This is a genomic window from Streptomyces sp. NPDC030809, from assembly GCF_055572195.1.
Genome location: NZ_JBVIDV010000028.1, coordinates 1 through 57,671 on the forward strand (window position 1 = coordinate 1; position 57,671 = coordinate 57,671).

Here is a 57,671-nt window from a genome sequence, read left to right on the forward strand (position 1 = left end):
CTTCGCTCCGCAGCAATGAGCCGCCGAGCTGCGCTCGGCGGGCCCGCTTCGCGGGCCTGGAGCCGGTCCTTCGGGCCGGTGTCCTGCGCTTCGCTTCGGACGGGTTCGGGTCTCCGCTTCGCTTCGTCCCGAACGGCCCGCTGTGCGTGCCTGGGTGACCCCGTTTCACGGGGTGCGGGCCTGCGGCCCGTTGGGCGGGGCCGCTTCGCTCCCCCGCCCTGGGCCTTCCGGCTTCGCCTCCAGGCCGGCCCGCTCCGCGGGCGCCACCGGCGGCAAGGGGGTGGTCAGCTGTCGTCGGGGAGCAGGACGCTCAGTTTCGTCGGCCTGCCGACGGTCGCTTTCTCGTCTCCCAACAGCTCCACCAGGTGCTGGAGGATATCAAGCGCGGTCTGGGCGTCTCCGTGCGGCTTGTTCGCCCAGCACTCTCCGCGCAGGGCGATCGCCACACGGGGCTCCTTCAGCTGGAAGATGCCTTCCCAAAGAGAGTCGTCGAAGGCGTCCCAGCTCCGACCGGATACCGGCGGGTCCATGGGTAGCACCCGGGCGAAGCATTGGATGAGCGCGGTCTTCTCCGTCGCCACGCCGGTGTCCACCTCGAAGACGCGCACTCCGGAATCGGCCCAGGCGCGCAGCAGCGCTTGGGCGTCGGCGGTCCTCGTCTGGTGGATCCCGGCCTCAAACTCCATGAAGGCTCCCCTGTCCTGATCGGATTCAGCACCAGACTCTATCGGATCCGAGTACAGTCGTCAGTGCATCATCAGTCGAGATGTACTGTGTTGGATCCCGAGGACACAGCCAGCACCGACCAGTGGGTTATTTTCAGCGGAGTGACGAATGCCAAAATCCAGCGGAATCACACTCCGGCCCCATCAGGAAGAGGCCGTGGAGGCCATTGTCCGGGGTCTCGATATTCTGCCGGGAAAGCGAATCCCCAAGGCAGGGCTCCGGGCCACGGTGGTGGCCGCGTGCGGGACCGGGAAGACGTTCATCGCCGCCGCGGCCGCGCTCCGGCTGGCTCGGGGCGGGCGGGTCCTGGTGCTGCTGCCCACCTTGGACCTGCTGACCCAGACCGCGCGGGAGTGGCGGACGGCTGGCCACAGCGGGCCGGCTGTCGCGGTGTGCTCGCTGGAGGACAACGTCGAGCTCTACGGGCTCCAGGTGCGGACGACGACGTCGGCGCCGCAGCTCGCGCTGTGGCACGGCCGGGGGCCGGTGACCGTCTACGCCACCTACGCCTCCCTGCCCGTGATCGCCGAGGCGCACCGCGGGGAGTACGGGTTGCCGATGGAGGCCTTCGACCTGGTGGTCGTGGACGAGGCGCACCGCACGTCGGGGTCGGCGGGGAAGGCGTGGGCGGACGTGCACCGCCAGGAGGTGATCCCGGCGCGGCGCCGGCTGTACATGACGGCCACCCCTCGGGTCTGGGCCGAACGGCCGCCCCGGACGCGGGCGCAGGAGCTGGAGCAGAAGGAGAACCGGCGGCAGGAAGAGGAGGAGCGGCGGCGCAAGGCGGAGGCCGAGGGCCGGGTCTACGTGCCGCGGTCGCGGTGGGACCGGCTCCCCAAGGAGATGGCCTGCTCCATGGACGATGTGCGCGTGTTCGGGCCCGTCGTCTACGAGCTGTCCCTCGCCGACGCCATCGCCCGCGGGCTTTTGGCGAGGTATCAGGTCGTGGTCGCCGAGCTGGTCGACCCGGTCGTCACGCCCGCCCGGCTCTACAGCGAGGAGCGGTGGGAGGAGCGGCTGCGCGGCCAGCGGCTGGCCGCGGTGCAGACGGCGCTGCTGGAGACCATGGCCGAGCACGACCTGAAGACCACGATCACCTTCCACCACCGCACCGTCGAGGCGCAGGCCTTCGCCGAAGGCCTCGACCGGGTCGCGGCCCGGCTGCACGCCGTCGATCCGGTCCGCCACCCCGCCACGGTGTGGGCGGGGTGGCTGCGCGGGGAGCACGAGAGCGAGCACCGGGCCGCCGTGCTCGCCGACTTCGGCCGCCGGGCAGGCCGCGCCGTGCTCGCGAACTGCCGCGTCCTGGGCGAGGGCGTCGATATCCGGGCAGTGGACTCCGTCGCCCTGATCGACCCCAAGGGATCGGCCGTCGACATCGTGCAGGCCATCGGCCGGGCGCTGCGCCAGAAGCCCGGGGAAGGGAAAATGGCGACCCTGATTGTTCCCGTCTTTTTGCGGGAGGACGAGAAGCCCGAGGACATTCTCACCTCGAAATCGTATGGCCCCCTTATTCGGGTATTGAATGGGCTTCGGGCGCATGATGAGCGTGCCGTGGAAATGCTCGCAATTCCTCAGGAGAACCAGAAGCGCATCGTTCAGCCGTCGCCTCTGGTCGGCAGGGCGCCCGCCGAGGGTGAGGAGGAGAACCGGCTCCTCCTCCGGTTCGCGGTCCCCCGCGACCCGGCGCTGATCGCCAAGTGGATCAGCTACCAGGTCTTCAACACCGAACGCCAGGACTGGCGTCGAGGCGTGGAGGCGGCCTTCCGGTACCGCGAGCGCGAGGGCCACCTCCAGGTCCCATACGACCACAACGAGGGCCCCTACCCGCTGGGGCGGTGGCTCTCGGACCAGCGCCGGGCGTTTAGGGCCGGGGCGATGACCGGGGAGCGGGCGGCCGAGTTGGAGGGGCTCGGGATCGTGTGGGACACCGCGGACGCCGCGTTCGAGGAGAACCTCGCGGCCGCGCGGGCGTACCACCGGCTCCACGGCACCCTGGCCGCCCCGCGGGGCGCCGCGATCCTCGATGTCCAGGTCGGGCAGTGGCTGACGAACGTCCGCCGGCCCGGCGGACTCGGCAAGGACCCGGGGCGCGCCGAGCGGCGGGCGGCGGCGCTGGCCGCGATCGACGCCGACTGGAACCCGGCGGCGCTGGGGTGGACGGTGGACTGGCAGCGCCACTACGCCTACCTCGCCCAGCTCCTGGCCGAGGGCGCCCGCTTGAACGCCATCACGCCCGGGGTGACCCGGCACGGCGAGGACATCGGCCGGTGGCTGGCCACCCAACGGCGGGACTGGAACCGGCTGAACGCCGAGCAGCAAGCCCGGCTCGGCAAGCTGGGCGTCACCCCGGCACGGGTCGTACGGGCCCGCAGCGCGCCCGCGAAGACGAGCGCGGCCACCATGTCCGGGCGGGGCGCGGAAGCCTTCCACAGGGGCGTCCAGGCCCTCGCGCAGTACCTCGCACGGGAAGGGCCGGGTGCTCCGGGGCGGTCGCACGTCGAGCACCTCCCGGACGGGAGCGGGCACCGGACGGGGGTGTGGCTCGCCAACCAGAAGCAGCGCCGCGACCGGCTCAACCCCGACCAGCTCGAAGCACTCGCCGGGCTCGGGGTGGAGTGGGCCAGCCGGTGATTGCCGGGCAATCGCTCCGTCGTGGGTCATTGCCCGGTAATCACCCTGGGGCGTTCACGGGCAGTCGGCTGAGGCACCCTGCAGAGCGGCCCTGACGGTGTACAGGGCGGCGAGCCGGGACTCCGCAGGGGAGGTCAGGATGGCCTCGCACATCTGCGCCCACTCCGGCACCGGCCCGCAGCGCAGCAGCTCCAGCGGGCGGCGGTCCTGCGGAGCATCGATCCAGGCACGGACCGCGTCCACGCCGACGCCACCAAGCGCGGCGGCCATGAGATAGCCGGACAGCAGAATGCGCCCCTGGCCAAGCCAGTAGGCATTGTTCGGCGGCTGCGGGGACCGTTCCAACAAACCCGTAGCCCTGGCGAGGGCTGTCTCGGGGTCCGAGCACCCGGCCACGTCGAGCGGATAGGTCATCGGTGCCTTCTCTCGATCCGCTTGGCTACCAAGCCGAAGCTGCTGTCCACGCCGACGCTACTTCCAGCTCTCCCAGCGCCGCCAGTGTTTGCCCGGCAATCCCGGCCGGGGCCACCGCCCCGGCCGGTGTTACTGGCCGGGCCCCGAGGCCTGCCGGTCGGCGTGTGCGCGGACCTCTGCGGACTCCGGCACCACCGGCCCGGCCGGGACCGGGCGCGCCGAAGCGGCAGCCCTACGGGGAACCACGGCCAGGGCGACGCGACCCAGGTCACTACCGCCACGATCATGGCCATGGCGAGGAGCAGTGGCGCGGCCGGCTCGCAGACCTCCGCGAAGGACTTCGCCAGCCCGAGCGAAGGGGGCTCCAGGCCGTCGACGGCCGCAGGCGGCTCGTACCCGACCCGGCTCGCGCCCCAGCCGGCCGGCGCCAGCACGGACGCCAGCGCCATGCCGCCCATCACGATCCGCTCCGGAGAACCCCGCCTCATATGCCTTGCCTTCCACGCGCCCAGCCGTTCCTGGGCCGCCGTCTCCCCTACCCACGGACCAACGAGCTCTAGCCCTCGCCCGGCACGATGAGTGCCGGATGCTGTGTACGGTCCCGGCTACGGGCGGGCTCCAGTCCAGGCCGTCAGGAATCGGGGCGCAGCCCGGGGCCGGATCCCGGGATCCGGCGTTCGCAGGAGGGGTGCTGGTCACCAGCGGTCGGTGGGCTTCACGGTCGGCGTCTGCAGCTCGGCCACCAGCGCCCACAGGGCTTCCTGCCCGTGCCGGGCGATCAACGAGTCGATGACCGCCATGCCCGCGGGCGTGGCCTTCCCGTCGGGGAAGTGCTCGGCCACGAGGTCGGCGAACTCCCGGCGCAGCCGGGCCACCACCACCGCGTCAACCACCTGTCCGCTCCTCTCCCCCGCCGGCGGCGGCCTGGCGGGCGGCATACTGCTGAACCTCCGGTGAGGGCGCGACCAGCGGGCCGGGCGGTGGGGCGGGCTGTCGACGGTGGACAGCTCCCCGGTACACGGTCGCCACAGCGGCCAGGCCGCCCAGGAACGTGAGCACGAAGTCCGCCTGCACCAGCCCGAGCCGGCCCGCCCGCCAGGCTCCCGCGAGCAGGGCGCCGGTCAGCAGCACCCCCTCGGCGGCCAGCCGGTCCCTGCCCGGCAGCGCCCACCAGGCCTCCCGCACCCGCTGCGCCCACGCGCCGATGCCCCGCCGCCGGTGCCCCCGGGCGGGAGCCTGGGCCGTCACCGGGCCCGCCCCGAGCTCCGGGCCGGGGCCGCCTGCTGCCGGTGCGCGGGCACGGCAGGCTCTGCGGACGCGGCCTGGCCGGGCGCGGCGCCGGCGGGGGTGGTGGTGGAGCGGGAGCGGGCCGCGGCCGCCGACACCCGGGGGCCGGTGGGCAGCGGGTCGGTGAGCGGGGTGGTCAGGACCTGGTGGGTGGCGAGGATCAGGCGGCGGGCCGTCTCGCCGGGCGGGCCCTGTCGCCAGCCGTCCTGCGTCTCAAGGCGGGCCAGATGGCCCGCGAGGGGCTGTCCGGTGTCGGCCATGGTCTGCATCCGGGCGGCCAGCAGCGGCCACTGCCGGGCCGCGATCAGCAGGCCCGCGTCCCGCTCGCCGAGGGCGTCCTTCGTCAGGGCGACGATCCGGCTGTGCGCGGCCGGACGGACGCCGAGCTGTTCCAAGGCCCGGGTGCGGACGCCGAGGTCGAGATCGGTCGGCACCTCCAGGCCCTCGGTCAGCGGCCCCCACGACGAGACCGCATCCGCACTCGCACCGGCCGGCTCCCGCGCCGCGGCCGGGGCCGTATCGGCGGACGGGGCCGGCGCGGGCCCCGGAGCCGGCCCGGACGGCGCCGCGGGGGCGGAGTCGAGGGTGGTGATGGCCGACTGCTGCGGCACCACCGCGGCAGGGGCCGGATCGGGAGTCTGCGGGATGAGGGAATGCACGGCCGACGGCCCCTGTACCACCGGCGCCGGACCGGCGTCCCCGACCAGGCCCATCACCGCGGACTGCCGCGCGGCAGCGGGCGGGGCAACAGGGTCGGCGGGCGGCGGCGCACCGGCACCGCGCCGGGGGTCCGCCGCCGGTGCCGCCGCAGCCGGGTCGGCCACAGCCGCAGCCGGGCCGGCCGGCTGCGCGGCGGGGGCGGGCGGGGCGAGCAGCGCGGCCACCGCGCGGTCCACGCCGACGCCCTGGGTGTGCGCGGCCGTGAGGAATCCGGCGACGTCGACACCTTGCTGTTCGAGGAGTGCCATCTTGGCGGCCATGTCCGGCCAGGCCGGGGAGGCCAGGATCGCGTCGCGCACCAGGCCCTCGGGCATCGCCTGCTTGAGGAGGTCCGCCCACTGGTCGGTGCCCGCCGCGCTGATGCGGGCGGCGTTGGCCTCCACCGCCTGATAGACGGTGCGGGCCATGCCGCCGAGCTGGGGCAGGAACGTGGTCAGGTTGACGCCGGCCCTCTGCAGCAACACCATCTGCCCGGCCATCTGCGGCCAGTCCTGCCCCGACATCAGATCGGCGAGCACCCCCTCGTGGAGCAGCGGGCGCAGCGCGTCGGCGGCCCAATCCGGGGCGAGCTTCTCCTCGCCGGCGGCGAGTTCGGCCTCCTCGCCCTGGCGGAGCTTTTGGGCGGCGCGGCGGACGGCGTCGGAGATGGTCAGCATGAGCCGGAAGGCCGCCGCCGCGGTCTGCGCGGCTTCGGCCATGGCTTCGGCGAGCGGGTCGACGGCGGCGGGGTCCGGAGCGGGTGCGGGGGTGGACACGATCTCAGCTCTCCTCGCAGGGCGGGTCAGCGGGACTTTCCCGAACCCGGCTTGGGCGGGCCGGGAGCACGGGGCGGCACACCGGTAACGGCGCCGGACGCGGTCGGGCCACGGCCCGCCACCGGTGACGTCCGCGCAGTGCGTGCCGGACCCGGCCGCTTCGGCGGTGCGCCGGCCGCGGCGGCGGCCTCGCGCAGCAGCCGGGCCGCGTCGGCTGCGGCCTTCGCCTGCGCGCGATGCTGCTGGGCCTCGTGCCACAGGCGGGAGGCCTCCACCGCCTCCACCAGCGCCACCAGGAGCGTGAGGACCACCATCGCCCCGCCGCCCCGGGCGGTGCGCGGGGCCCGCTCCAACGCGCGCGCCGACGCCCGCCATCCCGCGCGCGCCCGGCCTTCCAGGGAGCGTTCGCCCGGGGCCCGGCCGGCTTGCTCGAAGGCGTCCGCCGCCGCCGCGATCCGGTCGCGCACGGCCGCCGGGGCGTGCGCGGCGGCGGCCACCAGGAGGTCGCCGAGCGCGGCCACACCACCCGCGCCCTCCGCACGGCCGGAGCGGGCGAGTGCGGCCGCGGCCTCGCGCACCAGGCGCTCCGCCGCCGTCCAGTCCGCCGGACCGACCACCGGCTCGAAGCGCTCCCGTACCCGGGGCAGGGACAGGTCGTACGCGAGGGAGCCCCCGGAGAACCAGACGGGCCGGCTCCCGGCATCGGCGCGGTCGCCGGGAAGCGCGACCGCGTACCCCAGCAGGACGCCTTCGTCGTCGCGGCGCTCCCGTACGCGAAGGCCCGCATCCCGCAGCCGCTCCAGGAAGTCGGTGTCGCTGGCGGCGAGCGCGGCCGCGGTACGGACGGTGCGCTGCAACGTCTGGCGGGCGGTCTCCACAAGGCCGCGCCGGCCGGCCTTCGCCAGCTCCCCCGTCGAGGGGCGGCGCACCGCGGTGCGGTCCTGCGGGGACATCGGCGTCAGGCCCCAGCGGGCCTCAAAGGCGCGGGCGACGGCGTGCATCGCGAGGATGTCCCCGCGCAGCCGGGGCTGCCGGCCGTCCACGCGGGCGAGGGTCGCAACGATGTGGATGTGGTCCTCGGCGTGGCGCACCGCGATCCACCGGCAGGCTTGTTCGTCACCTGCCGGGGCGATGCCCGCGGCGTCCACCATCGCCGCCGCGACCTGCGCCCACTCCGCACCGCCGAGGATCCGGTCGCCGGGCGCGTTGCGGACGGAGACGTGCCACACGTGCTGGGGCGGGCGGGCTGCGCGCAGCGCCTCGACGGGGGCGTCCAGGAGGTCCGCCAACTCCCCCAGACCCATCCGCTCCGGGTGGCGTGCCGGGCACGGCAGGTGGGGATCCCAGGCCGTGACGAGGTGGGGGTCGGTGTGCTCGTCGCGCTTGCCCGGACCGAACAGGTAATCCAGCAGGACGGCGGTGTCGTCGCCCATGTCCGGCTTCTTCGGCATCACGTACGGGCCCGCCTCTCCCGCATCACCGCCACCGTCGCCACGTCCACCCGCACCACCGCCGCACGCACATCAGCCAGAACCTCCCCCAGCGCTGCGCCGGCGTTGCCGTCGGCGCCGAGCGCATCCAGGCGGACCGCGACCTCCCGCAGGCCCGCACGCGCCCGAACGAGCTCGCGCAGGACATCGGCCCGGTCCGCGGAGACCGGCACCAGCACATGCTGCGCGACCGCCATCACCTGCTGCCCCACCCACCCCGCCGCCGACATCCCCTCCCGGGCGGCGGCCGCACGGACAACCGCCAACTCAGCCGCGCTGAACGCCACGCCCACCCGCTCCGACCGCCGCTCCCCCGTCTCCCGCTCACGCCGGCGGCCACCCACACCAGCCATCACCCCACCACCCCATCTCCACCACACCAGGACACCGGAAAACGGTCCGCAGGCCCGGAACCAAAAAGAAGATCAGTCAGCGCGTAATGTTCCATTCCGCACTAACTGGCTGCCAATTTCTAATGTCTGGAAAATCCTCCCAGCCCGCCGCACGCACCCCTGCCGAAATCGCCCCCGGGCAGCCCACAACCACCCCAACCAGCGACCCCCGAAACACCCCACGACACAACCCAACCCCCGCGCCACCATCCCCACCACGCCCCGCGCCCACACCCACACCCACAGACCACACCCCCACCCACCACCCCCACCACCAACCCCACCCCCACACAGACACACGGCGACTCCACCCTTGTGGGCACCTTCCCCTTGAGTTCGGCAATGTCAAATAAATACCGGAGGGCGAGTTTATCGGAGGCATTCCCCTGCCCATATCGAGGAACCTCGGAAAATTCGACTCATGACACGTCAGGGTGATTTCAACCCGCGCCCCGCAACGACGGGAACCTCCCGGAGTTCCCATTTCATGAAACGGACTATTACTGCAACTCTCCTGGCTCTTGCACCGCTTGTTGCGGCATTCGCCCCGGCGGCGGCAGTTCCGGTGTCCGCTCCGGCGGCGGTGGCCGAGTGGAACAGCTGCGGCTATCAGGTGACCACCAACGTGAAGCTCCGCACCGGGCCGACGAAGAAGCACACGGCCATCGGCATCCTGACCCCGAAGGACTCCGTCTACGTCCTGCGGGAGAAGAACGGCTTCTACGAGGTCGAGCTCTACGGCGACTCGGAGACCGGCCTCAAGTGGGGGACGAAGGGGTGGATCACCAAGCACGTGAAGCCTCACGTGTGCATGACGCTCGACTAGTCGGGCAGGACCGGCCCCGGGGGGGACTGCTCAGTCCCCCCCCGGGGCTCATGCGCTGTCTACCGGCAGTGTCCATGCGCTGGGAACCAGGGACGGCATCCTGTGCGCCACCTGGTGCTCGCCCTTGGTGCAGCCCTGGAAAGGTCCGGTGGAAGCACGGAGTTCTCGCATGCACGGGTCGTAGTGGTCGCGGTGCCACACGCTGGGACCGGTGTACCCGCAGCTGGCAGGGTCGGTGAGTTCCTGCCAGGCCAGCCAGAGGGCGTGGAGCCGGGCGACGGCGACGGGGTGATCGGTCCATCGGTGGCACCACCGAGCGTCGGCAGAGGCCTCGGCCAGGTAGCCAGGAACGAGTACGCCCTCCACCCACTCGACCAGGGCGCGCAGCTCGCCTTCGTACTCCGGGGAGTCGAGGAGCAGGATGAACGGCGGGTACTGCCAGCTCTCTTCATCGGGTTCGTCCTGACCCGGGTCGCCGGTGTCGGTCGCTTCTGCTGGTGGGCCGGCAGGCTGGGTGAGGGACTTGACCTGCGTCGCCAGGGCTCGGATCTGTGCCTTGAGGTCTTCGATGTCTTCCGCGAGAGCGGCTGGGGCTGGGCTATCGGGCACGTCGTGCTGCCTTGAGGGTCTCGTGGGCGGCGACTGCGCGCTTGGTGATCGCGATTTCCTCTGCGGCCTTCTGGGGGCCGATGTGCTGCATAGCCTGCTCCTCGTACCAGGGGCGGAGCTGGATCTGGGCAATGCGCATGCCGGTGGACAGCAGCAGGCCGGTGCCCTTGGGCATGGCCCGGATGTCGGCGGCTTCCAGGATCTGTTCCCGTTGTTCGCTCCAGGACTGCGAGCCGCCGTCGCGGGACTTGCTGTAGGAGCCGCGTTGGACGGTGTGCTGGCCGACGAGGGTGGCGATGTCGGCGACGAAGCGTGGGTCGTCCACGCCGGCGCCGATGAGTTTCTTGGTGGCCGCGCCCCACATGGCGTCCATCCCGACTTCGCCCCAGGCTTTTACGCCCTGTCGGTAGGACTGGAGGATGACGTAGGGGGTGATGCCGCGTGATCCGAGGTGGGAGTACAGGTCCGGGAGGTCGGCGATCTTGCAGATGTTCGCGGCTTCGTCCAGGACGGCGCGCATCGGCTCGGGTAGCCGGCCGCCGTGGCGTTCGCCGGTCTCGGAGGCGGCGGTGAAGGTGGCGTCGGCGAGGGCCGCGACGACGGCGCTGGCTGGTCCTCCCTTCTTGGAGAGGAGGTAGAGGGTGTCGCGGGTGAGTGAGAATTCCTCCGGGTCGTAGCGGTCTCGGTGCTTGTCGGGCATCACCCAGGCCAGCACGTTCTCGTCGCGCAGGCCGGAGAGCGCGGTGCGGGCGTTCTGGAAGATGCCTGACTGGGTTTCCTCGGCGATGTTGATGCTGCCTTCCACCTGTTCGGCCAGGACCGGTTCGTACTGGTGGAGGATGCGCAGGGGGGCCTTCTCCTGGGGGTCGGCCACCCAGCGCATGATGTCCTTGATGCTGGCGCCGTCGTGCCAGGCAGCGCGGAAGAAGCCGACCAGGAGGTCGTTGGCGGACTGGGACCAGAAGGGGTCGGCGCCGTCGCTGGTGATCTGGTTGGTGAAGTGCGAGGCCAGGCGCTCGGCGCGTTCCAGGGTCTCGCCTTCGGCGAGCATGTCCCACCACATGGCGCGCTCGGTGCGTGCGACGCCTTGGGTGTCGAAGACCCAGGGCATGCCGACTTCGCTGCGGGCGGTGAGGGTTGCGGCGTAGACGTCGGCCTTGTTGCTGGTGAGCAGGAGTGCGCCGGGAGCTTCCATCGCGATCGGGATGGCCAGGGCGGTGGACTTGCCCGCGCGGGGGGCCATGATCGCGATGTAGGTGTCCTCGTCGCTGCCGCGCAGCTCGACGCCGGTGGTCATGTGGTCGCCGAGGAGGACCCCGCGGTCGGGCGGCGCGACCTGCTTCGGATCCCGGTCTTTGAGGGAGGCGCGGAGCCGGGTGGCGGTGGCGGCTGCCCGCTTCGGGGTGAGGTCGCGCATCTGGAACAGGGTGGCCAGGTGCAGGGGGTTGTGGAACCAGTGCAGGCAGGTGCGGATGCCCCAAACAAGCAGGACGATCGCGGCCAGGTCGAAGAGGAAGGCGCCGATGCCCGAGGCGATCGGCGAGGCCCAGACCGATGTCCAGTTCCTGATCATGTGCAGCACGGTCAGCGGGGTGAGCGGGGCGACGGTTTCGCCGGTGACCAGGGAGCCGAGGGCGGCGCCGGTCCAGGTGGACGCGGCGAGGGTGACCGCGCCGCCCGCGACCACGCCGCCGGCCAGCCAGTTGCGGTCGGAGTCCGTCATCATCAGCGCTCACCTGCCTTCGGATCGGTGTGGTAGAGCCGTGCTTCGGTGGCGGTGAGCTCCGAGGCGGCCGCGATGCCCGGCCTCGTGCCGATCTTGATCATGAATTTGCCGCGGCCGGGGTGGACGGCGTCGCCGGTGTCGAGGCCGGTGGAGGTGGCCGACGACCATGAGCTGATCATCATGCGTTCCTGCTCGGTGAGCTGCCTCTTGCCGGTGACGCGCACGAGTTCTTCCTCCGTGGAAGCGCCGATGATCCAGGTGTCGCACCTGTCCATCAGGCCCCTGGCTTTGGCCCGGTCCTCCTCGTTGGGCAGGGATTCGCTGTCCAGGAGGCTATGGGTGACCAGGATGGAGATGTCGCCGTCGCCGCGGGAGAGGCGGGTGATGGAGTCCATGGAGTCCACCAGCCCGGGCCCTGACCGAAGGGCGCGCCACATCTCGTCCATCGGCAGGACGAGGCGGCGCTGCATCAGCCCAGTGGAGCGGGCGGCATCGATGCTGGAGTAGGTGTAGGCCCAGGTGGCGATCATGCCCGCGGACAGGACGTCCTGGCCGCGTGCGCGCAGGGGTGAGATGTCCACCGATACCGCGGGGGCGGCAATGTCGAGGGGGTGGGTGGTCGGCCCGTCGAACAACCCCTTCAGCGGGCCCGAGACGAGGTTGTCCAGGCCGGCGATCACCGAACGGGTGATGTCGGCGTATGCGCCGCCCTCGGCGGCGAGCCGGTTCCGCAGGGGTTCGGGGGCCTGGCGCAGGACGGCGATCACGTCCGGGACGATCGGGTCATCGCCCGGGACGGCGTCGGCGGCGAGCTGGACCGCGCAGGTGAGGGCGGAGCGCTGGACTTCGTCAGCGGTCCGGCCCAGACCGTGTTTGGTGGCCAGCAGGGCGCCCAGCGTCTCCAGCCGGCGTGAGTTGAGGACGTCGAGGAGGACGGCGCGTTCGGTCGTGGGCATCGCCCAGACGCGCTTCTTCAAGGGGCCGGAGTCGAGGGGGTTGAGGCGGCCGGAGCCGTCGCCGATGCGGATGACGCTGCCGCCCAGGCCCTGGATGAGGGCGGTGTACTCGCCTTTGACGTCGCCGGGGACGACGGGCATGAACCCGAAGGCGCAGTAGAAGAGCAGGATGCGCTTGACCAAGGCGGACTTCCCGGCGCCGGGTTGGGACATGACCCAGACGCCCGAGTTGGTGGTGAGCTTGCCGACCCAGTCGGCAGGGTCGATGCACACCAGTTCGCCGGTCAGGACGTCCCGGCCGACGGGTACGCCGCGGGGTGGGAGGCCTGCGCCGAGGAGGAAGGGGTAGACGCCGGCGGCCTGCGTGCTCGGCCCGGTGTAGACGGTGCCGGTGTCCTCGACGGGCACCCGGCCGCCGAAGCGTCCGCCCCAGCCGGTCCGGGGCGCGTACAGGCGCCGCCGTCGCTGGTTCTCCGCCTTCTCGGCCTGGATCTGACGGCCCGGCAGCGGGGCTGTGGTGGTGCGGCGGGGGCTCTGGATCTGCCGGGGCTTGGCCACCGGGTTACCTGACCAGGGGGTTGTAGCCGACGGGGATGCCTGCGGCGAAGATCGCGGCTTCCGCGCCGTACGCGGGTCGCATCCGCAGGGACCTGGTGGCCTTCACGGCGCGGTTGAGTTCCTGGCGGGCGGCGGGCAGGTCGGCGGCGCGCAGGGCGGTGACGGTGACCATGAGGGTCCAGTCCACGACCTGTGCACCGCCGGCGGCCTGGGCGGCGGCCTGCTCCGCACGCTTGTAGTCCGCCTTCTGCGACCACTTCGCCCGGCCCTTGACCTGGGCGGTGGCGTCCGCCCTGTTGGCGGCCGCGCTGATCTCCCGCTCCAAGACGGCCTCGCCTTCGTGCGGGTCCAGGACCCGGTAGGCGAGGGTGACGCGGCGGGGGAACTTCCCGGGGCTGAGGAGGGGGAGCAGCACGGAGTAGGCGATGGGCCGCCTGGGCATCTCGCGCAGGACGTAGGAGACGGAGACGGCGCCGTCGTGGGCGTACTCCTCGAAGAGGTCGTCGGCGGCGACGGGGCCGCAGTCTGCCCAGGAGAGGTCGGCGAACTCCTCGTCGCGGGCGTTGAAGGTGCTGGGGTCGTAGGCGGAGCGGACGATGCGGCGTAGGTCGACGTCGGTGGCGCGGCGGACGATGTCGGTGCCGGTGCCGGACAGGTCCAGGCCGTCGACGACCCGGAGGGTCTCGGCGACCTGCCCGGGGAGGTCGGCAGGCGGGGTCGCGGTGGCGCAGGGGTCGACGGTGACGCTCATCCAGGAGGCGACCGAGGCGGTGGCCCGTGGTGCGGTGCGGATGAGTTCGTCGACGACGGAGGTGGCGAGGTCGGGTGCTTCGGGGACGCGGCGGGCGTTGATGTCGTCGCTGAGGGCCTCGCCTGCGCCGGGGGTGATCTGGATGGTCACCGAGGCTCCGCGGATCTGTTCCTCGGTGCTCATCGCGTCGAGGACGGATCCCCAGGTCCGCAGGTTGCCGCGGACGCTGCCGGTGGGGGCCATGAGGCTTCCGCCGGGGGCGAGGAGGGTGGAGACGGTCATGTAGCCGGTGGCCCGGTCGTGGACGACACCGACCTGCCGGCCGCTTGTGGGGTCGTGCGCGGCGATCAGGGTGGTGGAGGCGGCCACGCCGGGCAGGTCCAGGGCGTAGGGGTGGGGCAGCAGCACCCGCCGGTAGCTTGTGGATTCGGCCCGGGTGGCCATCTTCCAGGCAAGGACCGCGCGGTAGTAGGCGAGGGCGGACATGCCGTGGCGGCGGGCTGCTGCCATGCCGATCACGGCCAGCGTGACGGGGAGGGTGACCAGCAGGGTCAGCGGCTCCATGGTGCTGAGCAGCGCCTCGACGGCGAGGAAGCCCGCGCCCATCATCGTCGCGGACTTCGAGAGGTTGCCCAGGCCGAAGGTGCGGCGGGTCCGGAAGCCCTCGATCCTCAGTCCGTCGGGCACACCGTGGGTGGTCATGTGTTGCCCCCGTCTCCCATGGTCGAAGAGGCTTCCTGGATGGCGTCGTTGACGCCGTCCAGGACGGTGAGTGCGAGTACGGCGCCGCCCGTCGCTGCGGTGGCCGCACCGGTGGTGGCCGCCCCGGTCGCCGTGCTGGTCTCGGTGGCCGCGCCCAGGCCGGCTGTGGCGTCGGGGCCGCCGCCCTGCGCGGGGATCGACGCGTCGCCCCCGTTGCGGGAGGCCTGCGCGAGGGCGTCCTGCCCTTCGTCACCGCCGCCCTGCGGACCCATGGACTGCTCGATGTACTGGGCCTGCTTGACTGGGTCGGCGCCGCTGTCCGCGCCGCCACCGCCGCCCCCGCTCGGGTCGGGGTCGTCTCCGCCGCCGCCCTTGCCGCTGCGGCCGCCTAGGTAGGAGCCGGCCGCGCTCGCGGCCGCGGCCATGCCGCCCCCGGCCATGCTCCCGCCGACCGCCGCACCGAAGGGCGCGAAAATCTTCATCAGAGGCCCGGGGGCGATGATGGCGAGGGTGAGCGTGGCGCAGCCCCTCAGCCATGCCACCAGGTCGTGGGCGCTGCCGAACTCGGCGAATCCGACACAGATGATCGCGCCGACGATCGGCTTGTAGGCGATGATCGTGAGGATGCTGGTCACGAGGTTCGGCGCCCATTTGCGGGTCACGGATCCGCCCATCAGGCCCGCTCCGGCGATCGGCAGGAGCAGGCACTGGATTGGGATCGCGGACTGCCGCAGGAAGATCATGATCATCTGGACGAAGCCGACGAGCAGCAGCACGCAGCAGATTCCGCCGACGAGGACGGGGTTGGCGACGGCAGCGGGGACCATCACGGTGATGATGCTCTCGAAAGCGCCGTCCTTGTTGAAGGTGGCCTTGACCATCCCCTCGGTGAGAAGGTCGCCCGCGCGCAGCAGCGCTGCCACCATGGTCAGCCCGATGACGCTGAGCACCATGTTCTGGGCGTAGCCGGACAGCAGCTGGCCCCAGTACTTCCCCTGGCCGGTGATGGCGGCCTTGCCGATCTGCCACATCGCGCCGAACGCCGCGATCACCCAGCCCAGCCAGACGAGCATCCCGCCGAGTGTGGCGTCTTCTTCGAAGAGGCCGCTCTTGGACAAGTCGAGGCTGGGGCCCATGAGGGACAGGGTCAGCATCGTGCGCAGAATCCACTTCGCGACGTCGACTGCGGACTTGAGGATGTCGCCGATCACCGAGTCCCAGACGGCGGTCCAGTACTCCTCCACCTTCTCCTCGACCTTGTCGCCGACCACATCGCAGGCGTCCCGGCCCTTGATGAGCGTGCCGGCGAGGCGAGCCATGGCCCCCAGCGAGCTGCTGCCGGTGGCAACCCGGCAGGAGACGTCCACCGTCTCGCCGACGGGGCCGTCCGCGGCGGCGGGGGTGGCCAGGCCGATCCCGAGCATGGCGGTGAGGATCAGCAGCAGGGCGGCCAGCCGCCGCCTCATGAGGCCTCCCGGATCGCGCTCCAGGAGGCGGAGTTGAAGGCGGGATCGCCCGGGGCTGCGATGTCGGGCGTCGGTTCGCTGGCGGCGACGGCCCGGGTGTAGGCGGCGAGGGAGGTCTTCCAGTCGCCTTCGGCCCACTGGACGGCGACCACGGAGCGCATGTAGGAGCCGGTCTCCTTCTGGGTCTCTCCGGCCTTCGTCGTGACGCGCGAGAGGAGCCAGACGGCGACTTCGTCCGGCTTCTCGCTGATGATCTTGAAGCCGACCACGCGGGTGCGGACGTACGCGCCCGGCGGGAGGGCGCTGCCGACTGGCAGGCCGAGGCTGCGGCGCACCTGCTTGTCGGCGTCGATGCCCGCGAGCTCGACCGCTTCCCGGTTGGGCTCGGTCTGGTCGGCGGCGATCAGGTAGGAGTCGAAGATCCGCAGCTGGGCCTGCTGGTTGTCGTACGCGCCCTGAAGGTCGGTGGAGTTGGAGCTCGCCATCATCGCGACGGCCCCTTGCGTGGTGTGCGGGAAGCCGACCTCCATGCCTCGCTCGTCCGTGCGCGCGCCGCGGGGCAGAGCCGCCCAGCGGGCGGGCTCGGTCCAGTCCGACGGCGGTGCGTACCCGTCCGACGGCGAGGCGGACGGCACCGCGGAGGCACCGGCCTTGCCGGAGTCGGGCGTGGAGTCGTCTCCGCTGATCATGGCGTACCCGGTCAGTGCCAGGACGGCGGCCACCAGGGCGAGCGCCGTCGGCATCATATAGCGGGTGAGCCGGCCGCCACGGGTCACGCGGCGATCCCGTTGATCATGGCGATGAGGGTTCCCGCCATCAGAATGGCCAGGATTCCGGCGCCCATCCACTTGAAGGGCTCGGACCCGCCGCCCTGGCGGCTCTTGTCGGCCCAGGCCAGCTTGTAGATGCCGTAGCCGGTGGCGCTTCCGCCGGCCAGGACGAGCAGGTAGAGGCCGTAGCCGAAGAGTTCGACGACGACGGGGGCAAGGCCGGGGATCGGCGTCGGCTTGGCTCCCGGCAGCAGGCCCTTGTCCGCGAGGGCTCCGGCAAGCGTGATCATGTCCATCGGCTAGTTCCCTTCGAGAGCGCTGCGCAGCTTGCGGGCAGCGGCCCGGACGTCTTTGTGCTCCATGGCCTCCGCGGCGGTCTCGACCGTGCGCAGCACCGGCAGGTACGGCACGTAGGCCGTGCCGATCACGCGCGCGCCAAGAGCCCGGATGCGGTAGCGGGCGCCCACCGGCGGCGGGGCCGGCGCGTCGGCGACCAGGACGAGCCAGGGGCGCGGCAGGTGCACGGACCAGGTCTCGCGCAGCAGATGTTCGACGTAGACGGCGTTACTGACGGTGGTGTCGGCGATGACGACCGGGGTGACTCCCATCGGCAGTGCCTCGCCGGGCGCAAGGAAGCGGACGGTGCCTTCGTCCTGGTCGGCGAGCATGGGCTGGACGAGGCCTTTGGCGATGCTCCAGCCGGCGGCCAGGATGAGCGCGTACCGCAGGTCGGGCTCCTGGGGACGGTCCGTCGCGGGCGGCACGATCTCGGTGGCGGTCATCGCAACCTCCCCCTCCTCCCACGCGTTGCGCTCATGTGATTGCTCTTTGTGCCCAATGAGCTACAGAGAGTAGCGTCACCCGTGCGCGGAGCTGACATCAGGTCAACGCCCGGACCCGTGATCAGGCACGCAGGCACAACCGGCTCCCGAGTGATCACTCGTCCAGGTGACGGGCCCGCCGAGGAAGGGGGAGACGATGAAGGCCGCGACGGGCTGCCTCGTCGGAGTGCTGGCGCTGCCTGTGGCCGCCTTGATCGTCATGGCCGGGCTGCTGACGGCCGCGGGCGCCGATCCCGGCGGCGAGGGCGGCGGCGATGCTGGCGGGCTGAAGGGCGTACCCCCGAAGTTCGAGCCGTGGATCCGCCGGGCCGTCGCCGAATGCGACCACCCCGAGCTGACACCGGCCCTGATGGCCGCTCAGCTCTACCACGAGTCGGGTTTCCGCACCGACCGCGACGCGGTCAGCCACGCCGACGCGAAGGGTCCGGCCCAGTTCATCCACGACACGTGGCTCACCTGGGGGCGCGACGTCGACGGAGGCGGCGCCAGCGAGTTCCACATCGGCGACGCCGTCGTGGCGCAGGGCCGGTACATGTGCTCCCTCCTCGGCGATGCCAAAGCCTCGGGCTACCGCGACGATGTCCGCCGGCTCGCGCTCGCGGGGTACAACGCCGGCTGGGGCGCCGTCGTGAGGTTCAAAGGCGTGCCACCGAAGGGGTTCGCCAAGGGCGAGACCTACCGTTACGTCATCACGATCATGGATCTGATCGACGACTTCGAGGGCCCGGCCGCCTTGGCCGTCACGGGCAGCGGGGCGGGCGCCGACGCGCTGCGGCGCGCTGCGGCCCGGGTCGGCACCCCGTACGCGTGGGGCGGCGGCGGGCCCGGCGGACCCAGCCGGGGTTTCTGCGACGGACGCAACGGGTTCCTGCGCGGCCGGTGCGCCGCGTCCCACACCGAGGGCTTCGACTGCTCGTCGCTGGTGCAGTACGCGTACTGGCCGAGCACCCAGCTTCCCCGCACCGCCGCCGCGCAGTACGCTGCCACCTCCCACCGGCCGATCGCCCGCAGCCAGCTACGGCCCGGCGATTTGCTGTTCTGGTCGCGGCGCGGCGGCGGCATCTACCACGTGGGCCTCTACGCCGGCGACGGCCAGGTCCTTCATGCCCCGCGCACGGGCCGCAACGTCGAGGTAGTCGCCCTCGACAAGGCGATGCCGGCGGGCGACTACCACGGAGCAACCCGGGCGTAGCCGGCCTGCGGTCCGGCCGCGTCGCCCGCCGCGCCCGCGCCCGGCGGCGGGCATCATGCGGGGCATGAAGGCAGACGAGATCCTCAAGAAGGCGCAAGAGCTCCAGGCCGCACAGCTGGCCGCGAAGCAGGCCGCGGTCGAGCCCCTCGCGGCGATCCTGGCCCGTCGGATCCAGCTCCAGACCGAGCTGTCCCAGAGCGAGGTCCCGTACGGCAAGGCGTACGTGGAAGCCGAGGCCGCGGGGTGGTCGGCGGCCGAGCTGGCCGCTCTCGGCGCCACCGAGCCGACACACCGACCGCGGGTACGCCGGGCCCGTCCGAGCAGGCAGCAGACCCCGGCCGCGGGAGCCGACTCCGGCACGGAGATTCCCTCGCAGAGCCCCACGGTCAACGCCTAACATCCGCATTCAGCCGCCGTGTTGCGCGCGCAGGTCGGTCCCGGGGGAGGTTCAGGCCGGCATCCCCCGGTGAGCATGCGTGGCCTACGCCGCCGCCGTCTGCGGACCGGCCGGGCCGGGCAAAAGCGGCCAGCGGCGGGGAAGGGCGGCGGGTGGCCCGGACCGACCGTCAGCCGACCTGGTCGAGGGCTGGGACCGTACCCCCGCCGTCGACTCTTCGCTGCGTGAGGCGAGCGCACCGTCCGGGTGGGGCTGGTGGGGGGCGGGCTGCTGCCGCGATGTGGCCGGGCCCGGCACCGCTCTCCAGCGCTGCACGTCTCACCGTGGCCGAGCGTCCGGCGAACCGTGGTCGGCAGCGGAGGGGCTGACCTGTCGCTCGTGCAGGGGACGGCCATAGTCCACTACGCCCGCCGGGTTCCTCCGCCCGGGCCGGCCTACTCACCACGAAGCGGCGAATCGCTGGCGGCCAGTAGCCTTTCCATCAGCTCTTGGTAGCGGTGAAGGTCCTCGGCCCAGCCGGGCATGAGCAGGTATTGCACGACGCTGAGGGCGATAACGGATTCACCGCCCGCCCGGTCAGGAGCAATCCCGCCCAGCCGGGCCCACTGGTCCCACATCGGATCGGCCATCAGGCTTCGAAGGATGGCGGGGTCCTTCTCGGCTCGGGGCAAGAGCTGGAAGAAGAGACCGGAGGCCTTCGTGCACGCCCGGACAGCCGCGCACAGCCGCTGGTCGTCGGTCTCCTCCACGACCCGGACGAACCCGCCGAGCCCGCCGGCCAGCGGCGTCTGGGCCGCCAGGTCGATACCGTCGAGCTCGGCCTTGCAGTAGGCGGCCCGCATCTGCTCGATCAAGTCGCGGCCCTCGGGCCATGCTTCCTCGAACGCGTCCAGCACGCCGCCGAGGCCGATGTCCTCCACGCCGCCGAGGACCAGCCAGGCCCCCGGCTCGATCAGGGCCCGGTGCATGATGTTCGGCACCGAGCGCGGAGGCGGAAGTTCGACCCCGGCGGTCGCGGCACGGAGACGCAGGATCCCGTCGAAGTCCCGCCGCGGGGACCGCCGGCCCTGCTGAAGCCTCGCGACGAGTGCCTCGCGAGCCGCGGAGGCCTCTTCGGAGTCTCCCTGGGGAATGTTGTCGGGGTCGATGCCCGCGCGTTCGAGGGGGTGCCGGAGCGCGGCCCTCAGAGCCCCCCTCAGCAGGCTAGCTGTCTCCGGGGTGTCGGCAATGGCCCAGAACGCCCAGCCGGCCCAGCTGATTTTACGGCCGGGGACGGACAGGATGACCAACGAGATGGTGTGCCTGACGACCTGCTCGCGCAGGGAGCCGTCAGGCTCGCGCCAGAGGGTCGTCCTGGGCAGCCACAGCCGTTGACGCCAGCGCTCCAGCTGGGTTGCGGTCACTGTGTATCCGTGCGCGGCGACCGCCTCGATCAGCTGCTGTTCGAGGCGCGAGGGCTTGGTCCGGGGCATACTCAGCCCCTCCCGCTCGGCGAGCCGGCCAGCACAGCGGTATAGACGGCGGTCGCCGCTCCCAGGGCGCTGGCCCAGGCCGGCCCCTGCGCCGCGGCGATACCGGCGGCCATCGCGAGCAGGGCACCCCAGTACGGGCGCCCGGGCTCGCGCCTCGGCAGGTCGTTGTTCACGTACTCCTCCTCCGGAAGTTCCGCCGGGACCGTCCCGGCAGGCAGGGTCCTCCGGGAAGCAACTAGGTCCCTGCAGCCCCATCTCCTCATGGCGGCGGAACAGAAGTGGGGGAAACCTCGCGGGGTACACCTTCACTCACTGGCCTGCGAGCTCGTGTCGCTGAGGCCCGCTCGCGCTGATCGCCACTTGATGCTCAGCCCCTTTGCGTGGGCAGCGCGGCAGTGATGCGCGTGACCGGGTGTGCCAGATGGGCGTTAGCCCCTGCGGGCGAGAGCGTTCCTACCGCCTTCTGGGAGTCGGTCTCCGGTGAATTCACCTCAACCGCTTGATACTTACCCCATGGGGTAAGTATCGTTGCGGGTGTCGGAGGGGACAGCCCTCCGACACCCCGCCGGGCAGCTGGTCAGAGCTGTCCGTCAACCCGGGAGGATAGTCGTGACGCAGGTCGAGATCATCCGCTGTACCACCCCCGACGAGCTGTTCTGCTGCTACACCGGGCAGGACACGCCGCAGCCGGCCTACATCGAGCTGGGCTTGCGCGACGGCAAGCTGCTGGCCGACTACAACCCCGAGATCGGCAACGCGGTGCCGTTCAGCGTCTATCACGGCTTTGACCGCCGCTATGCGATCCCGGCGCTCACTGCTGAGGCGGCGAACGAGCTGATGGAGGAGCTGCTTCCGTTGGCCGAGCGGATCGTGGCGGACTGGGAGGAGTACTGGGACGGCAACAACATGCGGGCCCGTCTCGGCGAGGACGCGCAGGCTGCCGAAGCGGCCCTTGAGGAGCGCTTGGGCCTGAACCTCGGATACGGCGACATCGACGCGGGCACGCAGGGATTCAAGCCGGGGCAGATCGTCGCGCACTGGGATCTCGACGGCGCCGTCAATGGCCAAGAGGCCGAGGCATACGGCATCACGCCCGAGACCGCCGACGAGCGGCTGGCGGAGATCGCGGCCGAGATCACCAGCGACCTGGCCGCTTGCGGCGAGGCCGACGTGGCCGTGGTCCCGGGCCTGCTGGAGTACTTGATCCAGCGGCGCGACGAACTCGCCGCCGACCCGTCCTGACCGCCCACCTGGGCCCCGGTCCCGCGGCGTGCCGTCGCGGGGCCGGGGCTTCCCGCTGAAACGAGGTAGAACGTGTCCGATTTCCACCAGCGGTACGCCGCGGCCATGGCGCGCATCGAGTTCGGGAACCGCGAGCGCACAGCGGGGGCCGACGACAAAGCACACGCCATCGCCGACGAAGTCGACCGGCGCGGCCGGGGCGGAGCCAGCCAGCTGGCCACCGAACTCGGCACGTCGGAGAAGACGATCTCTCAGGCCGTGTCCAGGGCCCGCAACGCGCCGCGGTCGTCTGCGGCGCTGCCCGGGGACACGCTGGAGCGCCTCTTCGCGATCGAGTTGTCGCAGGTGCCGCCGCTGCCGGCAGTGCAGTGGGACGTGCTGGCCCACATCATTCGCGGCATCGCCTTCGATGGGGCGTGGATCGAGGACCCTGGCACGCTGCTGTCGTACGAGGTCGAGGACGCTGAGCTGGAGGCGGAGTACGACCCGCAGGCCTTGGCGGCTGCGTGCCGGGCGTTCAGTCGCGTTCAGGCCTTGGCGGTCATCGACGCATGCCAGGCTGGGGACTTGACCGTCTTTCCAGTGAGGGATTCGCTGTGACCGTTGAGCAGGAGCAGGCTGCCGTGATAGTGCCGGGCCCGCGGCCGCAGGCAAGGCCGTTGCGCCCGTACCAGGAGGAGGCGTTGGCGGCGGTGACCGCCGGCCTGAAGGGCGGTGGGTCGGGGCAGCTGTATGCGGCGTGCGGCACCGGCAAGACGCTGATCGGGCAGCGGGCGGCGCAGGCGCTTGCACCGCAGGGGCTGGTGGTGCTGCTCACGCCGTCGCTGGCACTAGTCGCGCAGACGGTGCAGGCCTGGCGCCGCGACCATGCCGGGGATCTGCAGGCGCTCGCGGTGTGCTCGGATCCGTCCGTCGCGGTGGACGAGCCCGCGTACGTCAAGGACGTGCCCGCGCCGGTGACCACCGACCCGGGCGAGATCGTGCAGTGGCTGGAGCGCACCGCGGGCCGGGGTATGCGGCTGGTGGTGTGCACCTACATGTCCGTGCAGCGGCTGTCCGAGGCGTTTCAGAACTGCGGTGCCGTCGCCGACGTCCTCCTCCTGGACGAGGCCCACCACCTGACCGGGTTCCTGCACGGCGATGCCCAGCAGCTGGTCACCGAGCCCGGCTTCCTTCCCGCGCGCCGCCGGCTGTTCATGACCGCAACCCCCCGTACTGCGGCCGTCTCCGCCGAGTCCGGGGTGGTGTCCATGAGCGATACCACTCTGTTCGGGCCCGTGCTCTACGAGTACTCGTTCGCCCGCGGGATCGCGGAGGGCTACCTGCAGGACTACCGGGTGTACGTGGTCGGGGTCCGGGAAAGCGAGGCCCGTGCCCTGCTGGACGACCCCCGCTGCGAGTACACCGTAGGAGTGGGGGCGCCGAGTCTGCAGACGCTGGTGGCCCAGGCTGCCCTGCTGCGCGCGGCGGAGCAGTTCGGGATCAGGCGGGTGCTGACGTTCCATGCGCGCGTCGAGCAGGCCCAGGAGTTTGCCCGCACCCTGCCGGGCCTGGTCGGCCGGATCGCCCCCGCGCTGTCCGTCCCGTACACGGCGAGCGTGCATGGCGAGATGGCCACCAGCCTGCGCGAGCAGTGCCTGGGGCACCTGCGCAACCCGGGGCCCGGAGGGTGGGCGGTGATCTCCAACGCCCGCTGTCTTGGCGAAGGCGTGGACGTGCCGGCCATCGACGCGGTTCTGTTCGCGCACCCCAAGTCCTCACCCGTCGACATCGTCCAGGCCGTGGGTCGTGCACTGCGGCGCAGCCCCGACGGCACCGGCGACTCCGTGGTGATCTTGCCGGTGGTCGTGCCCGAGCAGGACGGCGAGATCGGTGATCTCGACCCCGGCGAGTACCGCATCCTGTGGGAGGTGATCCGGGCGCTGCGCGCCCACGACGGAGAACTCGGTATGACCTTGGACCGCAGCCGCGCCTACGGGCGGATGTCCAATCCGAGCCTGCCCGACAAGGTGACCGTCGTCCTTTCGGAGGGCACCACGCAGGGCATTTTGGAGCAGCTCACGCTGTTGCTGGTCCGGCAGACGACGTCCCCGTGGTGGGAGGGCTACGCGGCCGCCCGTGCCTGGCACGAAGTCCACGGCCACCTCGACATCCCCCTGCGACACAAGACCGAGACCGGCTTCGCCCTGGGCCAGTGGCTGGTCAAGCAGCGCCAGTTCCGTTCCAGGGGCTGGTTGGACGCCCGCCGTGTGGAAGCCCTGGAGGACCTGGGAATCGTCTGGGATCCGTCCGAGGCACGCTGGCAGGCAGCCTATGAGCAGGCTGCCGCCTGGTACCGCAAGCACGGCCACCTGCGGGTTACCGAGTTCGCCGACGGCAAGCGCAACCCGCTGGGGGCGTGGCTGATCAAGCAGCGTTCCGCCCGGCGGGCCGGCGTCCTATCCGAAGAGCGCGCTGCCGCTCTGGAACGCATTGGCATGTTCTGGGACTACGCCGACCACGCGATGCAGCGCCACCTGGACGCACTCGCCGCGTACCGGGCCGAGCACGGCCACACCGACGTCCCCCAGCGGCACGTCACCGCCGACGGGGTAAAGCTGGGCATGTGGGTGAGCAAGATGCGCGCCACGCGCGCCCAGTTGCCCGCCGAACGGATCGCGGCCCTCGATGCCGCCGGGTTCTGCTGGGTAGGTGTGCCGGCAGCAGAAAAGCAGCGGGCGCGTGCCCTGGCCGCAGCCATTTCCTTCCACGCCGAACACGGCCACCTCAACGCGACTAGCGGCACCGAGCACGACGGCGTGAAGTTGGGCAACTGGCTCGCCCGGCAGCGCTCACTACGCCGCACTGGCGACCTACCCGCCGACATCGCCGAGGTTCTCGACAAGCTCGGCATCGACTGGAACCCCAAGCGCCACCGCCCCGACCCCGCGACCGTCAGGGCCGCCCATGCCTCCCGCGCCGCCGCAGGATGGGAACGCGGAATCCGCGCAGCGACCGCCTACGCCGCCCAGCACGGCCACCTGAAGGTTCCCCAGGGGCACACCGAAGGCGGCGTGAGGCTGGACGCCTGGCTCTACCGGCAGCGCACCGCACTGCGCCAAGGGCGTCTCACCGCCGACCAGCAACAGCAACTCGTCCAGCTGGGCGCCTGCGACGTCGGCGACGGCGCAGAGATCAGCGCCGCCGACCAGCAGCCCACCACCGCCCCCGAAACGGCGTAGCCCTCTCTGGCCGACACCCGAGCACGCGTGACGCCCGGCGGGGAAGGAGATCCCGCCGGGCGCCCCACTCAGCGCTTGGTGGGCTGCTGTTCGCGTTCAGGACCGGGTCGAGGAAAGCGCCTTCATGAGGTCGTCGCGGGTCATCTGTGAGCGCCCCGGGACGTTCGCGGCGGCCGCTTTCTTGTACAGGTCGGCCTTCGACAGGCCGTCGAGGTCTTCCTTGGGCCCAGAGCGGACGCGCTTCTTCGCGGGCGCCTTCTTGGGGGCGGCCTCGGCGGAGGTGGTGGCCTTGTCGCCGGTGGATTTCGGGCTGCGGGCGCGCTCCACACTGGCGCGCAGGGCCTCCATCAGGTCGACGGCGCCGGTGGGTGCTGCGGCCGGCTCGGCCTTCTCGACCGTCTCGCCGGCCTGCTTGGCCTGGATGAGGGCGGCGACCTTTTCCTGGAAGGTGTCGTGGAACCGCTCGGGGTCCCACTTCATCGCCATGGCCTCGATGAGTTGCTCGGCCATCTGCACTTCCTTGGCCGTGCCCTTGGCCTTCCCCGGCAGGCTGTCGATCTCGTTCTTGGGGTTTCGGATCTCGTCGGCCCAGTGGAGGGTGTGCAGGGTCAGCAGGCCGTCTTCGGCCTTCACTGCGACGAGGTACTCGTGCTGGCGCATCACGAACGTCGCGATGCCAGCCTTGCCGGTTTTGGCGAGGGCCTGTTCCAGGAGGCTGTAGACCTTCTCGTACTCCTTGCCCCGGGGGCCGAGGTAGTAGGTCTTGTCGAAGAAGATGGGCTCGACCTCGTCCAGGTCGACGAACCCGCTGATCTCCAGCACCCGCGAGCGACCGGGGGCGATCTCGTCCAGCTCCTTCGGCTCGACCAGGACGTACTCGCCGCCGGTGTCGTAACCCTTGACGATGTCCGACAGCTCGACCTCCTTTCCGGTGCGCTCGTTCACGCGCCGGTTTCGAATCCGGTCGGAGGTACCGCGCTGGAGCTGATGGAAGTGGATCGTGTGGCTGTCGGTGGCCGTATAGAGGCCGACCGGCAGGCTGACCAGGCCAAATGACAGGTTTCCGGCCCAAACGGGACGAGCCATCTTCAGCCACCTCCTCCGACTGCCCCCGCTTCTTCCAGCTCAGGGCGTCTTCCCAGTGATCGCATCCCTATGACGGAGCAACCGATTCGCCGTGTTCGATTTCCGTTCGATACTTTGGAGGGAGGGAATCAAGCCATAACGGCTGAAACTATGCGCTCGCGGGAGGTGTGCCATGGGCTGTGGGGTGCATCTGCACGTGGCCAGCGGCTATTCCGCCCGCTACGGCGCCTCCCACCCGTCCGAACTGGTCCGGCGCGCCGCCGAGCGTGGGATCGGGACGCTCGCTCTGACCGACCGCGACACCGTCACCGGCTCCGTGCGCTTCGCGAAGGCCGCCGTGAACGCCGGGGTCCGTCCTGTCTTCGGTGTCGACGTCGCCGTCGCTCCCCAGGCACCTGCCCAGCCCGGCTCCGCGCCCCGCCCGCGCACTCCGGTGCGAGGGGGTGCGCACGTGGTGGAGCCGCCGCTGCGCGTCACGCTCCTCGCGCGGGATGCCGCCGGCTGGGGGCGGCTGTGCCGATTGGTGTCGGCCGCACACGCGGGCGCCGGCGGCGGCCTGCCGGTGGTGTCCTGGGAGCTTCTCGGCACGTACGCCGACGAAGGGCTGGTCGTGCTGCTGGGGCCGGTCTCGGAGCCGGTGCGCGCCCTGTCTGCGGGGCGGCCCGACGTCGCCGAGAAGCTGCTCGCGCCGTGGCGGGAGGTCGTGGGCGAGAACCTGCGGCTGGAGACGGTGTTCTGGGGCACGCCGGGAACCGGGCCGGGTTCGCTCCGGCTGGCCGCGCGCACCGTGGGCCTGGCCGACCAGGTCGGCGTGCGGGCAGTGCTGACCAACGCGGTCCGGTACGCCGACCCGGGCCAGCACCGGATCGCCGATGTGCTGGACGCGGCGCGGCTGCTGCGGCCGATCGACCGGTGGCGCCTGGACTGCGGGCAGCGGTGGCTGACCGGGCCTGCGGAAATGGCCGCTGCCGCGGAACGGATCGCGCAAGCAGCCGGCACCGGTAGCGGCCGGGCTGCTGCGCTGCTTGCCGAGACCATCCGGACCGGTGAGGAATGCGTCGTCGACCCGCTGGGGGACCTGGGGCTGGGGCGTCCGCATTTCCCCGAGCCGGAGGTCGTCGGTGCCGAGCGGGGTCCGGGCGGGGCGATGCGACTGCTGCGGCAGCGCTGCGAGGCGGGCATGTTCGCGCGCGGCCTGGACACCGACCGGCGGGCGGTGGAGCAGCTGGAGTACGAGCTGTCGGTGATCGGGGAGCTGGAGTACGAGGCGTACTTCCTCGCGGTCGCCCAGGTCGTCGCCGACGTCCGCGCAATGGGAATCCGGGTGGCGGCCCGCGGGTCGGGGGCCGGGTCGATGGTCAACCACGCGCTGTTCGTGGCGACGGCGAACCCGCTCGACCACGACCTGCTCTTCGAGCGGTTCCTGTCGGTGCGCAGGCGGTCGCTGCCCGACATCGACGTGGACGTGGAGTCCGCGCGCCGGCTGGAGGTCTACGACCGGATCATCGAACGGTTCGGAACCGAGCGGGTGGCGGTGACGGGGATGCCGGAAACCTACCGCGCCCGGCACGCCCTGCGCGATGCCGGTCTCGCCCTGGGCATCGCCCCGCAGGTGATCGACCGGGTGGCGAAGGCCTTCCCGCACATCCGCGCGTGCGACATCCGCGACGCTCTGGCCACCCTGCCCGAGCTGAAGCAGCTGGCCTCCGAGGCGGAGACGTTCGGGCCGCTGTGGGAGCTGGCCGAAGGCCTCGACAAGCTGCCCCGCGGGATCGCCATGCACCCGTGCGGGGTAATCCTCTCCAACGCCACCTTGCTGGACCGGCTGCCGGTGCAGCCGACCCCGGGCGGGCAGTACCCGATGGTGCAGGCCGACAAGGAGGACGTCGAAGACCTCGGCCTGCTCAAGCTCGACGTGCTCGGGGTGCGGATGCAGTCCGCGATGGCGCACGCCGTCAAGGAGATCCAGCGGACCTCCGGCCGGCGGATCGACCTCGACAACCCCGACCACGTCCCCCTCGGCGATCCGGGCGCCTTCGAGCTGATCCGGCGCTCCGACACGGTCGGCATGTTCCAGCTCGAATCCCCCGGCCAGCAAGACCTGGTGGGCCGGCTCCAGCCCCGCGACGTCCAGGACATCATCGCCGACATCAGCCTCTTCCGTCCCGGCCCGGTCAAGGGCGGCATGCCCGCGCTCTACATCGCCGCCCGCCACGGCGCCGCCCCCCGCTACCCGCACCCCGACCTCGTGCCGGTGCTGGCCTCGACGTACGGGGTGACGATCTGGCACGAGCAGATCATCGACATGTTCGCCGTCCTGACCGGCTGCGACCGCGCCCTGGCCGAGATCGCCCGCCGTGCCCTCGCCGACAACGACCGCCTCCCCGCGGTGGAGGCCTGGTTCCGGCGCGAAGCCGGCGCCCGCGGCTACACCCCCGCCGTACTGGACGAGGTGTGGGAGGTCATCCGGGGGTTCGGCGCGTACGGGTTCTGCCGCGCCCACGCCGTGGCCTTCGCCGTGCCCGCTCTTCAGAGCGCGTGGCTCAAGGCCCACCACCCCGCCGCCCTCTATGCCGGGCTGCTGGAGCACGACCCGGGTATGTGGCCGCCGCGCGTGATCGTCTCCGACGCCCGCCGTCACGACGTGCCCATCCTGCCCGTCGACATCAACCGCTCCGCCGCCGAGCACCGCATCGAGCAGACGGACGGCGGCGTGTGGGGGGTGCGGCTGTCCCTGTCCTCGGTGAAGGGCATCAGCGAGGACCAGGTCACCCGCATCGCAGGCGGCCAGCCCTACAACAGCCTGCAGGACTTCTGGCAGCGCGCCCGCCCTGCACTGCCCATCGCCGAACGCCTCATCCAGATCGGCGCTCTCGATTCGCTGCGCGGCCCGCTGACCCGACGCGACCTCCTCCTCCAGGCCGCCGAGCTCCATGCCCACACCCGCGCCCGCCCCGCCGACGGCCAGCTCCCTCTCGGCGGCGAACTCCTGACCGCCGAACCCTCCGGACTGCCGGAAATGACCAGTCGCGAGGCCCTCAGCGCCGAGATCGACGTCCTGAAGATCGACGTCTCCCAGCACCTGATGACCCACCACCACCGGCTGCTCCGCGAGATCGGCGCCACCGACGCCGCCCACCTCAAGAACATGCACCCCGGACAGAAGGTCCTCGTCGCCGGGGTGCGCGCCTCCACGCAGACCCCTCCGATCCCCTCGGGCAAGCGCGTCATCTTCGTCACCCTCGAAGACGGCTCCGGCCTCGTCGACCTCGCGTTCTTCGAAGACAGCCACGACGCGGTCGCCCACACGGTCTTCCACTCGGGCCTCCTCCTCGTGCGCGGCACTGTGGAGGCCCGCGGCCCCCGCCGCACCGTGGTCGGACAGATGGCCTGGAACCTCGAAGAACTCGCCGCCGTCCGCCGCGACCACGGCCCCGAAGCCGCCCTCCAGCTCCTCGGCCAAGACCACCTCGCCCCCACCCCTGCCCAAACACCGGACCGGCAGCGGACCCTGGCCAACGGCACCACCGGAGCGCGCCTGCATCCCTACGCCGACCTCCAGCCCGCCGGCACCCGCTCCGCCGACCTCAGTACCCTCGGCTACACCAGCCCCGGAAGCCCGGGGTGAGAGCCATGAACGAACGACGCATCCTCCACGCCCACTTCCACACCGACGGCGCCGACCCCGAGCTGTACGAGCAGCTCCTTGCCCTCGCCGAGGACATCACCCCCCGGGTGCAGGCGATCCCCCCGAACTCGGCCCACCTCGACATCACCGGCGCCCTGCGCTACTGGCAGCGCGACCCTGAAGGACTTGCCGCCCTGCTGCGCCTGCGCACGCTGGCCCTGCACGGCGTACAGACCACCTGCGCGATCGCTCCCAACCGGATGCTCGCCACCATGGCAGCCGCCGCAACACCACCCGGGGCCACGACCGTGATCGAGGCCGGCGAGGTGAAGACGTGGCTGCGACCGCGGTCCGTCGCGACGCTGCACCAGGTAGGTCCCGCGACCGCGACGAAGCTCCAGTCGTACGGCCTCCACACGATCGGCGACCTCGCCGACGCCCCCCTCCCCACCCTCGTCCGCCTCTTCGGCGCGGCTACCGGCCGGGCACTTCACGCCCACGCCAACGGGCTGGACCCACGCACCGTCCAGCACCAGCCGATCGCGAAGTCAGTGAGCACCGAGCGGATCTTCGACCACGACGTGCTCGATGCGTCCGCACACCGCGGTGCCCTCCTGGGCCTCGCCGAGGAGCTCGGCGGCCGGCTGCGCGACGAGCGGCAAGTCACCGGGAACATCACCCTGACCATCCGCTACGCGGACCGGACCAGCAGCACCCGCAGCCGTACGCTGAGCGAACCCACCGCCCATACCCGCCCGCTCGCAGCCACCGCGTACGACCTCTACGAGCTGCTCGGTCTCCAACGGGCGCGCGTCCGGGCCATCAGCCTGCGCGGACAAGATCTCCGCCCCGCAGCACACGCCACCGAGCAGCTCACCCTGGACCCCACCGACGACAAAGCCCTCGCCATCGAAGCCGTCACCGACCGCGCCCGAGCCCGCTACGGCCCCGGCGCCCTCAAGCCCGCCACTCTCGCCACCACCAGCAAAGAGACACCTGCCAACACCCGGCGGAGAAACGTTCCGACCACCGCACCTCGAAAGGCCTCCCGGTCATGACTACGCCCCAGCCTTCCACGAGACCGCCGGCACTGAACTGCGCCCCCTCGCAGATCGGGCCGTGCGCAAAGTGCCGCCAGCCCTGCTGCCGCTACGGCGTCGGGGCGAATTCCCTGTGCCAGGCGTGCCGCACCCAGTTGCGGGAGGCGCAACAGAAGGCGAGCCCATCCCCCAGCCTCACCTGACGGAGCCTTCTGGCCGAGGAGGCCAGCCCCGAGTGGCCTTGTGCCGCACAGGGGCTGACGCAGCAACGAAGGGCGGGCCGACCCTGGCTGGGTCGGCCCGCCCTTGCGCTTGCGCGGCCTACTGGGCGCGGCGGTCGCGCTGGATGGGGAGCGGCTTGGCGGGGCGGTTGTCGGGGCGGTTGTCGGGGGCCTGGCGCGGCTTGGGGAAGATGGGGATGACGCGCTCGTTGTCCCGGTCGCGGTCGTGGGCATCGCGCATGGCGGGGGTCCTTCCAGAGAGTTCCTGACGGGCGCCGGGGGTGGGTACCGACCACTTCCCGACAAGAAAAACTTTACGGCAACAACGGCCACTCGGGCAGGATTTCACGCGGCGCGGCGCGTGTCCGGTCTCAGTGGAGGTGGCGAACGGTTCGCTCAACATGGCGATCCTGCAAGGGGTTTAGCAGTCCTGCTGACGAGGCGGACATCGTTCTCCCCGGTGCTGCCCGCTGCCTCCGCCTGTGGGGGAGCGAAACGCGCCCGACATGATCAGGGAGGCCCCGCCGGTGATCCAGGACAAGACGCCCGCTGTGGACAGCAGCCAGGTGAACACGGGGCCGCTCGGCAGGGTCCCGGCCAGAACCAGGAGGCAGATCCCCAGCAGGAGCCCCACCACCGCGGTGCGCGGCACCGTAGGGCCTGGCGGCGAAGCGTCGACCATATCGCGCAGGAGTTCCGCCTGGCGCTGTCGGAACTGCGCCTTACTCAACTCCAATGCCGACCAGTCGTGAGGGTCGCGTCCGTGGAGGTGGGGGTGGTGACGACACAGGTCCTCCAGAAGTCCGGGTAGCAACGCCTCTGGCAGGAAGTCCCGCGCGACGCCCCTGGACTCCGACGTGCCGGCATACACCAACTCGGTGTCGTACCTCACCGTCCATTCCCAGTACGTGACCATCTCTTCGCCCATGCTGCCCTCCGCGTCTCCCCCATTGAAGGCGGCGACGGCACGACCGTCCTGGTCTACGTCGTCCTTCCTGAGCTGTTCTCAATGATGGCGGCTCAGTCCCAGCCTGTTCGCCACGTCGGACAAGCCGTTCGCCACCTTCACGGAGAACGGACAGCGCGTGAAATCCTGCCTGCCGACCGGGCGGCCTCAGGACCCGACGGTCTGCTCGCGGGCTTCGCGCAGGAGACGCTGGGCGGTGCGTTCACCGACTCCGTAGCTCGCGGCGATCTCCGCCGTGGTGACCGGCGCCCTCTCCCCCGCTGCGGCGAGCGCAAGGGCGTCGGCCGTCTCCGCGACGCGAGCGTCGGGGCTGCGGCGCGGCGCACGGTCCGTGGCGCCCCGCGGGCGGCCAGCCCCGGTCAGCTCCGGGTGGTGGCGCTGATCGTCGGCGTCGCGGCGAGCGGTGACTGCGGCGCGCCGGTACCAGGTGCGGCCGTACCGCTGGACGACTGGAAGGTAGCCGTCGGCGCCGTAGTCTCGGACGGTGGAGGCCTTCGTACCCAGAACCGCCGCAGCCTCGCGGTCGGTGAGCAGGTCGTCCGGGTGCTCCTCGCCCGGCGGTACCGCGGCCGGCCACGAAGGGACACCGTCCGCCCCATCGCCCGTCGCTACGGCGTCGGTTCCGGGCGGCCACGGGGCGCCGCAGAGGTGAGCGTGGACCTGCTCTTCGTCGTAGAGGCGGGGGCGTCCGCCCGGGTTGACCAGCGGCACCCGGGCCCGCAGCGCATCGCCCTCGGTGCGCTGCCAGGTCTTGAGCGTCTTCTTCCGCAGCGCGGCGATGTCGGCTTCGGTCAGGGCGGGTCGGCCGCGCGGGATCATCGCGCACTCCATGCTCGTACGGGGCCGCGCACGGCCGGGGGAAGGGCTGGTGATGTGGATAGACTGCCGTACATGTCGCTCTCTTTCGGGAGTTGCTGACGGGTGGGGGCCAGTGGGTACCGCCGTCTCCTTGCGGAGTCGGACCGCTGGCCCCCGACAGCGTTTTCGGGACGCCCGCGTCCGCCCCCGCCTGTGCACGACGCATAGCAGCGCCCCGGGTCTTCGCCCGGGGCGCTGCTGGTGTGTGCGTCTGTGTCTCACGCGGGCTGCGCTGTGGCAGTGCGCCAGGCCCGAACGGTGGCGAAGCGCCGCCCCTCGACGGTACGGCGGAAGGTGCCCTCCGCCATGTCGGCGACCTGCCAGGCGGCCAGGCGGAACCGGGCGGCAGCAGCGAAGTGGGCTGCAACCGCTCCGGCGACGGTGTCGAGCGCGCGCAGATCCACGTCCTCCAACGGCTGCGGCTCCGGCACCCCAAAGGTGACGTCCCGCTGCCACTCGTTCAGCAGAGTAAGGGCCCGCTCCAGAACGTCGGACGCATGGTGCCAGCCATCGGCGTAGTGGAGCAGAGCAACGACCGCTTCCACCACGTGATCCACCTCGCGCAGCGGGTTGCCGACGGCGAGGAGGTTCCCACCACGTTCCCACTGGGCGGACGGGTCTGTCTGGCACGTAAGGCACTCGACCAGGCAGTCGGCACACTCCTCCGGATCCGTGTCCCCATCGAGAACGCGCATCTCGCCGCCCCGGCCGTCACCGATCCGGAGTTCGTGGCCCTCGTGCTCAGCGAGGACATCTTCAACCCTGCGGCCGACTCGGACAGCCTCCAGGTGGCCGCGCAGGATCTCCTCACCGCGCGCGGCGTCGCGCACTCCGCCCCCGGGGGTCTCGACCACCATGTGCGCCTCGTAGTCGTGCGCGACGTCCCACTCGGCGCTGACTCCCACCGGGGAGAGGGACAGCCGCCACCACCCCCCCGACTCCCGGGCAAGTGCCGGGTGCCGGGGCAACTGACCGACCAGCTTGTCCAGCTCCGCTCCCAGCTCGTCCCAAGGCAACCTGGGGTCCTGCATCCAGCCTTCGAGGTCAAAGTCGAGGCAGTGCTCCACCCGGACGTAGCCGCGCCCAAGGCGCCGCACCGGACGCAAGCCGGAGGCCTCGCCGTTGGCCGCGATCTGGAAGAGCAGGTGTGTCGGTCCATCTGTCAGACAGCCACTCCAGATGCTCTCGACATGCGCAGCAATCAGGTCGAGTGAGGCAGTGACAGGGCTGTCGTCGCCGGTGAAGGCCATGGAGTCTCCTTGATACTGACGGGTCGTCGTCCGCCGGTGGGGTGGGTACCGACCACCCTCCGACACCAAAAACATTACGGCAACAAGGGACATCGGGGCCAGTCCAACCCCGCCAAGTCACCCAGACGGACTACTCGCGCAGGCGGCGGCTCGACCAGGCCGCCGGAAGACGCTGCCGCGTGGCGACGAACGGGCCCGGCACGAAGGCCGGGCCCGTTCAGAACAGCAGGATGTGCGTGATGACGATCTGCGGCGAATCCTCGTCGCGGCTGATCACGCACTCGGCGATCCCGAGCTCACCCTCGGCCCCGAGCAGGAGGCGGCGCTGCTGCGGCCGCCGCGGCGACGCCGTGCTCCCCGGCAGACGCGCGGGCCGACGCGGTGCTGGCCAGCACCGGACAGGGCGCCGCGATCCCCTCCGCGTTGCGCGGCACCCGCTCAGGCTCGTGCTGATGTATCGGCTGTGCGGTCATCGCTCGTCGAGTCTGCCTCCTGGCAGGCCTCCGAGTCGACTGTGGCCGCGACATAGCTCACGCACATGTGGGCTCGGTCAGGAGATCTCCTGACCGAGCCCACGGCGACAGGAAGGGGGATCAGGTCTGCGCCATGTCCACGAAGCGCGAGTAGTGCCCCTGGAAGGCCACGCTAATGGTGGCAGTCGGGCCGTTGCGGTGCTTGGCGACGATGAGTTCGGCCTCCCCAGCACGGGGGGACTCCTTCTCGTACGCGTCTTCGCGGTGCAGCAGGATGACCATATCCGCGTCCTGCTCGATAGCTCCGGACTCCCGCAGGTCGGAGACTTTAGGCCGCTTGTCCTCGCGCTGCTCGGGCCCGCGGTTGAGCTGAGACAAGGCCACGATCGGTACGTCCAGCTCCTTGGCAAGGAGCTTGAGGTTCCTGGAGAGGTCCGACACTTCCTGCTGGCGGCTTTCGCGTCGACTGGCACCGCTCTGCATGAGCTGGAGATAGTCCACGACGATCAGACCGAGCGACGGATGGCGCTGCTTGAGCCGACGGGACTCGGCCCGGATGTCCATGAGAGTGAGGTTCGGTTCGGTGTTCAGGAACAGCGGAGCTGCTGTGATATCCGGCACCCGGCGAGCCAACCGCGTCCAGTCGTCATCGGTCAGGGTGCCGCTGCGCATGTGGTGGAGCGCGACCTTTGCCTCAGCAGAGAGGGTCCGCATGTGGAGCTCTTCCTTGCTCATTTCGAGCGAGAAGAACACGGACGGGGTACCTGCCTTGATGGAGCAGGCACGAGCAAAGTCGAGAGCGAGGGTGGACTTGCCCATCGCCGGGCGCGCAGCGATCACGATCATCTGGCCGGGCTGGAGACCGTTGGTCAGGCTGTCCAGGTCCAGGAAGCCAGTCGGAGTTCCTGTCAGCTCGCCCGTGTTCTTGCTGATTGATTCGAGAATGTCGAGTGTGTCACCGATTCCGTCCCCAACGCTCTCGGTGGCGCTGGTGCCACGTTCTTCGTCCACGCCGTAGACCTCGGCCTGAGCTGCGTTGACGATGTCGTCGAGCTCCCCCTCAGCCGCATAGCCCATGGCCGTGATCTTGGTTCCGGCAGTCACCAGGCGTCGCAGGACGGCGCGCTCGTGGACGATCTCCGCGTAGTACTCGGCGTTCGCTGCTGTCGGCACCGACTGCACGAGAGTGTGGAGGTAGGAAGCCCCTCCAACCTTTTCGATCTCACCACGCTTGGTCAGCTCCGCACCAGTCGTAATCGGGTCGGCGGGCTCACCTTTGGCGTAGAGGTCCAGAATCGCACGATAGATCGTTTCGTGGGACGGCCGATAGAAGTCACGCGGTTTGAGGACCTGGATCACATCGGCGATAGCGTCCTTCGAGAGCAGCATGCCGCCCAGGACGCACTGCTCAGCTTCTACGTCCTGGGGAGGAAGGCGCTCCGGTCGGAAGGTTTCGGGTACCTGGTCTCGGTCATTGCGCTGGGCCGCAGCCTGAGTGGGTACGCTCATGGTGGATCTCCTGTTCAAGGTGGTTCACAGCGGCGGCCGGCTTCTTCGCGGGAACGGCCGCCGCCTCTGGTTTCGAATCAGGCTGTGGCGCGGACGTGCTTCGGGTGGCACTCGGTGCACGGGATGTCTCGACCGTCAGCGAGCTCCACGAAGCGTTCAGCAGCGGAGTTTGGCCTACGGCCCCTGTTGCACTTACCGCACCAGTCCACGAGCGTGCTGGGTTTCGAGGGCGCCGTGGCGGCCTTGGGCTGCTTCTGATCAATGTGCTCCGCGTGCTTGATCAGATCTACCCAACCTGACTGAGCGCACTCAGCAGCGCGTTCCGCAACCCACTCAACGGGCTTGCCTGCTGCCAGCAGCTCTCGGGCTTGCTTCTTGATCTTGCCCCGGATCCAGTTGGTGACAGGCTTGCCTGCTTCCGCCAGGTAGCGCTTGACCACCATCCCAGCGTCCTGCTCCTCCTGAGACTGAGACCGCTGGCCAGGAAGAGCCATGCCAGCTGCGGCTGCCGCTGCTCCCACAGCAGCGGCGATGTCGTTCGGCGAAGCAGGGTTCTCTCTCTCGGAACCGGGGGCCCCACAGGGCTCAGAGCTCGCCGTGACAGGAGTGTCGCCGGAGAGAGAAGGATCCCTACGGGATGAGTAAGGGATATGCAGGTCAGATTGACCTGACCCAGAGGTCATCTTGACCTGAGGCTCCGGTCGATCTGACCTGAGGCTCAGGTCAATCTGACCTTTCAGCAGGTCAGGGTCACTTTCGTCCCTCAGATCAGATTGACCGGACAGCAGGTCAGCGGGCGTCCCGGGGTCGTCAGGGGTGCCGGTAAGTGAGGCCTCAGGGTCTCCCTGTGTGTCGTCATCGAAGGTGATGGCGTTGATCAAGTTGTCGTCGTAGGTATTCTTCTTGCGCGCCATCGAGGCCAAGAGCGGCAGGTTCACCCGCGTCAGGTTCGAGATGGGGTCGCCCGTCTTCTTGCTGACGCGGCGGACCGACTTGACGAGTTTCTTCCCCTTGAGGTTCTTCTTCGCCCGGCGGACAGTGCTGGGCGAGGTGCCGCAGTCGTCGACGAGACGCTCCTCGCTGGGCCAGCAGTAGCCGTACGGGTCGGTGTAGTTCGTGTAGGCGAGGAGGAGCAGCTTCTCGGAGCCGTCGAGTCCTTCCGCCTTGAAGACCATCCCCATGTGTTCAGCGCTCATTCCGCCACCACCGAGCTTCGACGGGCGCGACCGTGCGAACGGGGTTCGTGCGATCCAACTTGCGGTCCTTGTCCGCTGTGTGGCAATGACCACCCACGCGGACCGCGACTTATCTACCGAACCCTTGACGGAGCTTTGTAGAGTAGACACGGCGCGTGGGTCTGCCCGGCGGGAACCGGGCGACGTGCCCACAGCTTTGGTAGAGAACCCACTCAGGTCTGGCGAGACGAGTCAGAGTGGGCGGTCGGTGGCCTGGGGATGGGAAACCCCAGGCCGCTGGCGTTTAGGCCCCCTGCGGCAAAGAACTTGCCTCGGGGTGTCGAGCCGCGAGCTGCTGGAGCAACAGGCTGTAGGCGGTCCGGCGCTTTCCGCGCGGCTCCGCGGCGCCCTGCTCCCAGCGGAGCACCTGCTGATAGCGCACACCGAGCGCGTCGGCCACCTGTGACTGCGTCAGGCCGGCTGCGCGGCGCAAGCGAACGCGAACCATGACCGGCGGCAACTTCGGCTCAGCCAGCAGCATCTCGACTCCGGAGATCGGGTCGTGAGTCATTTCACCTCCATTGCGGGGGGACATGTAAAAAGGTACATGGAAAGAGAGGCGAAAAGCTGCACCTTCACCGTGTGGCGGCCCACTTCACCCAATTGGCTCATGCCCTGACGGCCCGTGAGATCCTCAGGTGCCGCTCTTCTGCGCCACCTCCGCGGCCCGTAGTGCTACCTCTGCGGCCGAACGCCGGACAGTTCGCTGTCGATCCCGCCGCTCAACCCAGTGGTGAGCTGCGTGATCTGCTTGGCCGCCCAGGGAGGTTCCTGCAGATAGGTGCGGTATCGTCACACGGCCAGATCGGTCGCGATTCGGCGCGGTGATGCTCTTCCAGGTGCACGACGGCAACGCCGCACCCGTAGTCGTGGGCCACTGACGACTGTGCCGAACGGCGTCCGGCCTCCGTCGCTCTAAGCTCCCGGCCCAGACGGTGCGGGAGCACCGCCGGCGTACAGCGTGTCGATCTGCTCTCCCACGTAGGTCGGCAGGAACTTGTGGGAGACGACGGTGCAAGAAGTCGGCTGCGGAGCATCGGCGCCTATGGACGCGGCGGTGCTGTGGAGGGCCGCGAGGCGCAGGCGGAACGCCTCCTGTTCCGCGGGGCGCACTGGTTGAGCGCTGTATCGAGGATCTGTGCCATCTGCGGACGGCACACGCTGGCCCTCTTTTTCTGCCAGTGCGAAACCGTTCGCGGGCTGATCCCGAGGCGATCGGCGAACCCCCGCACCGACGCGTGCGTGACCGATCGCAACAGCAGTGCCTCCTCGCTTGTCCACTGCTCAACTGCGATCACTGCATACCCCTATGACGGTCTGTTGCCAGGGAAGAAGAGCCATGCCGCGACGCTATTGCGACACCCCTTCCACGCCGGGACATCTAGCCGAGACGCCCGAGACCCGGAAGCTGTTCTCCGTCGAAGTGCATGCCAATGACGAACGGGGGACGCCGTGGTTGCGCTACAGGAGAACGAGGTGGTGCGGCGTCATGGTCGGGCTCAGGGACGTGTCGACGCGCTGCTCTGGTTCTGCTCGACACGTTCGAGTCGCGCGGTCAGATCGGCGACCTGCTCTTCGAGGCGCCTGATGGCCTGCGCAGTTGGGTCGGCAAGGGCAGCCAGGGCGTTTTCGCGAACGAAGCTCCCGCGGCCCGTGTGGGAGTAGATGACCCCGTCTCGTCGAAGCTCCGCGAAGGCACGCTGTACCGTGCCGGGCGCGACGGCATACTTGCTCGCCAACTCCCTGGTGCTCGGCAGTTTGTCGCTGGCCTTGAGTTGCCCGAGTCGAATCTGTTCGCGCACGTCCTGTGCGATGCGCTCAAAGGGCTGCATGGCCTCGTCCGTCATGAGCCACATCGTAGAGCCACCTCGCTCGGATAGATAGCCTACCCAACCTAGTTGACACGATACTGAGTGTACTGATTAGGTTATCCACGTCGATACAGCTTGGTCCGCCTGCCAGGCGCGACCGGCGAAGACGTAGCACCGCACCACCGCAGTAGTCGTCCGCCCCGCGGGGCGGACGGGGTAGTCCTCAGGCACTGAGGGCGCGAGAGCACCATCGAACTCCCCCGGAGCCTGACAGCCGCGACCACTACGTGCACGTCGCAGCGCTGTGCGCTGTCTGTCCTACGAGACGCCGACCTCGTGGCGGCCTGGAGGGCGGAGAGAGCATCGCGACCGTGCCCCTGCCGCTCCCTGTATGAGGAGTCCAGATGACTGCTTCCGCCCTTGAGCGCACCGCCCGCCCCCGCCAGAGCCGGACCCGCTCACGCACCGTCAGCGGCCGCCCAGCGCTGGCCCTCTCCACCCTCAAGCCTCACCAGTACGACCTGCGCCCCAGCTGTGCCTCGCTGGTCTGCCCCGACTGCGAGACGTGGGTGCCGATCACCGGCCTCGGGACCAAGACGACCAAGGTCGTGCCGCACGACACCGGCCGCGCCGGCAAGGACGCCGCCGTCCGCTGCCGCCTGGGCAGCAACCGGCTGGTCACAGCCAACGTCACGGTCCGCGAGTGGCAGAAGCGCCTGGAGGACGGTCGCGCGGAGACGGGCCACCGCCGCAAGACCGCCGTGCGGCGCAGGCCGAAGGTCACCGTCGCCCCGGCCGTCAGCCAGATCGCCGCGCAGAAGCAGGCGCCGGCGGATGACGAGCGCAGCAACGACCGGCCCCTGTGGCTGCGGCGCAAGGAACAGTGGGCGGCGACCGAGTCCGCGGTCCGCGACGCCGACACCCGCCGCGCGCAGCTGCCTGCCGGTGCCGCGCCGCTGGGAGCGCCGCCGGTGCCGCTCCAGACGCTGCACCCCGACCGCCGCGCAAGCTGACCAACCCCCGCACGAAGGACCGCGGCCCCGTCCATCCCCGAGCGATCGGGATGGACGGGGCCGCGGCTGCTCGTACAAACAGCCCGAACGACGACAGCCCCGGGGATTGCGCCCCCGGGGCATGTCCAGGACCTGAATCGGAGGACCTGATGCAGCTCAGCATGACACGGGCGGTGCCCCGACCGAACGCCGGGATCATCGACGACATCGAGGACGCGGACAACAAGAAGGGTTTCGAGCCCGAGGACCTCACCACGTTCCACCAGCTCGTCCGCCACCTCAACGCCGGCGGCGACCGCTGGCCGCAAGGCCCGCCGCACGCTCGCCGAGCTGACCGTCGTCGGACAGGGGTGGTGACCGGGATGGACTGGCGACACAACGCGATGAAGACCCGGACCTGTTCTTCCCCAAGCGTCGCCGGATACGACCACCATCTCCACCTGAGCGACGTCGCACAGGACGCCGGCCTGGACATTCGAGACTGGGACGTCTGCCACGCCGACGAGTACACGCCGCCCTTCAACCGCCCGACCCCGCTTGTCTACGACCTCAACACCGAGATCGAGCAGCAGCGCGCGCGTCTGACCGATGTCGCCGCACTGGCCGCCGACATCGCGGCCACCGCGTGAACAGCCCAAGGAGCCGGAGCATGCAGCACGAGAAGTCCCTCACCCGCAGCCAGGGGATCATCCTGGGGGCCGCCGCACTGCCGATGCTGGCGGTCGGCGGCCTCGGAGGCTGCGGCACGTTCACCAACATGAAGACGCAGTTCCCCCAGGACGCCACCGCCCTGGGCGTCGTGGCCGCGGGTGAAGGCGCCACCCTCGTCCTGGCACTCGTCATGGTCGGCCTGACCCTGCTCAGCCAGTCCTCGCCCACGGTCGTGCGGCTCGGACTGTGGCTGCTGCCCGCCGCCGCCTCCGGCACTGGGGTGGTCGTCGCGGACGGAACGAAGGAGGCCGTCGTCTACGCCATCACCCCGATGGCGATGTGCGCGTCGGCGGAGGGCATCGGCCTCCTCGCCCGCCGGATCGTGATCTACACAACCGGCGTCGACATGGACGCCCGGCGCCGCAACGCCATCACGATGCGGCGCATGGCGGTTCTGCGGGCCCGGGCGGCGAACCACCCCTGGAAGCGATCCCGCAGGCTGGCGGAACTGGCGTCCTGGCGACTGGCCCGCAAGGTCGGAGTCGGCGACGACGAGCTCGGCGCCGACCTGGTGCTCATCCAGCGAGACCGGCTGACGGACGGCGCCAACTATGCCCTTGCGGGCATGTTCACCACCACAGCCGTCACGCCCGCCCTGCCCACATCCGTCACACCGGCACTCGCCCCCGTGTCGGGACAGGGCAGTTCCGTCACGCCTGCCGTGCCGGAGACCGTGACGCGTCACGAGCCCGTCACGGTCGGGGCGGGAACCGTGACGACTGCTGGCACGCAGGTCAGCAGCCCTGGAGGGTCTGATCCGTCACGGTCCGCCGTCACGGTGCCCGGCGCTTCCCGTGACGGTGTCACGGGGCGCGGCGAGCAGCCCGTGACGGATTCCGTCACGGCCACCGGCTCCGTCACGGATACGCCCGTCGCGATGGCGGAGCCGTCACGCTCACCCGCCACGGCCATGACGCTGGAACAGGTTGCGGCCGTGGCGGGTGTGCCGGTCCCGCGCACCGGCGAGCGGCTGTCCGACGCGCAGCTCCTCGTCGTGCTGCGCCACCTGTGTTACCGCGAGGACCCCCCGCTGTCCTACCGAGCGGCCGTCCGCGCCTTCCGCGAGGCGGGGTTCATGGCCGCTGAGGAGCGCATCCGCGTCACCTGGCGCGAGCTCCCCCGCGACGCCGCCAGCGCGGCCGACGGCGACGAGCCCGAACCCACCCACGCCCGCGACGACGGCACGGCGGAAGACGAGGACGAAGAAGAGGCCGGGCCCCGGCCCTGACCCCCTCAGCTTGAACTGGCCGGCGCCACCGGCGATGGCCAGCCCGGCACCTGCCGGACTGGCCATCGCCGCGACTGCCGGACGCAGTCGACGGCGACCGCAGAACCGAGGGCTCATCTTTACCTGGTAAAGGTGAATACCTGTGAGTTGGCGCTCGATTTGCCGTTATTCAGACTGATGTCGCAGGTCCACGCCAGCCGTGAACCTAGTAATGTTCGGTCTCATGGTCATCCCCACCCAAGGAGGCGGGCGAGAGAAACTAATCACCTCGCTCACCCCCCAGTTGCGCAGACTGCTGAAGATCCGTGCCTTCGAGCACGGCATGGACATCCAGGACGCCACCGAGCACGCGATCAAGTCCTGGTATCAAGCCCTCGAGGTCCCAGAGGTCGACACGACCGGCGCCAAGACCTGGGGCACCTTCCTGTCGGCAGGCGAGCCTGAGGAGTTCAAGGAGATTTGCTCATCACGAGGCGTCACCTACGTGCAGGGACTCGCCCAGGCCCTGACCCTGTGGTTGGAAAACCACCCGTCGCCTTCTGCTCCACTCCACGCTCAGCCGGTAACGCGGGTGATAGTCGCGAACCAGAAGGGCGGGGTGGGAAAGACCTTCATCTCGTCCGGCGTCGCGCAGGCACTCGCGGAGGACGGTAAGCGTGTCCTCTTGGTCGACTACGACCCCCAAGGCCACCTGACAGCCGAGCTGGGCTTCGAAGACCTCATGTACGAGGACGACGTCGAGACCCTGCTCATGCACATGGACGGCACTGCCAAGGGAGACATCCACGAGCTCCTCGTGGCTCTGGACCAGGAGCGGTTCGGTGGACGCCTCCACCTGCTGCCTGCGTCCGACGACGCCTTCCTGCGTGACGTCGCCCTCTCGAAGGTGTCCTTCAGCGAAGCCGCCCTGGAGCGCGCCCTCGAACCGCTTGAGGCCGATTACGACATCATCATCATCGACGGCCCGCCCAGCCTCGGCCTGAACATGGACACGGCCCTCTACTACGTCCGCCGCAGGGAGGGGGAACTCGCAGACCGCTCCGGAGTCATCACCCCCGTCTGGGCGAACAAGGCCTCCCACCGAGCCTTCCGGCTCCTCAAGCGCCAGATGGACGACCTCTGCAAGAAGGGCCGCATCCAGGTCGACTACCTCGGTCTGGTCGTCAACGCCTACGACAGCCGCAGGGGCAAGCTGGTGAAGGAGAACAAGAAGCAGTGGGAGAAGAGCTCCTCCCCCTCGGTCCTTGCGGTCATCGGTGACCTGAAGGAAGGCCGAGAAGCATCGGACGGGGAGATCCCCCTCTTTGAGTACGCACCTGACAGCGAGCACGCCCAGGCGATGCGCGACCTGGCGAAGGAACTGGCCGTATGACTCCCGCATCCCGCGTCACCCGCGGATTCAGCGTCGATGACGAAGGACAGGACGCGGAGCCCAAGCGCCGCAACATCCGGACCCGCAGCCAGATCATGGCCGGTGAAGGTAGGCGACCGCCGGCGGCCGTGGCCCTCGCCGAACTGGCGCACAACCCCTTCAACCCGCGCCACGAACTCACCGAGATCGGTGAGACCGCAGCCTCCCTGCGTGAGCGAGGGCAGCTTCAGCCGATTGCTGTCGTACGGAAGGCCGCCTTCCTGGCCGTGCACGGAGACCAGGCCGAGGAGATCGGGCAGGCCGAGTACGTCGTCATCGACGGAAACCGACGCCTTGCCGCTGCCCGTGAGGCGGGCCTCGCCGAGCTCCGCATCGACGTCAATGACGCCTTGGCGGCCAGTGCTGCTGACCTCTTGGAATCAGCCCTGATCGCGAACGTGCACCGCGTCGACGTGCCACCGGTCGAGCAGGCGAAGGCGATTCAAGAGCTGGTTGCTGTGCACGGAAGCCAGGGCACGGTGGCCAAACGGCTGGGTAAGACGGAAGGCTGGGTATCCCAGCGGCTTGCACTCCTCAACCTCGCCGATGACCTTCAGGAGAAGGTCGAGTCCGGCGAGCTGAAGGTGCGAGAAGGGCGCCGGATTGGCCGACTTCCTGCCGAAGCGCAGCACGCTGAAGCAGAGCAGGCCATGAAGGCTGCCAAGGAGCCGCGCAAACCGCGTGGTCGGGCAGCCGCTGCGGCTGCGGAGGAGACCAAGGCGCCCACCCCGGCCGTACAGACGCCCGTCCCGAGCCAAGATCGGGGGGCTCATGACTCCGGCCCGGCGCAGGGTTCCGACGCTGGCGGCACCCCGACCTCGACAGCCGTCGAGGAGACCCCCCTTCCGGGCGAGCCCATCCTGGTCGACATTAGAAAGATCCCCAGAGTGCCGTGGCACGACGGCAACGAACTGGCCGATCTTCTCTTCGAGAAGATGGGCGATAAGGACCAGCGCCTCGTTCTCCTGGAGCGGCTCTTCGAGAGCCTGGACGACGAGCAGCGCAGTTCAGTCCTGGATCGACTCCTTGCCCTCCCCAGCCGGAGCTAGCCGATCCCACAAAAGGCCTTGGTCATCTTTACCCGGTAAAGATGACCAAGGCCTTCGTTGTCTCCTGCTGGCTCCGCGTCCCACCTTTACCAGGTAAAGATGAAGCGGCCTGCAGTGGTGGTCACCCACAGCGGTGACGGTGCTCCGCCTGTCTGGGGAAAACGATCAGCATCCCGTGTCCTTCCAGAGGGCTGCCTCGATACGCATTGATCACGTCCGCCCACCCGTCAACGTGGCGGCGGCGTGCACGTTGATCGGACTGCCGTCGGGGAGGACCAGTGACCAACGAGGCTGTAGAACGGCCGCTCCGTACCGACGAAGAGGGGAACCGAGATGACGCCGCAGTTGAGCAGGCACGGCCGGCTGGCACGGGAGTACTGGCAGACGTACCGGCCGCAGGCCCTGGAGGAACTGGGGAGCCCCGAAGAGCAGCAGGCGTTCTTCGTACGCCTGGATCTGCGGCTGGGGGAGCGGATCGGGGAACTGGCCGAGGAGCTGCTCCTGGAGGTCCCGGTGGGGGAGCGGAGCGGGGTCCGGCGGGCGGTGCGGAAGCAGGCGCAGGAGATGGTGTACGACCAGGAGGTGTTCCTGCCCAAGGAGCAGGGGACGGAGCACCGGGAGATGTAGCGGCGGCACGGTTTCGTCCGGCAGGCCAGCAGGACCTGGCGCCGCCCCGTCTGGGGGACCGGGCGTACGCCAACGTCGAGGCGCTGAAACTGCTGCGCACGCTCGAAGAGGAAGGGCGCGCGGCGACTCCGGAGGAGCAGGGTGCGCTTGCCCGCTGGTCGGGGTGGGGCGCTTTGAAGCAGGTATTTGCCCCGCGCCCGCCGGCCGCGGACGCAACGGACGCGGAGGCCCGCCGGACCGTCGTCGGGTGGCTGGCGCTCGATCCCGTACGTACACAGGTGCGCGAGCTGCTGTCCGATGAGGAGTGGGCGGATGCCCGCCGGAACCTGCTGAATGCTCACTACACCGATGCCGGGCTGGTCGCAGCGGTGTGGGCCGGAGTCCGCCGGCTGGGGTTCGACGGCGGCCGGGTGCTGGAGCCTGGCTCGGGCAGCGGCAACTTCATCGGCCTGGCCCCCACTGACACCGCGGTGCCGGTGCGCATGACGGGCGTGGAGGTCGAGGGCAACACCGCAGCGCTGTCGCGGCACCTCTACCCGGACGCCGACATCATCACGGCCCCGTTCGAGGACGTGGTCCTGGCCGACGGCGCTTTCGACGCCGTGGTCGGGAACATCCCCTACGGCCGGTACAGCAGGTACGACAAGGTCCACAACGCCGATCTGGCGCTGTCGATCCACGATCACTTCGTCCTCAAGTCCCTCGTGGCCACGCGACCCGGCGGGATCGTCACTCTGATCACCAGCCGCTTCACCCTCGACGGCAAGGACACCGCGCCCCGCGAGCGGCTCTACGAACTCGGCGATCTCGTGGGGGCTGTCCGTCTCCCGGCGGGGGCCCATCGCGACGCGGCCGGCACGGACGTGGTCACCGACGTCCTCTTCCTGCGGCGCCGGATGCCGGGAGAGGAGAAGGGCCCGGACGGCTGGCTGGGCACCCGCGAGCTGGTCCTCGACGGCCACGAGGAGCCGGTGCGGGTCAACTCGTACTTCCTGGACCACCCCGACCGCGTTGTCGGGGAGCTGCGGGCACGCCTGGGCAAGTACGGGCCGGAGCCGACCGTCGCAGGCGAGCGTGACGCCGCCGCCGGCCTGGCCGAAGCTGCTGAGTCGATCGCGGCGGAAGCGCGTACCGCGGGCCTGGCGGCGACTTCCTCCACGGCCCGAGCGGCTGCCGACGCGGTCCCGGTGACGCTGACGCAGGCACTCGCCGAAGGCGCCCTCGGTCTGGACGAGTCCGGCAACCCCACGATCGTGGAGGACGGGCGGATCGTCCCCCTGGACGTCCACCCCGAGCAGCGCGATCGCCTGGTCCAGCTCATCGGCATCAAGGCCCGCGCCCTCGCCCTCTACAAGGCGGAGGGCGACTCTGCCGAACCGGGGGAGACACCGGAACTCGCCGAGCTGCGGACCGGTCTGCGCGAGGCCTACCGTGCCTACCGCAAGAAGAGCCCGCCGCTGGCCAAGCCGGGTCAGAACCGCATCTTCACGCCGAAGGAGGCCAAGGAGCGCGCAGCCCGCCTCGGCCTGGCGAAGGTCCCGGACGAGTGGAAGGCCCGCACCGCCTACGGGCTCGCCGACGACGATCCCGACGCCGATGTGCTGTTCGGCCTGGAGGAGTGGGATGAGCGCACCAACACCGCCGTCGAGCAGGCGGTCCTCCACACGCGGGTCCTGGAGCCGCGGGCGCTGCCCACGACAGCCGAGACCCCGGAGGACGCGGTCGCTCTCGCGCTGGAGTGGGACGGCGGCCGGCTCGACATGCTCCGCGTGGCGAACCTCCTGGGCGTCACCGAAGACGAAGCCGCCGTCCGGATCAGCCACCTCGCGTTCCGCGACCCCGCACAAGCCGGCTTCTGGGAGCCCCGGCACCGCTACCTGTCCGGCAACGTCCGCGAGAAGCTGGAGCAGGCCCGCCAAGCCGCCGCCGACGACCCCTCCTACATCGGCAACGTCGCCGCGCTCCAGCAGATCCAGCCCGAGGACCTGACACCCGCAGAGATCAAGGCGAAGTGCGGAGCCCCCTGGATCCCGGTCCAGGACTACACCGACTTCATGCGCCACCTCGGCTTCGAGGAAGCACAGGTACGGCACGCCGGTGGAACGACCTGGGAGGTCACCGGAGCACACGTGGGTGACCTGGCCCGCTCCGAGTGGGGGACCACCGAGCGCAGCGCGCAGGAGCTGATGCTCGCGATCCTGCGCCAGGCCGACTCCACCATCCAGGTCACCTACAAGGACGACGACGGGAAGATCCACGTAAACCAGGTGGCCACGGACGCCGCCCGGGAGAAGGCCCGGCTGATCGTCCAGGCCTTCGACGACTGGATCTGGGCCGACCCGGACAGGGCTGAGCGCCTCGCGGACATCTACAACCGCACCTTCAACAGCCTGGTGCTCCCCGAGTACGACGACAGCCCGCTCACGCTGCCCGGCATGAGCACCACGTGGCAGCGCCGTCTGCGCAAGCACCAGAACGCGGCGGTGCGCAGGATCCTCTCGGAGCCCACCGCCCTGCTGGCCCATGTGGTCGGCGCGGGCAAGACGGCGACGATGGTGGCCGGCGCCATGGAGCTGCGCCGTACCGGCTTGGCGAGGAAGCCGATGCTGGTGGTCCCCAACCACATGCTGAAGCAGGTCACCCGCGAGTTCCGCGAGATCTATCCCGACCGCGAACGGGTCAAGCTCCTGGCGATCAGCGCGAGCGACCTGAACCACAAGCGCCGGGCCAAGTTTTTGGCCCGGATCGCGGGCGGCGACTGGGATGCCGTGATCCTCACCCACGACGCCTTCAACATCGCACCTCTTCGCCCCGACACCATGCAGGCCTACCTCGACCGCGAGATGGCGAGCCTGCGCGAGCAGCTCGACGCCGCGGCCGCGGCGGGCATGAGCAACAAGACGATCCAGGACATCGAAACCAACCTGGCCAATGCCGAGGCCCGCCTCCAGAAGCAGATCGACGAGTCGTCGAAGTACGGCGGCATGTGCCTGGAGGACACCGGCGTCGACTACGTGATGATCGACGAGGCGCACCAGTACAAGAACCTTCGGACGATCTCGGCGATCCCCGGCGCCGGCATCCAGGGGTCCGGCAAGGCGACCAAGCTGCACATGCTGCTGGGCTACCTGCGCGATACCAACGGCCACAACAGGGTCGGCACGCTGGCCACCGGCACGCCCATCGCGAACAGCGTGACCGAGGCCTACGTCCTCAAGCGCTACCTGGCCCCCGACCTCTTGGCGCGGATGGGCCTGGAGAACTTCGACAGCTGGGCGGCGACCTTCGGGGAGGTCGTCTCCTCCCTGGAGCCGGATGCCAAGGGCGACGGCTACAAGTACAAGGCACGCTTCGCCCGCTTCTTCAACGTTCCGGAGTTGATGAGCGTCTACCGCGCCTTCGCGGACGTGCAGATGGCCGAAGACCTGAACCTCCCGGTGCCGCCGGTGCTCGCCGGACCGGACGGCCAGCGCGGCGAGGCCATCCACTTCGCCGTCACCGGCTCCCAGCGCCAGTTCATCAAGGAGCTCCCCAAGCAGGAGTGGGTCCGCAAGCCCGGCGGCGTCCTCAAAGCCCTCGGGCTGGGCCTCAGGGCCAGCCTCGACATGCGCCTGGTGGGCGGAGAGGAAGGCGAAGGCAGCAAGCTGGAGTACGCCGCCGAGCAGATCGTGCAGGTCTGGGAGCAGACCCGGGACGTCGTCTACCCCACCTCCAAGACCGACCCCACGCCGCAGCCGGTGCCCGGTGGCCTCCAGCTCATCTTCTGCGACGAGGGCACTCCCGGCTCCAGCGCCGAGCACCCGATCGACCTCTACGGCTCCCTGCGCGAGCACCTCGTCGCCGCGGGCATGCCCCGCGAGAAGATCCGCTTCATCCACGAGGCCAGCACCGACAAGAAGAAGGAGCGGCTCTTCGCCGACTGCCGGGCCGGCCGGGTCGCTGTCCTGATCGGCAGCACCGAGAAGATGGGCACCGGCACGAACATCCAGGACAGGTCGGTCGCCTTGCACCACTTGTCCTACCCCTGGCGGCCCGCCGACATGGCCCAGCGCGACGGCCGCATCGAGCGGCAGGGCAACCTCAACGACCCCAGCATCCCGGACACCCCCGACCACGTCCGGATCTTCTACTACGTCACCAGCGGCTCGTTCGACGAGTTCCGTCTCAACGCCCTGGCGCGCAAGGCCCGCTTCATCTCCCAGATCCAGCGCCGCGGCTTCAAGCTCCGCGAGATCGAGGACATCGGCGAGGAGGCCCTCAACCTCGGGATGCTCAGCGCGCTCGCCTCCGGCGACCCCGCGATCCTCCAGCTCGCCGAGGCCACCGCCGAACGAGCCCGCATGCAGGGCCTGGCCCGCGCCTGGGACCGGCAGCAGGACGGACGGCTCCAGCTCGCCAAGGACCTGGACGACTACCTCCAGCGCGCCGCCCCCTGCCTGGAAGGGATGCGTGCGGCCATGCCGCACCGCCGCCCCACCGCCGGGGATGCCTTCGCCATCACCATCGACGGGCGCACCCTGCGCAGCCGTGACGCCGCCGCGGCGACCCTCGGCGCCCGCATGGTTGCCCTCGCCCGGGATCACAGCCTCTCCCCGGGCCAGCGTGTCCCCATCGGCAGCCTCGGCGGACAGGACTTCCACGGCGAGATCTCCTACGACGCCGGAGGCCGCCGGCAGCTCAAGCTCCGCTTCGGGTGGGGCCACGTCGTACCCGTCGGACACCGCGACGACCGTGCGCAATGGCAGTGCTCCGCCGTCACCGAGTCCAACGGCCGCGGCGCGATCGTCTCCCTGGAGAACTTCCTCACCAAGCTGCCGGACGACGCCGAGAAGCTGGAACGCGAGATCCACCTCCAGCAGGGGCACCGCGCCGACGCTGCCGCGAACTTCCGCTCCTACGACGAGAACCCGTACCGGATCGTCGCCCGCTCCAAGGAGACGGAGGAGAAGCTCCTCAGCAAGCTCGTCATCGTCAACGAGAAGAAGGCCAACCTGGAGGAGGAGGCCGGAGCCAACACCGACGAGAGCGACGCCGAGAAGATCGCCGAACTCAGGGAAGAGGCAGACCGGCTACGGGCACTCATCGCCGACGAACACCTCATCCAGCAGGCGGCAAGCGCCACCGCCGCCGCAACAGCTACGACGACCACCCCGACGCCACGGCAGAACCCGACCTCAGGATCCCCGGAGAACCTCCCAGACTCCAAGCCCGCATCCCCAGGCCCGGCAGCCACTGACCGGCCGCCGGCCCCCACAGCCCAGCTGACAACGCCCGTCGTTCCGCAGCGGCCCCCCGGTGCAGACGGCACCTCCACGGCGCCGGACAGCGACACCCCCCAGCCGACCGACCCGGATCCGGCGCCCTCGGCCGACGCATCAACGGCACCCAGCGAGGACTCCGACGAGCCCAACCCGCCGCACGAGGCCCCTGCCGACGCAGCCGACGAACAGCCAGCCGACGTCGAGCGGGAGCTGTGGCAGACCGCGGCCGACACACTCACCCAGGCAGCGCAGAGCCTTCCCCGCATCACCGACTGGGCGCGCGCAAACGATCTGGCCGGCTTCACCGTCCCCCTTCGCACCTGGGCCGACGACTGGATCGCCTCCAGCGTCGCCGCCCACCCCACCGAGGCCTGGCCGGCCTGGGTCCGCGCCTACTTCCACAAGGACGCCGCCGCCCAGCGCGCCGAGCTCCTCGCGCTCGTCGCGCAGAACCTGCACGACCGGTACCGGAACGAGGAGCCCGAGCCCACGGCCACGGAGCCCGCAGAAACCCCGCCCGACACCGCCAAGGACAGCACCGAACAACAGGCCGTCGACCCGGACCTGGAACGCCTCCGCCAGGCCTGGCTGACCTCCCGCACCTGGCACGCCAAGGCCGCAGCCGAGGGCAACAGCGGAGAACGCATCCACCTGTCCCTCACCCCCGGGTACGCCCTGATCGAGAGGCCCCAGGCCGGACCCCTGCACTGGGAAGTCGTTCCCGCGGCCACCGGACAGCAGCTCAAGGTCGGCGACTACGCCGTCGCCGAAGTCGAGAGCCGCCAGGCCGCCGAGGACCTCGCCGCCGGCCTCGACACCGCTCTCCGCGCGAGCGACGGCACCGCCCTCGGGTGGCCGCCCGCCCGCGGGTGGCGGTCCGCCAGCGGGCACAAACTCGACCGCGCCCTCGCCGAGGCAAGGGCCGAGCACGACCGTGCCCACGGGCTGACCTACAGTCCCGCAATCCACCACGCCCACCGACTGGCCGAACGCGATGCGGCTCCCCCCAAGCCGCAGAAGTCCCGGTTGAGGGCCGGGGAAGACGATGACCCCGTCATCGCCCAGGACATGGCGGCGATGACACTCGACACTGCGGGCACCGGCTACACCATGGAGCCGGCGCACCAGGAGACCGAACCCTCAGCGGCACCCGAAACGCCTGCGGACACCGCGAGCCAGGATCCCGCGCCCGACAAGCAGCCCACCACACCAGGCTCCGCCAACAGCGCGGACCCGGCCCCGCCAGCAGGGCCTGCCTCCGAGCACGCACCTGCTACGGACAGCGGCCCGGATGCGCCGGACACCGCAGCACCACCGCCGGCCGGGCAAGACAACGAGACCGAGGCGGAAGAAGGGCTCCGTGTCATCACCCCCGACGGCCCTGGGGAGATCGTCACCCTGTACGGAGACCTGGCCCTGGTCTCCACGGAGAACGCCGGAACCCGGGTCTGGCACACAGCACAACTCCACCGCGCCGACCAGCCCGACGTTCCCTTCCTGAACACCACCGAGATCACCAAGCGCAGGGCAAACGCCGCCGACATCGAAAAGGCCGCGACGCCCGGCGGCATCCCGCTGCGCCACCCGCCCCGCCGACGGCTGCGCGACCTGGACGTCGAAGCGGGCCACGGCACCATCGTCGAGGGCATGACCGTGGACTGGGACAACAACGTCCACGAGCCCGGCGAAGTGGTCGGCTGGGTCCGGGCACGGATCGGCGACGACGGAAAGCGGTACTGGTGGGGCCAGGACGCCCGCGGCGGACCGCCGGACGGCATGCCATTCCACGAAAACCTCCCGGCCAAGGCAGGCGTGCCCGCAATCCGCGCCGCCGGCATGGTGGACACCGACAGGAAGCCCAGCTCCCAGACGGGGCACACCGGCGTCATCACACCGCCGTACGCGGTACGCGAGATCCGGCTGACCACCGCGCAGGTCGCCCTCCTGCGCACGCTGCCCCTGGAGGGCACGTACCCCGACGGGACTGAGCTACCTACTCCACCGTGGGTGGGCGACCATCGCCGGTACGTGATGAGCGTGGCCCAGATGCAGGCTCTGCGGCAGGCCGCTGAAGCCGCCGCCGAGGCATGCGACACCAGCACCGGGATCGGCCGCCGCAGCCGCAAGGTGCTCCTCAACGCCGCCGACAGGCTGCACTACGAGGAGTACGAGACCGGGCGCCGCGGCGCGACCATCCCGCCGATCGGTGAGCCGGACCCGTACGCCGCCCCTTACGCACCGCGGCCGCCCCGTCCCGAACTCCCACCCCAGCCAACGGGAAAGGCTGCCCGGAAGAAGCCGCGTCCCGACGAGTCGGCACCCACCCAGAGCCCGCAGACGCCGGATGCCGAGCAGGACCGGCCCAGCGATTCCGAAGAGCGGACCCAGGAGAACGAGACGGGCACCGCGACCGAGGAGGTAGTCGTGCAGACGCAGGAACAGACGGAGCTGCCCGGACTGACCGAAGGCACCGGCGAGAGCGCCCCGCCCGGGGCCGAACCCGCCCCCGCCCAGAACCTCGCACCGGAACCCGGGCCCGCTCCAGGGCAGCCCGCCGACCGCGCAGCCGAGGGAGAAGAGCCGGCGGTCTTCTCGCCGCAGGACCGCGTCTTCCACGATGCCATGCGCTACGTGGTGGAAAGCGTTTCGGACGACGGCGCCGTCCTGCACACCGTCAGCGGCCACGCCCTACCCACCGCCGAAGTCGTGGCCGAGGCCGACATGCCCCCCGTGACCACCGAAGACCTCGCGGACGGCTGGTGGAAGTTCACCTACGAGGGCCGCGCGTACACCGCCGGCGCCCTGCTCCCCGAGCTCGCACGTACCCACCCGACCGCAACCTTGTCCGTCGCCATCGTCGATCAGGACAACCGCCTGGTCGGCCGCGCCTTCGGCCGACCGCACGAATCCGCCATCATCTGGGCCGACTCCCACCCCGGCGAACCCCACCCACACGTCGCCGAATGGCTCGGGACCACACCGTGGCCGGAGTACACCGACGCCGAGCGCGCCCACATGACCGCTGGCCCGCCACCGGCCGAACCGGACACCGAAGGAGAGCCAGCCACCCCACCGGCTGCGGGCCCGGAGGGGACCACGAGGCCGGACGTCCCGTCTGCCCAGGCACAGACCCTGCCCCTGCCGGCCGCCGATGAGGCCCCGTCGCCCGCCGAACCAGAGTCCGGTCCGGGCGAAGTCGAGCAACTCGATCCCGAGAACGAGGCTGTCTCCGGGGCCGATGTGGAGGAGTACGAGATGACCGTGATGCCGGACGCCGACCTTGAGGCCCCGGAGTTCGAGGACCCGCCGGAGCCCGAGCGGTACACCGAGCGCACCGTGCTCGCCGATCCGGCGTACGCCCTGCACCTGTACGGATGGGACGGCCAGCCGGCGGACTCCGGCGAACTCCTTCACCATGACAGTGTCGTGGCTGCGGTACGGCCCAGCGCCGGAGGCGGCTGGTTCGCCCGGCTCCAGACCGAGGGCCTACCCAGCGACGTCACCTCCCTCACCGGCAGCCCGGCACAAGCCGCTGACGAGGCGGCCATCTACTACTCCGCGCTGACCGGCACCCCGTACGGTGCCCCCATCCCGGACACCCAGACCGGAGTCCGGGCCCGAGCAGACGCGGTACGGACCGCTCTACGCAACGCCGCGGTCAAGCACCGCGAGCAGATCATCAACGCCGCGGCGCGGGCCTGGCCGACGGACTACGGCCGCCACCCCCAGGTCCGGGACCTGATCGGCCGCCTCGCCGAGATGGGGAACGCCCCCGTCGACAACGCCGGTGCGCGGAAGATGGAGGCCGACCTCGCCGCCGTCGCCGGCGCCGCAACAGCGTTGCGGGAAGCCCTGCCTGACGATCCGGCGGCCCCCGAGCGTCAGCACGTCGGCTCCCGGACCGCCCACCTGCTCTACGACACCCGTCGCCTCCAGGACTACCTTCAGGCCGCCGCCGCTGCTGCACTGGCCGAGCGCCACGCAGCCCAGACGGCGGCACAGGGCAATCAGCCCGAGGCGACCGAGCGCACGACGGACCAACCCATGCCGCCAGCACCCGCCCCCGAGGCACCTGCCGGAACGCCGCGACCTGAGGAGCCCGCCGCCCCGACCGCTCCCGTCGAGCCAGCCACAGCCACCCCCGACCCGCAGCCACAACCCACCGATGTGCCGCCGGACGAGCTTGCACCTGCGACCCCGGCACCGGAGCCGGTGGTGGCCGGGGCGGAGCCGGAGGCGGTCGAGCAGCCCGCCGGCCTCGCACCCGACTCCGACCCGGGCGTCACTGCGCAGGCACCCGTGACGGATCAGGACGAGGCTGCCGCCGTGCTGCCGCCCGCGCCCGTCGCTCAGGCGCCCGTGGAGGCCCCGGCCCCGGCTGCCGTGGAGCCGGAGCGCTCCAGCCGGGTCTTCAGGCTGCCGACCGACCCCGCGTACGAACTGCACCTGGACGAAGTCGACGGGCGGGCAGAGTCCGGCACCCTCCGGGTCGGCCGTACGGAGATCGCCGAGATCCTCCGGAGCGAGGAGGGGTGGTATGCGGCCCTGTCCGACTACGACCTTCCGCGGGATACCACCACGCCCGTCGCATCCCCGCAGGAGGCCGCGCACATGGCAGCCATCCTGAACTCCGGGCACAGCGGACGCCCCTACGGTGAGCCCCCGGCAGCCGCGCGGGACACCGAGCAGGCCTCCCGCATCGACATCCTGCGCGAGGAAATGCGCGCGCTCGCCGCCCACCACGGCGGCGTCATCGCGGGAGCCGGAACGCGGACTTCCTGGCCCGGCAGTCCGTACGGTGACCACCGGGTCCTGGCCGAACGTCTCGTCGAGATGCAGATGGCCGTGAGCCGCGCAGCCGGCTCGGCGGAGATTCAGGACCACCTGGAGACGGCCCAGAACGCCGCGATGGAGTGGCTCGACTGGACCCGCACCCTGCCCAATGCGGATGCTCTCCGCGAGCAGATGGCCTTTCCGCTGGTGCACTTCAGCGTCGAGGCCCGGCGGCTGCTTCAGCGACTGGAGGCCACGGCCGAGGAGGTACGTGCCGAACGGGCATCCCAGCAGCAGGCCATCGTCGCCGAACAGAAGGCGCAAGACGCCTTGGCGCAGCCCGACCGTGATCCCGCACCCGCCGTCGAGCCGCCGCTGACCCCCGAGGCCGGCCTTCCCCAACCCCCCGCACAGCCAGCCATGCACGCCACTGCGCTACCGCAGCCCGGCCCGGCCACCACCGCGGCCAACGCATCCGATCCCGACAAAGAAGCGGAGACCTCCCCGGCGGCGGAGACCACCCCGAGGCCGGAAGGAACCGAAGAGCCGAAGACGGGAACCGCGGACGTTCCACCCGCATCCTCGCCGGGCGAGGGACTCCCGCTGTGGAGCGGCCCCGCCGGCCCCGACGAGCACCGAGAGAACCACTTGGTCGAGAACCTCCAGGGCGTCGCGGACGCCTTGGACGATCTCGCTCGCGCCAAAGGCCTCACCGGCGCAGTCTTGGCCCCCGAAGCCAGGGAGCACCTGCGTGCCCTGCAAGAAGCGCTCGACGCCGACCTCGAACCTGCACCGCCCGCCGCAGCGGACGAGAAGCAGAACGGGGAAGAGCCGGACGCAGCGCCGACCGAGGCTGTCCGCAGCGCCGAGGCCGTGACCGAAGCGCTCGCCGAGGCCGACCGCCACGACCTCGCGCTCGACCAGCTCCCCGAGTGGCAGCACATCCAGACCGTACGCGGGGCGGCGGCGAACCTCTGGAGGGCCATCAAGCGGAGCGCCGGGGAGCACTTCGAGCAGCTCCTCGGAGACGACCGGGTACAGACCTGGTGGAAGCAGATGTCCGTCCGGGTCTGCGAGAAGATCGCCGAACTCGCGCAGCGCGCCGCCGACCGGCTTCGAGGCCAGGAGCCCGAGCCGGCAGCCGCCATGGAGCGCCTGCACCGCGCGACCGACACGTACGCGCACCCCGACCTTGCGCCGCCCGCTGCCCGGCTCGATGTCCGGCAGCTGCACAAGCTCGGCGAAGGGCTGGCGCGCGCCGACCGCAAGGTGCAGGCGGCGGCCGCGCGCAGCAGGTCGACCACGGTCCGCAAGCCGCCTGCTCCTCGGCAGCCCGCTGCCGAGGGAGAGCAGTCGTCGCACCTGCTCCGCCCCGGCGCCGACGCCAGGCGTGGACCCCGGCACGGTCGTTGATTCGACAGGCTGGCCGCGGGCCAGCACGGACGGCCCGTCGCACCGTTCAGGCCGCGGGGGCTCCGCCCCCACACCCCCGACCACCCTGCTGAGGGGCCCGGGGCGGCCGGGACGGTGCGGGCCGGTGGTGGGTGAAGGGGGTAGGGCGCGGGGCGGCTCCCTCGCCGGGCGGCCCTCCGCACCATGCCCTACGGCCGGTCGGGGGCAGCTCCGCAGGCTCCGCCGCCCCCGACCACCCGCAGGGCCCACCGAGAGCGCCGCCCAACGAGGGATCCACCCCGCTCAGCCCGCATTCCGGCGAGCTGCCGTCATGTCCTCCCGGCCACGCCCGCGTCCGCGAATCACCCGTTTGAGCTGCGAAAACGCCGCCCCGATGTCCCTTGTTGCCGTAAAATTATTCATGTCGCCAAGGGTGGTCGGTACCCACCCCGGCAGCCCGCCAGAAACCCGCTCCCTACGGATTGAGAGCTGTCATGTCCCTGACTGCAACGGACATCTTCTGCGGCGCTGGAGGCTCCTCGACGGGGCTCGTCGCCGCTGGGTTCGAGCTGAAGCTCGCCGCGAACCACTCCAAGATCGCCATCGAGACCCACAGCGCCAACCACCGCGACGCCGACCACATCTGCGCAGACATCAACAACTACGACATGCGCAGGCTCCCGCGCACCGACATCCTCTGGGCCTCCCCGATCTGCACGGAGATCAGCCCTGCCGGAGGAACCCGCCGCAGCGTCCAGGACGGCCAGATCGGCATCGGCGACGACTACGAGCCCGCCGACCCGGAGGCCTTCGTCCGCACCCGCGCCACCGCCTACGACGTCATGCGGGCCGCCGAAGTCCACTACTACAAGGCGATCCTCTGCGAGAACGTCACCGAGTTCGCCACCGACTGGAGGCTCTTCCAGTGGTGGCGCCAGGGCATCGAGCTCCTGGGGTACAACAGCCAGGTCGTATCGATC

General features: G+C 70.6%; 43 protein-coding genes (1 of these 43 running past the window's edge). 17 read left to right on the forward strand and 26 right to left on the reverse strand.

From position 1 onward, the window contains the following. Nucleotides 1–284 precede the first annotated feature (284 nt). On the reverse strand, nt 285–686 hold the full coding sequence (locus ACZ407_RS29660) for a barstar family protein (protein ID WP_468133621.1): 402 nt from the start codon (nt 684–686) through the stop codon (nt 285–287). A 148-nt stretch (nt 687–834) separates the two neighbouring features. Between ACZ407_RS29660 and ACZ407_RS29665 the strand changes: the two genes are divergently transcribed. Continuing rightward, a complete protein-coding gene (locus ACZ407_RS29665; protein WP_468133623.1) occupies nt 835–3,360 on the forward strand; it encodes a helicase associated domain-containing protein in 2,526 nt (841 codons plus the stop codon). 54 nt (nt 3,361–3,414) lie between these two features. On the opposite strand, the gene ACZ407_RS29670 is transcribed toward ACZ407_RS29665, so the two are convergent. The 6 genes from ACZ407_RS29670 to ACZ407_RS29695 form a co-directional block, all read right to left on the reverse strand. After that, entirely contained in the window at nt 3,415–3,774 is a 360-nt protein-coding gene (locus ACZ407_RS29670) for a hypothetical protein (RefSeq protein WP_468133625.1), read from the reverse strand. 695 nt (nt 3,775–4,469) lie between these two features. Beyond that, the gene (locus ACZ407_RS29675; protein WP_468133627.1) at nt 4,470–4,667 is read right to left on the reverse strand and encodes a hypothetical protein; all 198 of its coding nucleotides are present in this window, start codon (nt 4,665–4,667) and stop codon (nt 4,470–4,472) included. Further along, on the reverse strand, nt 4,660–5,022 hold the full coding sequence (locus ACZ407_RS29680; protein WP_468133629.1) for a hypothetical protein: 363 nt from the start codon (nt 5,020–5,022) through the stop codon (nt 4,660–4,662). Before ACZ407_RS29680 ends, ACZ407_RS29675 begins: the two co-directional genes overlap by 8 nt. Further along, on the reverse strand, nt 5,019–6,536 hold the full coding sequence (locus ACZ407_RS29685) for a hypothetical protein (protein ID WP_468133630.1): 1,518 nt from the start codon (nt 6,534–6,536) through the stop codon (nt 5,019–5,021). The genes ACZ407_RS29680 and ACZ407_RS29685 overlap by 4 nt, the downstream gene beginning before the upstream one ends. A gap of 26 nt (nt 6,537–6,562) precedes the next feature. Further along, nucleotides 6,563–7,969 (reverse strand): mobilization protein, encoded by a 1,407-nt coding sequence (locus tag ACZ407_RS29690; RefSeq protein WP_468133632.1) that lies wholly within the window; start codon nt 7,967–7,969, stop codon nt 6,563–6,565. A gap of 17 nt (nt 7,970–7,986) precedes the next feature. Next, entirely contained in the window at nt 7,987–8,313 is a 327-nt protein-coding gene (locus ACZ407_RS29695) for a hypothetical protein (protein ID WP_468133634.1), read from the reverse strand. 670 nt (nt 8,314–8,983) lie between these two features. Here ACZ407_RS29695 and ACZ407_RS29700 point away from each other — a divergent pair. Further along, nucleotides 8,984–9,244, forward strand: coding sequence for an SH3 domain-containing protein (locus tag ACZ407_RS29700; protein WP_468133636.1), 261 nt, complete (start codon nt 8,984–8,986; stop codon nt 9,242–9,244). 48 nt (nt 9,245–9,292) lie between these two features. Here the strand turns inward: ACZ407_RS29700 and ACZ407_RS29705 are convergent, their stop codons facing one another. Genes ACZ407_RS29705 through ACZ407_RS29740 form a run of 8 tightly spaced genes read right to left on the reverse strand, consistent with a single transcriptional unit; the run spans nt 9,293 to nt 17,564 of the window. Next, nucleotides 9,293–9,853 carry a DUF4913 domain-containing protein gene (locus ACZ407_RS29705; RefSeq protein ID WP_468133638.1) on the reverse strand — a complete coding sequence of 187 codons (561 nt, stop codon included), beginning with the start codon at nt 9,851–9,853 and terminating at the stop codon, nt 9,293–9,295. After that, on the reverse strand, nt 9,843–11,579 hold the full coding sequence (locus tag ACZ407_RS29710) for a type IV secretory system conjugative DNA transfer family protein (protein WP_468133640.1): 1,737 nt from the start codon (nt 11,577–11,579) through the stop codon (nt 9,843–9,845). The genes ACZ407_RS29705 and ACZ407_RS29710 overlap by 11 nt, the downstream gene beginning before the upstream one ends. Then, a complete protein-coding gene (locus tag ACZ407_RS29715; RefSeq protein WP_468133641.1) occupies nt 11,579–13,093 on the reverse strand; it encodes an ATP-binding protein in 1,515 nt (504 codons plus the stop codon). Before ACZ407_RS29715 ends, ACZ407_RS29710 begins: the two co-directional genes overlap by 1 nt. A gap of 4 nt (nt 13,094–13,097) precedes the next feature. After that, a complete protein-coding gene (locus ACZ407_RS29720) occupies nt 13,098–14,546 on the reverse strand; it encodes an SCO6880 family protein (RefSeq protein WP_468133643.1) in 1,449 nt (482 codons plus the stop codon). Continuing rightward, a complete protein-coding gene (locus ACZ407_RS29725) occupies nt 14,543–16,012 on the reverse strand; it encodes a hypothetical protein (protein WP_468133645.1) in 1,470 nt (489 codons plus the stop codon). The genes ACZ407_RS29720 and ACZ407_RS29725 overlap by 4 nt, the downstream gene beginning before the upstream one ends. Then, complete coding sequence (locus ACZ407_RS29730) at nt 16,009–16,788, reverse strand: DUF8175 domain-containg protein (protein WP_468133647.1); 780 nt, start codon at nt 16,786–16,788, stop codon at nt 16,009–16,011. Before ACZ407_RS29730 ends, ACZ407_RS29725 begins: the two co-directional genes overlap by 4 nt. Then, nucleotides 16,785–17,078 carry a hypothetical protein gene (locus ACZ407_RS29735; protein WP_468133649.1) on the reverse strand — a complete coding sequence of 98 codons (294 nt, stop codon included), beginning with the start codon at nt 17,076–17,078 and terminating at the stop codon, nt 16,785–16,787. Before ACZ407_RS29735 ends, ACZ407_RS29730 begins: the two co-directional genes overlap by 4 nt. A 3-nt stretch (nt 17,079–17,081) precedes the next feature. Further along, entirely contained in the window at nt 17,082–17,564 is a 483-nt protein-coding gene (locus ACZ407_RS29740; RefSeq protein WP_468133651.1) for a hypothetical protein, read from the reverse strand. 196 nt (nt 17,565–17,760) lie between these two features. On the opposite strand from ACZ407_RS29740, the gene ACZ407_RS29745 reads away from it, so the two are divergent. Both ACZ407_RS29745 and ACZ407_RS29750 read left to right on the forward strand, forming a co-directional pair. Then, nucleotides 17,761–18,816: a C40 family peptidase gene (locus tag ACZ407_RS29745; RefSeq protein WP_468133653.1), complete on the forward strand. Its 1,056-nt coding sequence runs from the start codon at nt 17,761–17,763 to the stop codon at nt 18,814–18,816. A 64-nt stretch (nt 18,817–18,880) separates the two neighbouring features. Then, a complete protein-coding gene (locus ACZ407_RS29750) occupies nt 18,881–19,213 on the forward strand; it encodes a hypothetical protein (RefSeq protein WP_468133655.1) in 333 nt (110 codons plus the stop codon). Between the two features lie 434 nt (nt 19,214–19,647). Here ACZ407_RS29750 and ACZ407_RS29755 read toward each other — a convergent pair whose 3' ends face one another. Next, complete coding sequence (locus ACZ407_RS29755; RefSeq protein WP_468133657.1) at nt 19,648–20,685, reverse strand: hypothetical protein; 1,038 nt, start codon at nt 20,683–20,685, stop codon at nt 19,648–19,650. A 2-nt stretch (nt 20,686–20,687) separates the two neighbouring features. Beyond that, nucleotides 20,688–20,858: a hypothetical protein gene (locus tag ACZ407_RS29760; protein WP_468133659.1), complete on the reverse strand. Its 171-nt coding sequence runs from the start codon at nt 20,856–20,858 to the stop codon at nt 20,688–20,690. A 436-nt stretch (nt 20,859–21,294) separates the two neighbouring features. Here ACZ407_RS29760 and ACZ407_RS29765 point away from each other — a divergent pair, with 436 nt between their 5' ends. From ACZ407_RS29765 to ACZ407_RS29775, 3 genes are all read left to right on the forward strand, one after another. Further along, nucleotides 21,295–21,927: a hypothetical protein gene (locus ACZ407_RS29765; protein ID WP_468133661.1), complete on the forward strand. Its 633-nt coding sequence runs from the start codon at nt 21,295–21,297 to the stop codon at nt 21,925–21,927. Nucleotides 21,928–21,999: 72 nt separating this feature from the next. After that, entirely contained in the window at nt 22,000–22,527 is a 528-nt protein-coding gene (locus ACZ407_RS29770; RefSeq protein ID WP_468133663.1) for a hypothetical protein, read from the forward strand. Then, nucleotides 22,524–25,148, forward strand: coding sequence for a helicase associated domain-containing protein (locus ACZ407_RS29775; RefSeq protein ID WP_468133665.1), 2,625 nt, complete (start codon nt 22,524–22,526; stop codon nt 25,146–25,148). The genes ACZ407_RS29770 and ACZ407_RS29775 overlap by 4 nt, the downstream gene beginning before the upstream one ends. A gap of 96 nt (nt 25,149–25,244) precedes the next feature. Here ACZ407_RS29775 and ku read toward each other — a convergent pair whose 3' ends face one another. Beyond that, the gene (gene ku / locus ACZ407_RS29780) at nt 25,245–26,234 is read right to left on the reverse strand and encodes a non-homologous end joining protein Ku (RefSeq protein ID WP_468133667.1); all 990 of its coding nucleotides are present in this window, start codon (nt 26,232–26,234) and stop codon (nt 25,245–25,247) included. A 172-nt stretch (nt 26,235–26,406) separates the two neighbouring features. Between ku and ACZ407_RS29785 the strand changes: the two genes are divergently transcribed. Both ACZ407_RS29785 and ACZ407_RS29790 read left to right on the forward strand, forming a co-directional pair. Continuing rightward, nucleotides 26,407–29,862 (forward strand): DNA polymerase III subunit alpha, encoded by a 3,456-nt coding sequence (locus ACZ407_RS29785; RefSeq protein ID WP_468133669.1) that lies wholly within the window; start codon nt 26,407–26,409, stop codon nt 29,860–29,862. A 5-nt stretch (nt 29,863–29,867) separates the two neighbouring features. After that, a complete protein-coding gene (locus ACZ407_RS29790; protein WP_468133671.1) occupies nt 29,868–30,920 on the forward strand; it encodes a DNA polymerase Y family protein in 1,053 nt (350 codons plus the stop codon). 303 nt (nt 30,921–31,223) lie between these two features. Here the strand turns inward: ACZ407_RS29790 and ACZ407_RS29795 are convergent, their stop codons facing one another. The 8 genes from ACZ407_RS29795 to ACZ407_RS29830 all read right to left on the reverse strand — a co-directional run bounded on the left by ACZ407_RS29795 (nt 31,224) and on the right by ACZ407_RS29830 (nt 39,262). After that, nucleotides 31,224–31,364, reverse strand: a complete 141-nt coding sequence (locus ACZ407_RS29795) for a hypothetical protein (RefSeq protein WP_468133673.1) — start codon at nt 31,362–31,364, stop codon at nt 31,224–31,226. 180 nt (nt 31,365–31,544) lie between these two features. Then, nucleotides 31,545–32,051, reverse strand: coding sequence for a hypothetical protein (locus ACZ407_RS29800; protein WP_468133675.1), 507 nt, complete (start codon nt 32,049–32,051; stop codon nt 31,545–31,547). 186 nt (nt 32,052–32,237) lie between these two features. Further along, nucleotides 32,238–32,909 carry a hypothetical protein gene (locus ACZ407_RS29805; RefSeq protein ID WP_468133677.1) on the reverse strand — a complete coding sequence of 224 codons (672 nt, stop codon included), beginning with the start codon at nt 32,907–32,909 and terminating at the stop codon, nt 32,238–32,240. Nucleotides 32,910–33,166: 257 nt separating this feature from the next. Beyond that, nucleotides 33,167–34,198, reverse strand: coding sequence for a hypothetical protein (locus ACZ407_RS29810; RefSeq protein ID WP_468133679.1), 1,032 nt, complete (start codon nt 34,196–34,198; stop codon nt 33,167–33,169). Between the two features lie 593 nt (nt 34,199–34,791). After that, a complete protein-coding gene (gene dnaB, locus ACZ407_RS29815; protein ID WP_468133681.1) occupies nt 34,792–36,180 on the reverse strand; it encodes a replicative DNA helicase in 1,389 nt (462 codons plus the stop codon). A 77-nt stretch (nt 36,181–36,257) separates the two neighbouring features. After that, nucleotides 36,258–37,361 carry a helix-turn-helix domain-containing protein gene (locus tag ACZ407_RS29820; protein WP_468133683.1) on the reverse strand — a complete coding sequence of 368 codons (1,104 nt, stop codon included), beginning with the start codon at nt 37,359–37,361 and terminating at the stop codon, nt 36,258–36,260. 298 nt (nt 37,362–37,659) lie between these two features. Continuing rightward, a complete protein-coding gene (locus ACZ407_RS29825) occupies nt 37,660–37,926 on the reverse strand; it encodes a helix-turn-helix domain-containing protein (RefSeq protein ID WP_468133685.1) in 267 nt (88 codons plus the stop codon). Nucleotides 37,927–38,914: 988 nt separating this feature from the next. Beyond that, a complete protein-coding gene (locus tag ACZ407_RS29830; RefSeq protein WP_468133687.1) occupies nt 38,915–39,262 on the reverse strand; it encodes a GntR family transcriptional regulator in 348 nt (115 codons plus the stop codon). Nucleotides 39,263–39,630: 368 nt separating this feature from the next. Here ACZ407_RS29830 and ACZ407_RS29835 point away from each other — a divergent pair, with 368 nt between their 5' ends. The 8 genes from ACZ407_RS29835 to ACZ407_RS29870 form a co-directional block, all read left to right on the forward strand. Beyond that, a complete protein-coding gene (locus ACZ407_RS29835; RefSeq protein WP_468133689.1) occupies nt 39,631–40,239 on the forward strand; it encodes a hypothetical protein in 609 nt (202 codons plus the stop codon). A gap of 149 nt (nt 40,240–40,388) precedes the next feature. Then, nucleotides 40,389–40,868 carry a hypothetical protein gene (locus ACZ407_RS29840; protein ID WP_468133691.1) on the forward strand — a complete coding sequence of 160 codons (480 nt, stop codon included), beginning with the start codon at nt 40,389–40,391 and terminating at the stop codon, nt 40,866–40,868. A gap of 20 nt (nt 40,869–40,888) precedes the next feature. Continuing rightward, a complete protein-coding gene (locus ACZ407_RS29845) occupies nt 40,889–42,178 on the forward strand; it encodes a hypothetical protein (protein ID WP_468133693.1) in 1,290 nt (429 codons plus the stop codon). Between the two features lie 223 nt (nt 42,179–42,401). Then, complete coding sequence (locus ACZ407_RS29850; RefSeq protein ID WP_468133695.1) at nt 42,402–43,550, forward strand: ParA family protein; 1,149 nt, start codon at nt 42,402–42,404, stop codon at nt 43,548–43,550. Beyond that, nucleotides 43,547–44,638 carry a ParB/RepB/Spo0J family partition protein gene (locus ACZ407_RS29855; protein WP_468133697.1) on the forward strand — a complete coding sequence of 364 codons (1,092 nt, stop codon included), beginning with the start codon at nt 43,547–43,549 and terminating at the stop codon, nt 44,636–44,638. Before ACZ407_RS29850 ends, ACZ407_RS29855 begins: the two co-directional genes overlap by 4 nt. A 333-nt stretch (nt 44,639–44,971) precedes the next feature. Then, nucleotides 44,972–45,265 (forward strand): hypothetical protein, encoded by a 294-nt coding sequence (locus ACZ407_RS29860; RefSeq protein WP_468133698.1) that lies wholly within the window; start codon nt 44,972–44,974, stop codon nt 45,263–45,265. Nucleotides 45,266–45,438: 173 nt separating this feature from the next. Next, nucleotides 45,439–56,712: a DEAD/DEAH box helicase family protein gene (locus tag ACZ407_RS29865; protein ID WP_468133700.1), complete on the forward strand. Its 11,274-nt coding sequence runs from the start codon at nt 45,439–45,441 to the stop codon at nt 56,710–56,712. Nucleotides 56,713–57,185: 473 nt separating this feature from the next. Beyond that, a protein-coding gene (locus tag ACZ407_RS29870) for a DNA cytosine methyltransferase (protein WP_468133702.1) crosses the window boundary here: on the forward strand, nt 57,186–57,671 show its beginning. The gene runs 993 nt beyond the window's last position; 486 of the gene's 1,479 nt are visible here — the first part of the coding sequence; the start codon lies at nt 57,186–57,188; the stop codon falls past the right edge of the window.

What these genes read in the sequence shown, in the direction of transcription:
- ACZ407_RS29660 (WP_468133621.1), bottom strand. Translation starts at nt 686, where the DNA reads ATGGAGTTTGAGGCCGGGATCCACCAGACGAGGACCGCCGACGCCCAA.
- ACZ407_RS29665 (WP_468133623.1), top strand. Translation starts at nt 835, where the DNA reads ATGCCAAAATCCAGCGGAATCACACTCCGGCCCCATCAGGAAGAGGCC.
- ACZ407_RS29670 (WP_468133625.1), bottom strand. Translation starts at nt 3,774, where the DNA reads ATGACCTATCCGCTCGACGTGGCCGGGTGCTCGGACCCCGAGACAGCC.
- ACZ407_RS29690 (WP_468133632.1), bottom strand. Translation starts at nt 7,969, where the DNA reads ATGGGCGACGACACCGCCGTCCTGCTGGATTACCTGTTCGGTCCGGGC.
- ACZ407_RS29710 (WP_468133640.1), bottom strand. Translation starts at nt 11,579, where the DNA reads ATGATGACGGACTCCGACCGCAACTGGCTGGCCGGCGGCGTGGTCGCG.
- ACZ407_RS29720 (WP_468133643.1), bottom strand. Translation starts at nt 14,546, where the DNA reads ATGACCACCCACGGTGTGCCCGACGGACTGAGGATCGAGGGCTTCCGG.
- ACZ407_RS29725 (WP_468133645.1), bottom strand. Translation starts at nt 16,012, where the DNA reads ATGAGGCGGCGGCTGGCCGCCCTGCTGCTGATCCTCACCGCCATGCTC.
- ACZ407_RS29735 (WP_468133649.1), bottom strand. Translation starts at nt 17,078, where the DNA reads ATGGACATGATCACGCTTGCCGGAGCCCTCGCGGACAAGGGCCTGCTG.
- ACZ407_RS29740 (WP_468133651.1), bottom strand. Translation starts at nt 17,564, where the DNA reads ATGACCGCCACCGAGATCGTGCCGCCCGCGACGGACCGTCCCCAGGAG.
- ACZ407_RS29745 (WP_468133653.1), top strand. Translation starts at nt 17,761, where the DNA reads ATGAAGGCCGCGACGGGCTGCCTCGTCGGAGTGCTGGCGCTGCCTGTG.
- ACZ407_RS29750 (WP_468133655.1), top strand. Translation starts at nt 18,881, where the DNA reads ATGAAGGCAGACGAGATCCTCAAGAAGGCGCAAGAGCTCCAGGCCGCA.
- ACZ407_RS29755 (WP_468133657.1), bottom strand. Translation starts at nt 20,685, where the DNA reads ATGCCCCGGACCAAGCCCTCGCGCCTCGAACAGCAGCTGATCGAGGCG.
- ku (WP_468133667.1), bottom strand. Translation starts at nt 26,234, where the DNA reads ATGGCTCGTCCCGTTTGGGCCGGAAACCTGTCATTTGGCCTGGTCAGC.
- ACZ407_RS29785 (WP_468133669.1), top strand. Translation starts at nt 26,407, where the DNA reads ATGGGCTGTGGGGTGCATCTGCACGTGGCCAGCGGCTATTCCGCCCGC.
- ACZ407_RS29790 (WP_468133671.1), top strand. Translation starts at nt 29,868, where the DNA reads ATGAACGAACGACGCATCCTCCACGCCCACTTCCACACCGACGGCGCC.
- ACZ407_RS29795 (WP_468133673.1), bottom strand. Translation starts at nt 31,364, where the DNA reads ATGCGCGATGCCCACGACCGCGACCGGGACAACGAGCGCGTCATCCCC.
- ACZ407_RS29800 (WP_468133675.1), bottom strand. Translation starts at nt 32,051, where the DNA reads ATGGGCGAAGAGATGGTCACGTACTGGGAATGGACGGTGAGGTACGAC.
- ACZ407_RS29805 (WP_468133677.1), bottom strand. Translation starts at nt 32,909, where the DNA reads ATGATCCCGCGCGGCCGACCCGCCCTGACCGAAGCCGACATCGCCGCG.
- ACZ407_RS29810 (WP_468133679.1), bottom strand. Translation starts at nt 34,198, where the DNA reads ATGGCCTTCACCGGCGACGACAGCCCTGTCACTGCCTCACTCGACCTG.
- dnaB (WP_468133681.1), bottom strand. Translation starts at nt 36,180, where the DNA reads ATGAGCGTACCCACTCAGGCTGCGGCCCAGCGCAATGACCGAGACCAG.
- ACZ407_RS29820 (WP_468133683.1), bottom strand. Translation starts at nt 37,361, where the DNA reads ATGGGGATGGTCTTCAAGGCGGAAGGACTCGACGGCTCCGAGAAGCTG.
- ACZ407_RS29825 (WP_468133685.1), bottom strand. Translation starts at nt 37,926, where the DNA reads ATGACTCACGACCCGATCTCCGGAGTCGAGATGCTGCTGGCTGAGCCG.
- ACZ407_RS29830 (WP_468133687.1), bottom strand. Translation starts at nt 39,262, where the DNA reads ATGACGGACGAGGCCATGCAGCCCTTTGAGCGCATCGCACAGGACGTG.
- ACZ407_RS29835 (WP_468133689.1), top strand. Translation starts at nt 39,631, where the DNA reads ATGACTGCTTCCGCCCTTGAGCGCACCGCCCGCCCCCGCCAGAGCCGG.
- ACZ407_RS29840 (WP_468133691.1), top strand. Translation starts at nt 40,389, where the DNA reads ATGCAGCTCAGCATGACACGGGCGGTGCCCCGACCGAACGCCGGGATC.
- ACZ407_RS29845 (WP_468133693.1), top strand. Translation starts at nt 40,889, where the DNA reads ATGCAGCACGAGAAGTCCCTCACCCGCAGCCAGGGGATCATCCTGGGG.
- ACZ407_RS29850 (WP_468133695.1), top strand. Translation starts at nt 42,402, where the DNA reads ATGGTCATCCCCACCCAAGGAGGCGGGCGAGAGAAACTAATCACCTCG.
- ACZ407_RS29855 (WP_468133697.1), top strand. Translation starts at nt 43,547, where the DNA reads ATGACTCCCGCATCCCGCGTCACCCGCGGATTCAGCGTCGATGACGAA.
- ACZ407_RS29860 (WP_468133698.1), top strand. Translation starts at nt 44,972, where the DNA reads ATGACGCCGCAGTTGAGCAGGCACGGCCGGCTGGCACGGGAGTACTGG.